Origin of the sequence: Enterococcus aquimarinus (assembly GCF_001885765.1) — a bacterium.
In the GTDB taxonomy this organism is placed as follows: Bacteria; Bacillota; Bacilli; order Lactobacillales; family Enterococcaceae; genus Enterococcus_I; species Enterococcus_I aquimarinus.
The window spans coordinates 1-43,590 of record NZ_JXKD01000018.1 but is presented as its reverse complement, the minus strand read 5'-3'; the positions used below and the strand labels follow the sequence as shown (position 1 = coordinate 43,590).

The following is a 43,590-nucleotide window of genomic DNA, read 5'->3' as shown; positions in this document are numbered from 1 at the left end:
CTAAAAAGTCTAACTTAAAGGGGTCACTACAATGTGTCTGCTATCAGGTCTTTTTTGAATTAAATGCCTAGTAAGGGTGCAGGATCCACAAATCCAGACCAATTGCCGCTTGTTGCAATCCCAAAGTGTAAATGAACACCAGTTGAACCACCTGTGGTACCCATGCCACCAACGAGTGAACCTTGTCCCACACTTTGACCAGTAGAAACAGCAAAACTACTTAAATGTAGGTAATAAGAGTAGTAACCATCGCCGTGATTAATGATCACATAGTTACCCGCACTTGCATCGTAACCAGTTGTAGCAACTGTTCCAGCTTTTGAAGCATAAATAGAAGTACCAGATGCACCAACTAAATCGATTCCTTCATGAAATTCAGAAGGACCGTTGCCCCAAGGATTTGCACGCCAACCGTACGGACTAGAAACAGAAACACTACTTACAGGAAGTCCCCAACCACTTGAAGTAACAGGGCTGCTTTCTTGGACAGGCGGGGTTACCGTCTCCGTAGTAGGAGTAGTATTATTGTTAGGCACATCTGCGACAGAAGTATTGGAAACAGCTGGTTGTGTTTCGACTTTCTTCGTAGCTGTTTTAGCAGCTTCTTGTTGCGCAGCTAATTGTTCGGCGGCTGCAATTCGTGCAGCTTCATCCTTCGCTTTTTGCGCAGCGATGGCTTTTAATTGTGCTTCTCGCTTACGAATCGCTTCTTCTTTTTGTGCTTCAAAGGTCGCTTTTTGCTTCTTCTCAGTTGTAATCATACTTTGCAATTCATTAATTGCGACTTCTTGATCCAAGCGAGCTTCCACGAGCGATTCTTGTTTTTCTTGTAATAATTGACTTTGTTGTTCGATTGTTGCTAATTTTTCTTGTGCTTCAAGTGATAGCTCTTCTAGTTTCGCTTGATCGACTTGTTGTTTTTCAATAATTTCATTGTTTGCATTGACAAGGGTTGTGACAGCCATTGCGCGACCAACTGCTTCGTTTAAAGAGTCAGCTGTTAAGATCGCTTCAACGACACTATTATTTAATTGGTTGACTTGGACGTCTCGTGCTTGTTCTTTTAATTGTTGGTTTCGTTTTTCAATCGCAACTTTTAAATCAGCAATTTCGCTGTTCAATTCATTTAATCGTTCTTCTTCTTGTGTTTTTTTAGCAAATAACTCGTCAACTTCTGCTTCTGTTTTGCTAATTTGTGTTTCTAAAGCACTCAGCGCATTTTCTGCAGCTGTCTGTTCATTTTCAAGGGTTGAAATTTTTTCAGTTTGTGCTTGAATTTTATCATCATATTCGTCTGCTTGAATACTTAGCACAGGACTAAACATCAAAAGAGAACTAAATGTTATTAAAGTGATTTTTTTTATATTAAACATGAGTTACCTCGCAATTTGTTTTTAGATTCATTGTTAATTATACACATATTATAAAAAAAAACAGAAAAACATTGAAAAAAATGGTGAAAATTGTTAGATTTAATCTAATTGAAATAATTCTGTTTTATTTGAGATATTGATTGATAGAAGGAAAGAGGAATAAATATGTGGAATAAAGAAGAAAAAAGAGCAGCCTATGAGCTATTGTTACTGCAACAGCAAGGGCTACTTGAAATGGAAACAAATTGGATTGCCAGTTTAAGTAATTCCTCTGCGTTACTAAATGAAACATTAGAAGAAACAGTTTTTGCTGGTTATTATTTATTTGAAGACGGGGAACTCATCTTAGGACCGTTTCAAGGACGTGTTTCTTGTACACGCATCGCGTTAGGAAAAGGTGTCTGTGGCGAATCGGCCGAAAAACAAATAACACTGATTGTCGATGACGTGACGACGCATCAAAACTATATTTCATGTGATGCTGCTGCTCAATCCGAAATTGTGGTGCCAATGGTGAAGAACGGTCAGTTAATTGGTGTGCTCGATATCGATAGTGGTAAAAAAGCGAGTTATGATGAAATCGATCAAGAATTTTTAGAACGTTATGTAGAAATCTTATTGTCAATTTTACCAGAATAAAGAGGATAAATAATGATTGAATTAATCGAAGCGACAATCGAAGAACAAGAAAAAATTACCGAAATTATGACAGCTTCATTTAATTATGATACGGCCTTTTATTTTGGGAAGGATGCGACAGATGGGCCAGAAGGTTATTCAGATGGTTCATTAGCCACCAAAATATTAACCGATTCTACGAGTCAAACATGGCTGATCTCATATCAGGGGGAAATCGCTGGTTTTCTGACGATCGATTCGCAAAAATGGGAAGTACAGTATTTTTGCTTGTTCCCTTTGTTTATCAACCAAGGGCTGGGGACAAAAACGTGGAAAAAAATCGAAGAACACTTTGGTCATCGTCCCTGGTTCCTAGAAACACCTGCATATTCTACTCGTAATCATGCTTTTTATGAAAAACTCGATTTTGCAAAAGTAGGCGAAAAAGAGTACCCAAATGGCAGTAAATCATTTCTTTATGAAAAAATCAGAAGATAATTCCGTTTGTGGTGATAATCCAATGCAGATCTTAGTAGCAATCGAACAAAATAAATCGTGAGCCTGATAGTTTGGCCACTTCAAAAAAGAAAAGACTTAGCGGTCTTTTCTTTTTTTTTTGAATGAAATCATTTTTTGAAAAATTTACAGAAATTATCTTTGGTTTACATTTACTTTACACAATATCTGTCTAAAGTTAATAAACCGACCTTATACTTTGTTAGTGAAAGAAGGTGGTTAATAAGTGATGTACTTAACGGCGCATTCAGGAAGTGATCAGACGCCAGAGAATAGTCTGGCCTTTGCCAATTTTTTTAAGGATAAAAAAGGAATCGATGTGATTGAAGTGGATGTTCGATGCAATCCTCAAGGAGAGTTGGTGCTAAGTCATGATGCACTCGCAAAAAAAGAGTATGTACGGTTGTCGGAGCTATTATTGATACTCGAAGGGACCACGATAAAGCTTAATTGTGATTTGAAAGAAGCCAATCTTGAACCACAAGTCTATCAGTTAGCTCAAAAAAATAATCAGTGGTCACAGATTTATTTAAGTGGCAACGTATCCCTCAACTATTTAAAAAACTGGCCGGAACAATTATTAATAAATCTTGAAAATTTTGTCGGTCGCCAAGGACAGTCACCTATGTGGGATGAAGACGACGCGTGTGAGAAATTAGAATGGTTAGGACAACAAGGAGCACGAGTGATTAACCTCTCACATCTCTTTTACACCGAACGCTTGGCAAGAAAAGGCAACGAATTGGAATTATCTTTCTCATTATGGACAGTCGATGATCTAGCCGACATTCGTCGCTATCAGGACCAAGGCATTTTTAATGTGACAACCAGAAGGGCAATGGAATATCTGAATCAACAGGAGGTTTTTAGATGAAATATTTACATCCAAAGCGAATCTATCGTAGTTTTGGTAAGAAGTTTTTTTTTGAAACACTGATTTTTTCTCTTTTTATTCTCTTTTTTTATGGGCCTTTAATGAACACCTTAATGTTAGCTTTTGCGGAGCAATATCAAGTGCCGCATGTGATTCCGACTAAGTTTGGCTTTCAGTGGTGGCAGTATATTCTTTCGCAAGATAATTTATTACAATCGATTTTCTCTTCGTTTTTGATTGCCTTATTTACCACCATTTTATCGATGATTATTTGTTTACCGGCTGCATATGCACTGGCGCGGTTTGAGTTTAAAGGCAAGCGATTCTTTCTCTTCTCTTTTTTGCTCTCGAATGCCTTTCCTAAAATTGGGTTGTATACCGCGTTAGGTATTTTGTTTTATAAGTTTCAATTAATGGGAACGTTGGCCGGCGTTATTATTGTCCATATTTTAAATACCATGATTTTTATGATTTGGATTCCATCTAGTTCCTTTCAAAGTATCCCAATTCAGCAAGAAGAGGCAGCTCGTGACATGGGGGCAGGACCGATTCGTACCTTCATGCAGATTACGATGCCCGCAGCAGTTCCAGGTGTCGCTGTATCGGGGATGTATACATTTTTAGGATCATTAGAAGAAGCGCAAGGAACGTTATTAGTTGGTTTTCCGGAAATCAAAACAATGGCGACTTCGATGTATGGCATTATTTTGGATTACCCACCAATGGCTGGTGCAGTCTTTTCACTATTACTTGTCATTCCAACGATTCTCTTGTTGTGGGGATGTCAAAAGATATTTGGCAAAGAAATATTTTCAGGTGGAATATCGATGTAATCGAAAATAATCAATAAAGGAGCAGGAAAACGTTGAGTAAAGTAAAAGTAGAGATTAGGAACATGTCAAAAGTTTATGAAAATGGTGATGGCATTAAGAATATTGATTTGATGATTCAAGCGGGTGAAATTTTAACCTTACTCGGTCCTTCTGGATGTGGGAAAAGTACTATTTTACGGTGTTTAGGTGGATTTCAAGCGCTAGATCAAGGAAGGATTTATATTGATGGACAAGAGGTGACAGCTTTGCCACCCGAAAAACGTCCTACCAGTATGGTTTTTCAAGGATATAATCTTTGGAATCATATGACAGTTTATGAAAATTTAGCCTTTGGATTAAAATTACGGAAATATCCCAAACAAGAAATAAAGCAACGAGTTCATGAGATGTTAGACCTACTGAAATTACCAAATATTGAGAAGAAGTATCCAAGTGAATTATCAGGAGGCCAACAACAGCGGATTGCTATCGGTCGTTCACTGATTTTGGAGCCCGCAGTGTTGTTAATGGATGAGCCTTATTCCGCATTAGATGCCAAAATTCGCCAACAAATGCGCGAAGAATTGAAACGGATTCAAGCACAAACGAATGTTACAGTGGTTTTTGTGACACATGATCAAGAAGAAGCGATGTCGTTATCTGATCGGATCGTCGTGATGGAAAAAGGAAAAATCGCACAAGTAGACACGCCGGCTGAAATTTATGAAAATCCAATTAATCGCTACACGGCTTCGTTTATTGGCGAAATGAACTTTTTACCCTCCCATGATGGCAAAGTCAAAGCGTTTCGACCAGAAGATATGACGTTATCTTCGTCAAATGGCGACTATCAAGGGACTGTTCAAGAAATTATGAATGCAGGCCACTATTCCATTCTTTATTTAGCACACGAAGAGCAGTCATTAAAACTCTATTTAAATAAAGAAGAAGCGAAAAAATATGAAAAACAACAATCACTGTACTTTACGATTAATAAATTTAAGGTTTACTAGGAGGAAAAGACAATGAATCAATGGAAAAAATGGTTATTCTTAGGCACAATGGCAACAGTCACACTCGGAGCATTATCTGCTTGTGGTCAACAAGGAGATGCCAGTGAAGAAGCGCAACAAACGGTTACGTTATGGGCGGGAGGTTCGGATAATGTCAAAGTTGGAATGGAACAAATTGTGAAAGCTTTTAATGCGAGTGAAAAAGGGGAAGAGTATCAGTTAAAGTTAGAATTCATTATGTCCGGATCAGGGTCTCAAAGTTTATCAGATCGGATTATTGCTGCGAAAAAAGTAGGGGAGTCGAATACGGATTACGATCTTATTTTAGTTTCCGATGCGGAAGTAGGCGTTTTTTTACAAGAAGGCGGAGAAGATATTTTTGTTCCTTATGAGGAAGCCAAGATTCCTAATTTAGCAAATGTTCAAACAAAAGTTTCGAGTGGTGAAGGCGTCTTGGTACCTTATCGAGGTACGACGGTTGTACTTGCCTATAATTCGGAGAACGTTTCATCGGTTCCTGAAACAGCAACGGAACTCTACCAGTGGATTGAAGATAATCCAGGACGCTTTGCCTACAATACTCCGGGATCTGGAGGCGCAGGAAGTTCCTTTGTTCAGACTGTCTTATACAATGAATTGCCAGAAGAAGCATTGACTTCGAGTGATGCAAAATGGAAAGCAGAGTGGTCAAAAGGATTTGAACGCTTAAAGTCGTTGCATTCATCGATGTATCAAACCGGCGGGCAAACGATTTATCCCAATAAAAATCAAGGAACGTTAGATTTATTGATTAATCAAGAAGTCGATATGATTCCAGCTTGGGCCGATATGGTGATTACTAACTTAGCCAATGGCACATTGCCTGAAAATATTAAAATGACTCAAGTGGAACCAGGATTTACAGGCAATGTGGATGGTTTAGCGATTCCAAGTATTGGTTCAAACATTGAAGGGGCACAAGCAGTCATGGATTTTATGTTAACGACGCAAGCGCAACAAATTTTACTTGATACAATGGCGGCGATCCCAGTAATTGACAGCTCGTTGATTTCTTCAGATAACTCTATCTATTTAAAAGATTTAAAAATTGATTCTTTCCGGACAAGTAGTTTAGGGACATTAGCGAATGAGTTGAATGAGGAATGGGATCAAACGATTGGAACGATGGGACAATGATTAGTAAAGAAGCGTTGATACAAGAAAACGAGCAAGTACAACAACGGACGAAAAAATGGCGTTTCGCAACCATTAAAAAAGTGCTCTTACCGTATGTTTTATTATTTCCCGCCTTTAGCGTAGTCTTACTCTTTATTGTTTATCCCATTTTTACAACGGTTGTGCGAAGCTTTCAAGATAGTGAAACCAACGCCTTTACTTGGGCAAATTACCGTTATTTCTTAATGGACCCGATTCAACAAAGCAATTTAATCTATACTTTGAAAATTGTGCTTATCACCGTTGTTTTAGCCTTGTTTTTCGGTTATGGTTTGGCCCTTTATATTCGTTTCAGCAACTCAAGATTTAGTCGAATCATGAGTACATTAAATTTGGTTCCACGCTTTATTCCTGGGCTAGTCGCGGTGTATTCGGTGATGATGATTATTCGCGATTCCGGTGTTCTTAATCGGATCAGCAAACTTTTTGGCTATGATTTTAAACCAGGCTGGTTATTTAATGAGATAGGGATTATCTTGATGAATCTTTGGTTCAATATCCCATTTGTCTCCCTCATTATTTTAGCGAGTCTCTCCAATGTCAAACGTTCTTCCATCGAGGCAGCCCGAGATATTGGCGCTAGTAATTTGGTGATTTTACAAAAAATTATCATACCCATGACGTATAAAGAAATCTTAGTCGCCATGACTTTTGTCTTCATGGGGAATGTGGGGTCATTTACAACGCCTTTTTTAATGGGAGGAAACCATCCTAAAATGTTAGGGATTGCGTTGTATGATCAATTTAATAGCTACATGGATTATGAACGAACAGCCGCCTTATCGGTGATCATGTTTTTAATTTGTTCTGTTGCAGCAACGTTTTATATTATGAGTAATTTGAAGCAAAAAAGATAAGAACAGTAGAATGGCAAAAAGAAAAAGCGAATGGAGGGGGACGATGGCAGGAAATATCATACCATTGTTGCAAAAACAAATCATATTCACGACGATGGACCATCAAACGCACGTGAAAGTGCCACTCTTCTTAGAGAAATCCTATCAATCGCTCACAATTGAGTGGGGGTATGATCCGCAAATTGTCCCCGATATCCAAGCGAGAAAGTGGATCGCAGAAGCTTTACCACGCTATTTTCCAGGAGAGTTACCTAAAGTTGAAACGTTTTTACCATTAATCAATTTATTGACGATTTCAATCGCACAAGCAGAAAACTATGTGGGGTGTCGTCACCATAAAGCGCCGGCGCAAGTGATTTATCTTTCGGAAAAAGAAAGCAGTGAGGGATTTCTACCTTGTGCCATTACAGCCGGACAGTGGGAGATACAACTAAATTTGCATAGTGTCCGTTCGGATGTTGCGGTAACGATGAGGGTGAGTGGAGAGGAAATGGCATGAAGTATTATTTAATCGAATTACACGCCCATACTAAACATAGTGATGGGGATTTTACAACACATGAATTATTAGATGCAGCGCTCGCGTTTGGATATGATGCCATTGTGATCACAGATCATAATACGACGGCACCGTTAGAAGAGGTCAAAACGTGGGACTCGAATGAATTAGTGATTCTTTCGGGAATGGAATGGACGACCTTTTTCGGACATTTACTCGTTATTGGTGCACGAAAAGTAGTGGATTGGCGAAAGGCGACGATTGAAACGATTGATTCCTCTTTAGAAGAAATCAAGGCAGCAGGCGGCCTGACAGGAATCGCACATCCATTTTCGATTGGAAGTCCAATGTGCACCGGATGTCATTGGGATTTTCATGTCCAAGATTATGGCTTAATTGATTTTATTGAAGTGTGGAATCGTCTCAATCCTGATGAAGACTTTCGTAGCCAACAAGCTTATGAGATGTGGGTGGATTTATTAAATCAAGGCTTTCGAATTTCTTGTAGTGCTGGTCGGGATTGGCACCGCCAAGAAGACGAGACCGATTCGACGGCGTTGACCTATGTAGGAGCAAGCGCGGATTATGCTGATGTGTTACTTGCGAACTTAAAAAAAGGAAATTACTATATCACCTTAGGTCCTAAGATCCATTTAAGCATGAAACAAGCAGGGAAGACGTATGTGATGGGCGATGAACTACGTGTGGGCGACAGCATGTTAAAGATAACACTTGAACCGACAGAGCAGGCAAAATTAAAGGCATTTAACTTTGTCGGCGAGTATCTTGTGGTATGGCAAAATGATCAAATCATTGCTTGTGAAACCATCGAGGAAGGGATTGAAAAAGAGTTGTCTTTAGAACTAGTACCTGGTTATTTACGCATCGAAATATTTGGTCGCGGGAAAGGTCATTCAAACAAGCGTCTTGTCATCAGTAATCCTTTTTACATTGGAAAAGCATAGTTGAATCGAAAACTGCATGTTACAAAATGCTTGTCAAGCCAGAGAGTTGTGTCCGTATTTGTTGACCATTATTGATCAAATCGCTTTTCACAAAAGTTATTTTATGTTATACTCTTTTGGTACCAGTAATTTCCTTTTATGAAGGGGACGTTACGGATTCGACAGGCATAGTTTGAGCCTGAATTGCGCTCCGTAGGTTACGTCTACGTTAAAACGTTACAGTTAATATAACTGCAAACAATAATAACTCTTACGCTTTAGCTGCCTAAAAACAGTTAGCGTAGATCCTCCTGTCATCACCCATGTGCCAGATCAGGGTCCTAATTAAGTGGGATACGCTGTGTCTTTTCCGTCTGGAAAGCACAGAAGAGATAATCAGACTAGCGAAGAGATTGGCCTGTCATTCGGCAAGTTTCCAAGCGAAATTCTAATTGAACTGACTATGAGCGTAGACTTTTAGGTAGCGATATGTTTGGACGCGGGTTCAACTCCCGCCGTCTCCATACTAGGTTTTCCTAAGATGGATGAAAGTGTATAAATGTTGTTAAAACAACGTTTATACACTTTTTTATTTTCTCGGAAATGTTGTTTTTACTGCACATGTCACCTCAACAATACATCAAAACAAAAACTGACACGACTGATTCATCGAATATCCGTCTATACTTCAATAGTCTATGGATGTGTTCTAACAAATCTCATCTTTCAAATAAAATGTGAAGGAAAAGCAAATAAAGTCTAAATTATTTGAGAAGAACTTGGTAGAACGAGTAAATTCGAGTATACTAAATAGAAGGTAGAAAACCTAATAGATGAGGTGTTTGAATGAAAATATTAATGATTGAAGATAATGAATCCGTTTCGGAAATGATGCAAATGTTTTTTTTGAATGAAGGATGGGATGCGACGTTTAAATTTGATGGGAAAGAAGGGCTAGACGCCTTTTTAGCCGATCCAACAGCATGGGATATGATCACGCTTGATTTGAATTTACCGAGTATGGATGGAATGCTTGTCGCACGTGAAATTCGGAAAGTTTCGCAAGTTGTCCCGATTATTATGTTAACAGCGCGTGACTCAGAAAGTGATCAAGTCATCGGTCTTGAAATGGGAGCGGATGACTATGTGACGAAACCCTTTAGCCCACTGACGTTAATCGCGCGTATGAAAGCTTTATATCGCCGGAGTGAAATTCTAGAAGTGGCTCAACCATCAAAAAATGAAAATAAAGAGTTTGATATCGAAACGAAGCATTTTCAAATGAATACGAAAACGCGAGAAGCGTATTTGAATGGACAGGCGATTGAAGGACTGACACCTAAAGAGTTTGATTTATTGTATACGTTAGCAAAAAAACCACGACAAGTCTTTTCTCGTGAGCAGTTATTAGAACTCGTATGGGACTATCAATACTTCGGCGATGAACGAACGGTTGATGCGCATATCAAAAAATTACGTCAAAAAATTGAAAAAGTGGGACCGCAAGTGATTCAGACTGTCTGGGGTGTCGGGTATAAATTTGATGATTCAGGTGTTGCCTGATGCGCTATTTATATCAACAGCTGTTAGCTTTTTTGTTTGTCATATTTATGACCTTGATGACGTCAGGTATTGCCTTTACCCAGTTTACAAAGCAATCACTTGAGACGAGTAATTACCGTCAGTTATTTGGCTATGCAACGGCAGTCAGTAAAGTTACTTCTGATTTGAATGAGAGTTCGAATGCAACCAGTGCGCATGAATGGGACTTGAATATTCACCGAGCGTTGACCATTTCAGAAACGATGCTCAATCAACAAGGAGTAAATTTTGTCTTTGTAAATAATTTAGGCGAAGTGACCTATCCAGCAACCAATGAGCGTCCGATTAAATTCGAGTTGCCGAGTGAATCGTGGAAGCAACTAAAAAATGGTCAACAGCAACAACTGACGTCCAATAAAAATATTTTTGGCGACAAGGAGGCAACTGCTTATGCCCTAGTACCCTTTAATTTAAATCGAGAATTTTATGGGGCCTTAATTGTGACGCAACCTGCCCAAAATATTAATGCAGTCGTTAGTGAGTTTAGTGTCAATTTATTAAAGGGCTTTGCTTTATCTGGAATTTTGGCAATCGTAATTAGTTATGCGTTTGCGACGTTCCAAGTTCGGCGGATTAATCGCATGAAAAAAGCGACAAAAGCGGTCGCAAATGGGAACTTTGATAGTATCTTACCCGTTCATCATCGCGATGAGTTTGATGAACTCGCGGAAGATTTTAATAAAATGACCATTTCACTTAAAGAATCAAATGAAGAAATTGACCGCCAAGAAGAAAGACGACGTCAATTTATGGCAGATGCTTCCCATGAAATGCGGACGCCACTGACGACGATTAATGGCTTGTTAGAAGGAATGGAGCACCAGATGATTCCAGAAAGCCAAAAAGATAATGCCATTCGTCTCATGAAAAATGAAACAGAACGTTTAATTCGTTTAGTGAGTGAGAATTTAGATTATGAAAAAATTCGAACCAATCAAATTTCAATGGTAATTAAAAAATTCAATGCCACGGAGACGATGAGACAGTTGCTTGCGCAGTTGGAAAGCAAAGCGGAAGTTTCGCACAATCAACTTCTTTTAGAAACACAAGAAGAAATTGATATTTTTGCCGATTATGATCGTTTTGTACAAATCATGGTCAACATTTTACAAAATGCGATTCAATTTACGGAAAATGGCGAGATTCGAGTGAAAATTGAAAAAGAAGAGTTGGAAACGGTGATTTCTATTTCTGACACGGGAATAGGGATGGCAGAGGAAGAATTAAAGAATATTTGGGATCGTTATTACAAAGTCGATCCATCGCGTAAAAATCGCAAATTCGGTGAATCTGGTTTAGGCTTACCAATTGTCCAGCAACTTGTTCGTTTGCATAAAGGTCATATTGATGTGACTAGCGAACTTGGGAAAGGAACTACTTTTCGGATTGCTTTTCCTAATACTGAATGTCAAGAAACGGATTAGTTACGAATACCAAAAAAAAATCTTAGAACCGGCATTGTGCCATTCTAAGATTTTTTCTTTTGCCAATAAATATAAAACCAAGAGAAACATACATGGCTACTGATAAGACAAGCGCCAATCACTGTCGTCGTTTGTACATAGGCAATCAAGAAAAGACGGGACCAGCCTTCTTCAGAAAGATATAATAAGTATTCAAAGACTTGTTTCGTGTTAGTGATGCGAATAACAAAGGGGTCCGTGCTATCGGTTTTCATAATTTTCTCTAACTCATAAGGAAATCCTTGAATCGACTCCGTCATGACAACATGAAAATGAATCACTATTTTTTCGAGAAAGACTTGGAAGAGTAAGATAAAAATAAAAAACAGAACAAGCAAAGAAGAAAAAATCAGGAAACTCTCAATCAGGTGGCTCCAGATGAGAGCAAAAGGAGAGATACCTGATTTGATTGTTTGTTGTATTTCTTGTTTTCGATAGGCTGTTTTTCCGAAACAAAAGAGCGATACTAATACAACTATCACGAATATCATGACTTGGTAAAAGGCTAAATAGCGTTGATTGAGTTTGGTTAAAAAGGCGAGAAAAGAATCTGAAATCAGTGGTTGGGTTTCTAAGGTTGCTAAGGATAAAATTAAGGTATTATTTAAATAAAGCGTCGTAAAAAGAACTATTAGTAGTAAGAAAAACAAGCAGTTATAAATGATGTGTTTTTTAAGACTAGTTACTGCATGCGTCATCATTTGTACGAATCACCTTCTCTGACATTAAATATAAAGAAAAGGTTTGAATTAATTATGAAGGACAGTTAAAGAAAAAGCGAATTCCTTTGATTTTATTCAAGGGAATTCGCTTTTGATCTTATTTTGCTGGAGCAACAACTTCAGAAGAAGGGGTTACTTCAGTATCTTGTGCTTCATTTGGGGCAACATATTCTTGATAGGATTTTGACTGATAGAGTTCAACCGTTGATTGTTGCTTATGTTGAGAATAAAGTGAAGTCGAGTCATTACCCAACGCTTGTTCGAGCGATACTAAGCGCGTCAAACTATCTTTATAATTAAAACTTTCGGGATCAATCGGTTCAAGCCCGCTACCGGTATAAAATCGAAGTAAATCACCATTATTAATTTGGTCAGAAACACCTAGTTGACGATTGACACGTTCTTGGTAGCCATCGATTTTAGCTTGTTCATCTTCGGATAACTCTTCAGCTATTTCACCGGTCGTATTGTCATACAAGACACCACCGTAAAAAGTATAATCAGGTGTCATAAAAGAACCATCTCTAAAAGCAACGAGTTCTTCATGCTCTTCTGAAAATAAATCTTGTCCTAATTGAATGTATTTTTGTGTATCAATGCCTAACAAGTGTAACAGCGTTGGTAAGGCATCAACTTGACCGCCATACGTATGATTAATGCCGCCGTTTGTTTGGCCAGGAATATGAATCATGTAAGGGACTCGTTGCATTTGTGCATTGTCATAGTCAGTCCATGTATCACTTGATTTCCCTACGAGTTCTGATAAGGTTTGATTGCGACCATTCGAAATACCGTAATGATCACCATAAAGAACAATTACCGAGTTTTCATAGAGACCAGAGGCTTTGAGATAGTTAAAGAATTCTTCAACGGCTGTATCTAAGTAATTTGCTGTTGCAAAGTAGCCATTGATCGTATTATCTGAAGTAGTGGCCATTGGGAAGCCGGCTTCTTCATCTGTAAATTCAGCATAAGGATAGTGATTGGAAACGGCTAAGAATTTTGTGTAAAACGGTTGTTGCAATCGTTCAAGATAAGGAATCGATTGTTCGAAAAATGGTTTATCGTGTAAGCCATATTGGAAAGAATTCTCTTCGTTTACATCATAGTAAGAAGCATCGAAGAAGTTTTCATAGCCAAAATGCGTGTAAGTAATGTTACGATTCCAAAACGTTTTAGAGTTCCCGTGGAAGACGGCGCTTGAATAGCCAGCTTCTTGAGCTAAAATGTTAGGTGCTGCTTCAAACGTATTTTTACCACCTAATTGAGCAAAGAACGCTCCTTGATTCAATCCAAAAAGAGACGTTTCGAGTAACGTTTCAGCATCACTCGTTTTACCAGCTTTTACTTGATGGAAAAAATTGTCAAAACTAAAGGTACTATCAGAATGATACAATGAGTTAATAAAAGGCATTACTTCATGTTCTACGCCAAGTTCATCGACTAATTTGTAGTCAATTAAAAATTGTTGCACACTTTCTAAATGAATATAGATGACATTTTTTCCTTTAGCAATCCCAAATGTTTCTGGATTTGCTGCCGCGTGGTGTTCCTTGACGTATTCTTCGACTTCTTTCATGTCATTGGGACTTGCTTCTGCTCGGACTTGGTTGGTGTTATACGTTTGAATCGCATCATAACCGGTAAAAGCATTGATTCCCAGATATTTTACGAGATAGTCTCGAGAAAATGTTCTTGTTAATAGACCTGAACGATCCGTTTCTGCTAAGAAAAGATTTCCTGAGAAAATTACGACCGCCAACATTGACATCGCAAAAGCGAAACGTCCTTTAATCGCAGTTTCATCTTGTTTAATTTTCCGACGCCCTAGCGCGTAGAGTAAAACAAAGAAATCGATTAAATAAACAGCGTCTAAAGGATCAAAAAGTTTCAAAGCACTACTTCCTAAACCACTTGAAACTTTTCCTGCGCCTAAAATAGTATTAATCGTGATGAAATCCGTGAACTCACGATAATACACGACGTTTGCAAATAGCAGTAAACTCATGATGAAATAAATCAGCATAATGGTAACGTAAAACGTTTTGGTTCGTCGCACGTATAATGCAATCGCAAGTAAGAAAAGAGTCGTGGCAATCGGATTAATCAATAAAATAAAATATTGAAAGGGGCTTTCAATCCCTAAATTAAAGGCGGTAAAATAGGCGAAAATATTTTTTAGCCAAAACAAGACCGCTAACAGACTAAAGAATCCTAAGCGTGTGTCTAGATATTTGGATATTTTTAAGTTTTTCAAAAAACAGTCCTCACTTTCTTGAAATATAATGAAACTTATTTCAATCTACACTAATCATTCTACTCATCCTCGAAATGACTGTCAACTAATGCACAAATAAATGCCATTGAATCTTAATTATTTCTTTATGAATCAATGTTTATCTCAATTTCACTTGAACTTTTCACTCGCAACTATCCGAAGAGGAAAAGCTATGTTAAGATGAAATAAAACAAGAAAGAATATTTGAAAAGTAGGGAAATTATGAAAATACAACTCACATTAAATGGCAGTAAAAAGATCAAGCAAGGGTATCCTTTGATTCAGCTGGAAGATCTTGTGAACCCCAAATGGTCCAATGATTGGGTAGAACTGATGAATCCACAAGGAGAGTACGTCGGCACTGGGTATCTAGGAAAACAAAATAAAGGGATTGGTTGGGTGCTCACACGCGAAAAAACGCCGATTGATGATTCTTTTTTTCAAGCGCTTTTTGAACAAGCAAAAAAGAAACGACAACCGTATTATTTAGATCCTCTGACAAGTGCTTTTCGTTTATTTAATGGCGAAGGAGATGGTCTAGGAGGGTTAATTATTGATTTATACCTCGAACATGCTGTGTTTTCATGGTACAACGAAACGTTATACCAAAAGAAGCCCTCGATTGTTGCAGCCTTTCAGCAAGCATTCCCTGAAATCAAAGGCGCGTATGAAAAAATTCGCTTTGAAGGAGACTACCCCGAAAGTCTACACCTTTATGGTGAAACAGCGGCAGAACCTACACTCATTCAAGAAAATGGCGTGACGTATGCGACCTATTTGAATGAAGGCTTAATGACCGGCATTTTCTTAGATCAAAAAGAAGTCCGCGGATCACTTGTGGATGGACTAGCGAGTGGAAAAACGGTTTTAAATATGTTTAGTTACACTGGTGCTTTTTCGGTTGCAGCAGTGATGGGCGGCGCAGCGAAAACCACGAGTGTCGATTTAGCCAAGCGTAGTGTTCCAAAAACCCGCGAACAATTTGAAGTGAATGGTATTGATCCGGATACACAACAAATTCATGTCATGGATACGTTTGAATACTTTAAATATGCCAAACGCAAGGAATTAACGTTTGAAGTCATTATCTTAGATCCACCAAGTTTTGCACGAAATAAGAAGAAAACGTTTAGTGTCGCAAAAAACTATGGCGAGTTAATTGAAGATAGTGTCGATCTATTGACCGACGAAGGGATCATCATCGCCTCAACAAATGCTGCGAATGTTTCACCGCGCCAGTTTCAACAAATGATTGAAAAAGCATTTGCTAAAAAAGAGGTGCATTATCAAAAAATCAAGCACTATTCCCTACCAAGCGATTTTGCTACGGTGGCTACTTTCCCAGAAGGGGATTATCTAAAAGTTTATTGTTACGAAGTCAAAAAATAAAGGGGCGAACTTAAAATGAAAAGATTAGAACAAATAAACGGTAAGCCAAAAATATGTGTCTCATTAACTGCTACTAATCAAGAAGCTCTTTTACAACAAGTAGAGCTCATTAATCAATCACCGGTAGACGTCGTGGAATGGCGGGTTGATTATTTTGAAGAGAGCGATGATCTTGAAAAAGTCTGCGCTACTTTAGCTGCGATTAAAGCGCAATTGGTCGATCAATTACTCCTTTTTACTTTTCGTACGTTAGAAGAAGGTGGCGAAAAAGCGATCTCCTTAGCAGCATATAAAACACTTTATCAAACGATTGCGCCAACAGGAATGGTCGATATGGTGGATATTGAATTAAAACGAATCGAATTTCTCGGACGATTCCTGATTCAAGAAATGAAAGCCGCTTCGATTATCGTTATTATAAGTAGTCATGATTTTGAGAAAACACCTGATGACGCGACATTGATTTTTCAAATCGGTGTGATGAATCAAATGGGCGCCGATATCGGCAAAATTGCCACGATGCCTCAAGACTTGAATGATGTCTTACGGCTCATGGGATTAATTACGAAAGCAAGAGGCTTTAATCAGCTGCCACTCATTACAATGTCAATGGGCGAGTTAGGCAAGATTAGTCGGGTGAGCGGCGCCGTCACCGGGTCTGTTTTGACTTTTGGTGCTATCGGAGAAGCGTCGGCTCCAGGGCAAATTCCAGTCGAACAGCTCGCTCAAACGCTGGAGATCCTTGCTTATTCATAGGAGGAATTATTCGAAATGGCAAAAAAGAAAGAAAGTAAAACGAATGCACTAAGAATCGTTGAGCAGCAAAAAATTCCGTATACACTGTATCATTATACTTGGTCAGAAGACGCGGTCAGTGCGAATCATGTCGCCGATCAATTGCACGAAAAAAAAGAAGCACAAATCTTTAAGACATTGCTTTTTGTAGGAAACGTCACGGGTCCAATCGTGGCAGTCATTCCAAGTAATCAAGAAGCAGATTTAAAAAAATTAGCAAAACTGAGTGGAAATAAAAAAGTGGAGCTACTCCATTTAACGGAACTCGAAAAAACGACTGGCTATATCCGAGGTGGTTGTTCACCTGTAGGAATGAAAAAGCAATTCCCTACATATCTTGACTCAAGTGTAGAAATCTGGGATGAAATGATTGTCTCAGCAGGGCGTCGGGGCATACAGATGGGACTAGCGCCCCAAGCATTAATCCGTTTGACCAAGGCATTCGTCGGAACAATTGTCTAAAAAATGCGAAAAACCTTAGGAGCCAGAAATACTGATCCTAAGGTTTTTTTACATTGTAAAGCGTGTCGTTCAAATCATTATTTGAGTGAAGTAACCTTCGTCTTTATCGTGAGCAGTCTCTCTATGTAGGAAGACTGCTTATAAAAGATTCCTAGTAGGAAAAGTAACTGGCGGTTTGCGCGGCATGGACGCCGGCGCTATGTCCGGTACAAAAAGCGGCCGTAATATTAAAGCCACCGGTATAGCCATTGATATCAATTAATTCTCCAGCGAAGAATAAGCCTGGCAAACATTTACTTTCCATCGTTTTTGGATTAATTTCTTTTAAGTGAATACCGCCACCTGTCACAAATGACTTTTCAAGGGGCAACGTTTTATGAATCTTAATGGTAAAGTGTTTGAAGAGGTGACGGATACTTTCTACTTGCTCTTGCGACAATTGTTGACTAGGGCAATCGGTCAGTCCTAACCGATCAAGATAAAAAGTTAGGAGTCGTTCTGGTAAAAATGAAGCTAAAGCATTTTTAACGTTTTTTTTGGTATCCTGAAGCGCTTCGTTTAATTTTTTCAAAAGATCGGCTTCTGATACGTCAGGGAAACAATCTAAAACGGCCGAAACATTTTCTTGTTTTTCGAGTAATTGATTGACAAAAGAAGAACAGCGAAGTGCTGCAGGACCGGAAATACCAAAATGGGTGAAAAGTAAGTCCATTTTATGCTCAGTGACCATTTTTCCATTGTCATCTTCAATGCGTAAGACAATATCGCGCAACGAAATCCCTTGGAGCGTTTTATCGATAATATAGGGTTCATCTGACAGCAAGGCGGATTCAGTCGCGTAGAGGGGACTGATGGTGTGGCCGACTTTTTTAGCTAAGCGATAGCCATCACCCGTAGATCCCGTCGAAGGATACGTCCGCCCCCCCGTTGTTAAGACCACACAAGGCGCGTAAAAGTTCTCAAATTCTGTTTCAACGCCTGTAATATGATTGTCGTCGCGCAGTAATTTTTGAACCGTTGTTTGCATGGCAAAAGTGACACCGAGCGTTTTCATCCGATTGACAAGTGCTTCGACAATCGTCATAGACTTATCGGTTACTGGGAACATTCTGCCGTGATCTTCTTCTTTTAAGGCGACACCTTGTTCGGCAAAAAAAGCCATCACATCAAAATTGTTAAATTGTGAGAAAGTGCTGTGAAGAAATTTTCCATTTCCAGGAATATGTCGAATCAAATCATCTACATCCCGATTATTTGTCACATTACAGCGACCGCCACCGGTCATTAATAATTTTTTTCCAAATCGTTTATTCTTTTCAATCATTAAAACCTTCGCACCAGCTTCAGCAGCGGCGATTGCTGCCATCATGCCACTTGTACCGCCACCAACAACGATGACATCGTAAGATTTTTCCATATGAACACCTCGAATTTCTAGTTATTTAAGCAAAAAATGTGAAAATTAAAAATTTTTTCATTAATTTCAGTAATAATGAATGAAAATTTTCTAATTATCTGATAAAATCATACTACCAAATTAAGGGGGGACTTTCATGACAAACGCATCAGAATACGCTAAAAATGTTCAAGAAAAAATTCATCAAAGAAATTCACACGAGACCGAATTTTTACAAGCAATCGATGAATTTTTACCAACGATCATTCCTTTTTTAGAAAATCACCCAGAGTACGCTGCACAAAACCTTGTTTCGCTCATCACTGAACCAGAACGAGTGATTCAATTCCGAGTACCGTGGCAAGATGACCAAGGCAATTGGCAAGTCAATCGCGGCTACCGCATTCAATTTAATTCTGCCTTAGGACCTTATAAAGGCGGTCTGCGTTTCCATCCGTCGGTTAATCTTAGTATTTTAAAATTTTTAGCCTTTGAGCAAATCTTTAAAAATGCCTTAACTGGCCTACCAATTGGTGGCGGAAAAGGCGGAAGTGACTTTGATCCGAAAGGGAAATCTGACGGAGAAATCATGCGTTTTTGTCAAAGTTTTATGTTAGAGCTCTCAAAATATATTGGCCCCAACACCGATATTCCTGCTGGTGACATTGGTGTAGGGAAACGTGAAATTGGTTACCTCTACGGCACTTACAAACGCATCAAACAATATGACGCGGGTGTCTTAACGGGTAAACCACTAGAGTTTTGGGGTAGTAAAGGCCGCGCGGAGGCGACAGGCTATGGCGTTGTTTATTTTGTTAAACATTTATTAAACGACTTGAATGAAGATTTCCATCAAAAAGTGGCGATGGTTTCTGGTAGTGGGAATGTGGCGACCTATTGTATTGAAAAATTATATCAATTAGGCGCGTTACCTGTCACTTGTTCGGATTCTTCTGGCTTTATCTATGACGAAGAAGGTATCGATTTAGCGCTATTAAAAGATATTAAAGAAGTTCGTCGCGAACGCTTAACGGAATACGTCAAAGCACGGCCAAACGCGAAGTATTTTCCAGGCGAGACGGTATGGGACTTTGAAGTCGCTGCTGAGTTAGCTTTCCCGTGTGCAACGCAAAACGAAATTGGCTTGGATCAAGCAAAAGTGTTAGTAAAAAATGGCGTGAGAATCGTGGCTGAGGGAGCGAACATGCCAAGTTCTCTTGAAGCAGCCGATTATTTTATTGAGGAAGGTCTGTATTATTGTCCTGGTAAAGCGGCGAATGCAGGAGGCGTAGCGGTTTCTGCTTTAGAGATGAGTCAAAATTCGCAACGTTTGCAATGGGAAACAGAGAAAGTTGATCAAGAATTAGATAAAATTATGAAAAATATTTATGAGAACTGTCGTGATACAGCCAAAGAACATCAAGCAGAAAACAATTTTATGCTAGGTGCCAATATTGCTGGCTTTAAGCGAGTGGCCGAAGCGATGGTCATTCAAGGACTGGTCTAATCCAACTTCTACTTGATAATTTCCGCTAAAAAAAGTAAAGTAGTATTGTAGTGAAAATATTGAGCGTTAAGGGGGATATTGAATGTCACATATTCAATTTGATTATTCAAAAGTATCAACATTTGTGCAAGATCATGAATTAGCTTACATGCAAACACAAGTAACAGCAGCGGATAAAGCATTGCGTGAAAAAACAGGTCCTGGGAATGATTTCGTTGGTTGGATTGACTTACCAACAAATTATGACAAAGATGAGTTTGCCCGCATTAAAGCAGCCGCAAAAAAAATCCAATCAGATTCAGAAGTGTTAGTTGTTATCGGAATCGGTGGTTCATACCTTGGTGCGCGTGCAGCAATTGAGTTTTTACAACATTCATTTTACAATGAACTACCAAAAGAAGCGCGTCAAACACCGCAAATCCTTTTTGCCGGAAATTCAATTTCTTCAACTTACTTGGCTGATTTAATTGAACTAATTGGCGATCGTGATTTTTCTGTGAACGTGATTTCAAAATCAGGAACAACAACAGAGCCTGCGATTGCGTTTCGTGTCTTTAAAGAATTATTAATTAAAAAATATGGTCAGGCAGAAGCGAACAAACGTATTTATGCGACAACTGACCGTGCGAAAGGGGCAGTCAAAGTCGAAGCCGATGCTGAAGGCTGGGAAACATTTGTGATTCCAGATGATGTAGGTGGACGCTTTACAGTCTTAACACCAGTAGGATTATTACCAATTGCGGTAAGTGGGGCGGATATTGACGCGTTAATGGCGGGTGCAGCTGAAGCTCAGGTAGCATACACTGATCCTGACTTAACGAAAAATGGCGCTTACCAATATGCGGCACTTCGTAATATTTTATACCGTAAAGGAAAAGCAATCGAAATTTTAGTGAATTACGAACCAGGCATGCAATATTTCTCTGAGTGGTGGAAACAACTCTTCGGTGAATCAGAAGGAAAAGACCAAAAAGGAATCTATCCATCAAGCGCGAACTTCTCAACTGACTTACACTCAATCGGTCAAACGATTCAAGATGGTCAACGCAATGTCTTTGAGACGGTGCTTAAAGTTGAAAAACCTCGCAAATCATTGGCAATCCCTGTACAAGATGCCGATTTAGATGGCTTAGGCTATTTAGAAGGAAAAGACATTGATTTTGTGAATACCAAAGCGTTCGAAGGAACACTCTTGGCTCACACAGATGGTAATGTACCAAACTTCTTAGTGAAATTACCAGAAATGGATGCTTTCACGTTAGGTTACCTTGTGTACTTCTTTGAAATTGCGGTTGGAATTTCAGGTTACTTAAATGGCGTGAATCCGTTTGACCAACCAGGAGTAGAAGCTTACAAAGCAAACATGTTTGCTTTACTTGGCAAACCTGGATTTGAAGAATTAGCAAAAGAATTAAACGAACGTCTATAAACGAACACGTTAACCAAATCGTCACAAAAAAAGCACTCATTTATTGAGTGCTTTTTTTGGTTCGTTCCATAATTCAAAAGAAAAACGAACACTCAAGCCAAAAAATCTTTCTCGAGTGTTCGTTTTGATGAATTAACTAAAAAAGAGAAAAATAAGAATGACAGCTGCGATTGTTTGAAAAGTCCCAACAGACAACCCGTAGATTAAGAATCGAGGTCCCTCTTGGATAAATTTCACTAAATTAAGTCGCAGACCAATTGCAGCGAGAGCCGTTGTTTCAAACCAAGAACTAAGCCATTTTGCGCTATCCACAAAAATAGCCGGGAGAACGATTAGACTATTTAAAAGACAAAAAATTAAAAATCCAACGACATACCAAGGTAAGGGTGCTTTCTTTTTCACTACTTGCACGTCAGCGTCTGCCAAATTCCCTTTTTTTGCCATTTGGCCGAAGACGTAAACCACGAGTGCTAAAGCCATAATCCGGATAATTTTAAAAAGCATCGCATATTTTAAGACTTGCTCATCAATTAAACTGGCGCCAGCGACGACTTGCCCGACGGATTGCAAGGTTCCTCCAATGAGCGCACTTTTTGCAAGCACGTTATCACCAAAGAGACCATTTGCTAGAAAAGGCAAAGTTAACATCATGACAGTCCCGAGTAAATTGACTAAAGTAATGATTTGTCCTTTTTCTTCTTCTTTCGCGTGAATCGACGGAGCAATTGCGGCAATCGCAGAAGAACCACAAACCGCATTACCGCCGGACATTAATAAGGACATCTGTTGATTAAATCCTAATTTTAAGCCGATATAATAGGCAAAGACAATCGTTCCAGTCATGATTAAAGCGATATAAAGAATCCCTTGAACACCCATTTCAGCGATGGTTTGAAAGGTTACGGTTAAACCTAAGAGCACGACCGAAAATTCAAGCAAGCGACTTTCAGCGTATTTTGTCCCAACTTGTAAATAGGACTGCTTAAAAAAAACATTTCCGAGAAAAATACCCAATAAAATCGCAATTGTCGCCCCACCGAGTTGCGGCAAAAAAATCGCTAGAAATTTAGCAAAACCAGCTACGGTAATGGCAAGAATTAAACCCGGTAAGACAGGTATTTTTTTCGTCATTTGGATCAATAGATCAGTATTCAAAAAGACACCTCCATTTAAATAAAAACTAACTTCACTATTATTAATCATTTTTAGTGAGATTGCAATGGAGGAATGCGTAGAATTATCCAATCCCAATTAAGAAATAAGCTAATTTGTCTGCGTAGCTCATCGTCTCAGGCAGCCTTTTTTGAGCAGTTAATAAATCCATCCGATCCGTCACAATCCCTTCGACACCATAGAACATCATGCGTTCCATCGTTTCAGTTTGATTCGGAGTCCAGGTGAAAACAAACTTTCCTTCGTTATGTGCTGCATCAATAAAGCTACGATTAAGCGTACTATATTCCATCATAAAAAAATCAGCTTGTGAAACGGGCAGTCCGACAAAATGAAAAGGAATAATATAGCCGATTGTTAATTCGGGTGCTTCGTTTTTAAACGTTTCGACCAATCCAAGCGAGAGTGCCTGAATAAGATGTCCCTCTTCCAGAATGCGCGTTTTGTATTGTTGTAAAAATTGGTGCACAATCACCGCTTCATCTTTTCGTTGCGTTTTGATTTCAATCAACAACTTTTGCTGATTCATTTTCGCTTGTTCTAAGTACGCATCAAAGGTGGGGATCGCTGCTTGTTGGTCATTTTCACGCACCGTTAGCGGCAAAATCTCACTCAACGTACTTTCTTCGACGATTTGATTCAGTCCAGTTAACGATCGTAAGTTAAAATCATGAAAAACGACAAATTGCTGATCTTTCGTCATTTGAATATCCATTTCGATAAAATCTGGTTGATAGTATTGACTAGTAGCGCGCAATGCTTCAATTGAATTTTGGACACCGTTGGCTTGAGAGACACCGCGATGCGAAATCGTGACAATGGGTTGACTTGACACATTCGTTAAGTACGTATAATTGTAATGCAAAAGAATGATCATTGACATTAGAATGAATGGTGTCACGTAAGGCCATTTCAGTCTCATCCGCCGTTTCGTGTCTGGGTTTTTGAATAAAGCATTCATCGCTGGAAGAGGAAATAAATAATTTTCACGATCCAGCCATTCGATGATGAGATAAAAAATGATAATCGTGGATAAGACGAGATTGATGATATAAATTAGTTGTAAAGCTAATAAACTGACGACGGCAAAAGGCAGGGCTTTAGAAGGGAAAAATAGTTCGATTAGCCGCTGTATTCCTAAAACGAGGGAAAAAGAGACTGACGTAAGAAAGGTAATCCCGATGGTAATAAAAACAAGCTGGGAGATGATTTTCCAAAAGTTTTTGCGTGTTAAGAGGAGACTATGACGAATAGCTTGTCGTAAAGAGGCATTCAATAAGATCATTGCCGGTAACGTAAACGTTAGCCTTAACGCGATGTAACTCAATAACAGATAAATCATCAAATATAGTATGATGACAAACAACCGATTGATAAAAATAAAGTCAATGATGAATGCCGGGAGTTTTATTTTCGCTAACAACTCTGAATGCAATGAAAATCCGCCAAGGGGTAGGACTAAGAAAAAATAAAAAAGGAAAAAAAGAATGACTGCTGGACGTAATTTTTTGATTTGCATGAAGGTCAAAGATAAAAGCTGCTTTAAGCTAATGGGCTGCTCTTTTTTAATAAAATATAAACTTAATAGTAAAAAAGTGAATTCAAAATAAATCAGAACCACAACGCTTAGTAAAATCATGATTAAGCTAAAAGTGATAAAAGGATGTTGGAAAATAAAAGGATAGAAAAGTTCAAGCGTAAAGGAAGGGATATCAGCGAGTTGAAATAGAAATTTTGTCCCATTACTTAAGAGAGGAATGATCATAAACAACAACAGTCCGTGCATCAATAAGACATCACGGAAGTATCTTGTCGTCTGCTTTAAAAAACCGATCAATTGGTTTGTGTTTTCTTTTAACATAGGAAGCATGAAAATCCCTCGATTCTAATAAGAAGTATAGAAAAACACTTTGAAAAATACTTTCTTCAAAGTGTTTTAGTGATGTTACATAAATTGAGTAATAAAATTCGTGCCATAAACGAGCAATAAACTATAGATAAAGATAGACGCCGGTTTACCTAATAGAATAATCCAACTAAACTTTTTAAAAGACATGTCTGTCAAACCGGCCATTAAGCATAACGCATCGTCTGGCGCAAGTGGGAAGAAGATTGCTAAAGCAAAGATTTTGTCAAAACGACTTTGATTATCGAGATAGGCAACATACTTAGCATATTGTTTTTCACTGATAAAACTTAAGACAAAAGGTTTGCCATAGTAGCGTCCGAGTAAGAAAACAATCATGGAGCCTATTGTAATGCCAATATAATTATAAAAGAATCCGGCAATAGGACCAAACATGAAGACCCCAGCAGCGGTTGAAACGCCTCCTGGAATAATCGGAAAGACCACTTGAAGAATTTGGAGACTGATAAAAATAAGTGGTCCGACAATCAATGACCCTCCAACTAGATTTTGTAAAGCATTTAAATCATCAAAGAGTCCAAGGTTGAAAAAGTAAATCGCTAAGGCGACTGAAAAACCCATTCCAATAATGGAAATCCAATTTATGATTCTTCTAGATGTTGTGACATTCATGCAGTCCACTCCTTTAATGCAACATTTGATTTTAGTATACCAAGGAAGCCATCAGAATGTCATGCGACTTGAGACGGATTTAAAAAAAATTATCATTCTCTTATTTTTTTTGGAAATTTTCCCAATTCACTACGATTTTTTCTACGAGGCTAGTCATCACAAAACCTGCGGCAATTGCGCCAGCTGTCACAACAACAACCGTCATATAATGAATACCTTGGCTGAGATTTTCTAAGACAATCTCACGGACCGCTAAATAAGCAGGACCTCCAGGAACAAGGGGCACTAAACTAGGGACAATAAAAATCAACATCGGGATTTTCTTTTGACGTGAAAAGAAAATACTGGCACACCCAATCATGAAAGCAGCAACAAAATTAGCAAAACCTAAAGGAAAGTTCGCTTGTTTTAGCAAAATATAAATCATCCAACCCAGGGCACCTGTCACACCGCTTGCCAGCAACGTGCGACGAGGGACGTTGGTAATGACACCAAAAGCGATAGTACTTAAGAAACTAAATAAAAATTGAATCAACATTATAACATTCCTCCTACCGTCATCAAGGCAGTGGCAATCCCTACACCAATTGCGATTGCCACAATAATGGCTTCGGTTCCGCGCACTAAGCCACTGATCATATGACCGGCTAAAATATCCCGAAAAGAAGTCGTGATGGCAACACCTGGCACTAAGGGCATCACAGAACCAATGATTAAATGGTCGACTGATTGCGCTATATGATAATGAACCGCTAAAATCGCCATAATCCCAATTCCTAATGAGGCGATAAAATAATCTAAGTAAGAAGTTTTAGAATACACGCGAACATAATGTTTCAATAAGTAACCGAAACAGCCAATCCCAAAAGTGGCGATAAAATCAAACCAGCTTCCTCCAAAAAGATACATTAAGGTACTACTGACGATTCCTGCACTAAGAGTTTTTAGCCATAGGGGAAAATCGATATGTTTTTCATCAATGATTTTTAAAGCGTGCGATAACTCATCTAATGTAATCACTTTTGCTGAAAAATCTCGCGAGAGTTGATTAACGGCTACGATTTTCTCCAAATTAATCGAGCGCTCGCTCACATTTTCGATTTGTGTTTGATGACTATCTTTTAAACTAATGAAAATTCCGGTAGCGGTGACGTAACTGACACTGTCGGACCGACCACCACTCAAGGCAATCCGATTCATGGTGTCTTCTACGCGATAGACTTCAGAACCACTTTCCATCATAATTTTTCCTGCAAGAAGACACGTTTCTAATAATCGATTTTCGGTACTCACAAAGTACGCCTCCTTTGATGTAAAATAGAATACGTTCAGTTTACCTTTTTATCGGAAAGGCGACAAGAAGAATAAATGAAAATAAGCGAAATGTTATCTAAGAATCATTCGCTAAGGGCGATTATCGAGAGAGAATAAGAAGAAAGTCTTAAGAAATCGATTAAAATCCTTTTAATATTTGTTGTTTTAAGTTAAAATAACATTAGTAAATAAATTCTGGCTAGGAGGTTTATCATGAGACGAAAAGTTTACACGAGAGACTATATTTTGAAATCTGCCTATGAATTAGTAGAGAAAGAGGGATTTGGGAATTTTACCGCACGAAACGTGGCAAAAAAAATGGGGGTTTCAACCCAACCAATCTATCTTGAATTTGAAAATATGCAAGATTTGAAAGATACCTTGATTGATGAGATTTTTACAGAATTGAAACAAAAAGTATTCGCTCAAGAGCATACAGGCAATAAACTAGTAGACGTTTGTATTAACTATATTGATTTTTCTCAAAAAAAACCAAAGCTTTTTATTTCGTTGTTCATTGATGAATCCGGTGGGGGTAAAAAAATGTACGATGTCTCCTACCAGTATTTTAAAGAAGTCGTTAAAGAAGATCCAACGTATAAAGACTTACCAGCTGATTTTATAGAAGCCTTACATGATGGCACATGGATTACCATTACAGGCGTAGCTTCCTTGATGGCATCTGGCTTTATTACACCCAATCGTCAACAAATTGTGGAGATTATCCAGCACTCCATTGACGGTATCTTAGAAATAAATAAACAAAAATAAACTCTTAAAATATGATTATATGAATTGAAAAGACAAGATGAATCAAAACACGCCACACAAAGAGAACAGCTCTTCTTTGTGTGGCGTGTTTTGATTATTTTATAGCGCTAAAAATTCTTCTAAATAATCAGCCAAACCATCTTCGTCATTTGTTTTTGGTGTCACATCATTTGCGACAGCTTTTAATTGATTCGTAGCATTTTGCATCGCGACACCCCAACCAGCATAATCCAACAATTCTAAATCATTGTGTTCGTCTCCAAAAGCTATAATATTTTTTGGTTGAACATCTAATGAATGAGCAACAATGGAAAGGGCCATCGCTTTTTGAACGCCTTTAGGAACAATTTCCAAAATAGCATTTGGACCACCCCAAGTTCGAACATCCACTGAATCTTTAAATTGTGAAATAAGTGAAGCGGATACTAGACTGCTCACCTCTTTTTGTGTTTTCACAAGTAAGGATGTGGGATTAGAGGTCAAATTTTTGAATAGATTGGCTTCCGTAATTTTTTCGGTTGCAAAAAACTCTCCTTCAAAATTATCTAGACGATCAATAAAAAACGTTTCGCGGTTTTCTGCCGCTACAAACTCTAATTGGAGTTTTTCTTTTTGAGCTAAAATTTCAAAAGCAATTTCTTTTTGAATGGATAACTCACGCTCGTAAGGCCAAACCATATTAGGCTTATGCACGAGAGCTCCGTTAAACGTCACCATTGGCGTTTCTAATTGTAACTGTTGGTAAAACTGTGCACTCATACGATACGGACGTCCCGTTGCGATGCTCACGTAATGGCCAGCTGCCGTCGCTTTTTTTAAGACACTTGCCGTGCGTGGACTAATCAAAGAGTGGCTGTTTAAAGTAGTGCCATCTAAATCGATAGCAATCAATTTTTTGGTCATCGTATTCTCCTCGTCTATCTATTTCATAAATCCTATGAAAAGTTTATGAAAATATCTAATATGGCAATAGTGTATCACAATCTCGAGGATTGACAAGAATGATCTCTTGATAATTCAGGATGAATCATAGTAAAAGACGAACATTGATAGATATTTTTTCATAATATGTTAACAAATGATTGATGTAGAGTAGAAATGTCTTTATAATTCTATATTGGTCAAGGAAAAGAACATTATATTAAGATATTATTTATTCCTTCATTTTCCCTTGATAAAAAACGATAGGAGTGAAAATTTTCATGGAAAAATTTTTCAAATTAAAGGAAAACGGGACAAAGGTTTCGACTGAAGTAATCGCGGGTGTCACAACGTTCTTTGCAATGAGTTATATTTTGTTTGTCAATCCAGCGATTTTGTCTGCCTCAGGAATGCCATTTCAAGCAGTCTTCTTAGCAACAATCATTGCCTCTGTGGTAGGGACATTGATTATGGGATTGTTTGCTAACGTACCTTATGCGCAAGCTCCGGGGATGGGTTTAAATGCATTCTTTACGTTTACGGTTGTATTTGGTCTAGGTTACACTTGGCAACAAGCATTAGCGATGGTCTTTATTTGTGGGCTAATTAATATTTTCATTACGGTCACAAAAATTCGTAAGTTAATTATCCATGCGATTCCTGAAAGTATGCAACATGCAATTGGTGGCGGGATTGGTATTTTTGTCGCGTATGTCGGGATTAAAAATGCGAACTTAATCAGTTTTTCAGCAGATTCTGCGACAATCACGAGTTCGATGGTTGATGGCGATGTCGCAACCAACGTCACGATGAATGGTGGCGTAGTACCTGCTTTAGTCAACTTTAATAATCCAGAAGTACTTTTATCTGTTATTGGTTTAGTCTTAATGACTGTTTTAGTCGTGATGAATATTCGTGGCGCTATTTTAATTGGGATTGTCGGTACAACGATTATCGGAATTTTAATGGGTGTTGTTGATTTAAGTGCCGTTGACTGGCAAGCTAATTCATTAGGAAATTCAATTAATGAGTTAGGTGTTACGTTTGGAGCGGCATTTGGTCCAGAAGGGATGCAGTCGTTATTTGCGGATTCTGCTAAAATCCCACAAGTGATCATGACAATTATTGCGTTTAGTTTATCTGATACATTCGATACGATTGGCACGTTTATCGGTACTGGTCGTCGCACAGGAATCTTCTCGCAAGAAGATGAGGATGCGTTAGAAGATAGTAAAGGTTTTACAACAAAAATGGACCGCGCGTTATTTGCAGACGCAGTAGCAACTTCAATTGGTGCGGTTTTTGGAACATCAAATACGACAACCTTCGTTGAATCAGCCGCAGGTATTGGGGCTGGCGGACGTACAGGATTAACATCTGTAGTCGTTGCGGGCATGTTCTTACTAAGCAGCCTGTTTTCTCCAATTATTTCCATTGTCCCTGCACAAGCAACTGCACCTGCCTTAATTTTAGTCGGTGTGATGATGATGGCTTCCTTTAAAGATATTGACTGGACACAACTAGAAGAAGCGGTACCTGCTTTCTTTGCCTCAATCTTTATGGGACTTTGTTACAGTATTTCATACGGAATTGCCGCAGGTTTTATTTTCTTTGCAATTGTCAAAGTAGTCAAAGGTAAAGGAAAAGAAGTATCGCCTGTCTTATGGATTGTCAATGTTCTATTTATTTTAAACTTTATTATTATGGCGATCTTAGGTTAATAGAATAAATGAAAAAAAGTGGTGTGATAGTCAATCACCACTTTTTTTGTTTGAAAAATACCCAAAATGAGCTATAGTTGTAGAGAAAGCGAGGTTCGAGATGGAAATTAATTGGAAACGAAATTTGTTGATTTCATGGATTGGTTGTTTTTTCACGGGAGCAAGTTTTAGCCTAGTGATGCCTTTTATTCCACTTTACATCGAAGAATTGGGTGCGCCAGCAAGTCAAGTGCCACTACTCTCCGGCTTAGCGATTTCAATTACTGCTTTAGCGGCAGCGATCGTTGCACCGATTTGGGGTAATTTAGCCGATCGAAAAGGTCGGCGTTTAATGATGATTCGTGCGGCTGCTGGAATGACGGTGACGATGGGGGCGTTAGCGTTTGTCCCGAATGTCTATTGGTTACTAGTGATGCGTTTTTTCACAGGGGTATTATCAGGCTATATTCCCAATGCGACTGCGTTAATTGCGTATCAAGCACCACGGGAAAAAAGTGGTTGGGCGATTGGAACGTTAGCGACAGGAGCGATTGCGGGGAATTTAATTGGTCCATTAATGGGCGGGATTCTAGCTGAATTATTAGGTATGAAAAATGTCTTTATTATTACTGGTATGATCTTATTTATCACGCTCTTATTAACCATTTTTTTAGTGAAGGAAACGTTTGAACCCGTTGAAAAGAAAGATCTAATGTCTACAAAAGAAATTTTAGGTCAGTCTACTCGCCGCTCGGTATTATTCGGTTTGTTTTTCACGTCTTTGATTTTACAATTAGGGATGACAAGTATCAGCCCAATTTTAACGCTGTACATCCGTGAATTAAGTACCGATACTGGAAGTGTTTTGTTTTTAAGCGGGCTGATTGTTTCAGTAGCGGGGGTTTCAGCAGTCATTTCTTCTCCGTATCTCGGTCGATTAGGGGATCGAATCGGGAATCATAAGATTTTATTATTAGGCTTAGTCTTTTCTTTTTGTTGTTTCATTCCGATGGGACTCGTGACTTCACCTTGGCAATTAGGCGTTTTGCGGTTTTTATTAGGCTTTTCAACAGGGGCACTCATGCCATCCGTCAATACGTTGATTAGTAAAATTACCCCGCCCGAAGGTGTCAGCCGTATTTTTGGCTACAATCAAATGTTTAATAATTTTGGTCAAGTCTTAGGTCCATTAGTCGGTTCAGCTGTTGCGCAAGCCTACAGTTATTCAGCGGTATTCTTTGTGACCGCGGGCTTTGTGTTGTTGAATATCTTCCTTTCATTATTTAATTTCCGCCATGATTTAAAACATCAGGATATTGGGTAAGAGAAACAAATCAAATGTCCAGAACAGGCATGTCACTTCGTTTACGTGAAAGAACAATCAAAAAAGGAGTTGCAACAAATCGCATTGCAACTCCTTTGATTAAGAATTTTTCGATGTTTAGGATATTTTTTCTTCGGTAGTAGGAGTGAGTCGTCCTAAGGCAATGATCATAAGTCCGCAAATGACCGAAAAAATACTTGTTTGGATGAAATTGTAAGGTTGGCTACTAAGAGCAGAACCTAAATATCCAACGACTTGGCCAAGAGCAAAGCTCCACAATAAAGTGATGATATAACGCATTGAAACACCTTCTTTCACGACTTGATATCCTAGAGTCTAGTTTATCACATTTTTTCACAATGTAAAGAATCCTTGTCTATCATTTTATGTAAAGAATTAATAGCGGTAGTGACGTTATATAAGGAGGAACTATGAGTATCCCACAATTAACAACGATAACATCGTATTCATTATTACAAAGTATTATCAAAATTCCTCAATATGTGAGCCGTGCAAAAGAATTGGGGTACCAGTATTTAGCAATGACCGATAAAGGTAATCTGTCTGGTATGTTGGAGTTCATCGACTGTTGCCAAAAAGAAGGGATTCATCCGATTATTGGTTTGTCATTAGATTACCACGTCAGTGAGCAAGAAGATTCCTATGAAATGTATCTATATGCCAAAAATAATCAGGGCTTAAAACAACTCATGACAATTTCTAGTACCAAAGAAATCAATGGCACGATTGATTGGGAGGAATTGCCATTAAGTTCAGATTTAGTCATATTATTGCCCGAAAAAAATGAGCTGATCCCTTTATTCAATGAGGCAACTGTAAAAGCTGACCGACGATTGAAGGATTGGATCGCTAAATTTGGGATTGAAAACCTTTTTTATGGGATTGCTTATCAAGGGATGGGACCACAAGAAATTTGGCCCTGGTACCAATCGAATCAGTTGAAACCACTTGCGTATCATGCGATTACTTCTCTTGAAGCGCAAGATAGTTTTGCCGTTCGCGTCGCAAGACATATTAAAGAAGGAACACAGATTCAAGACTTACGCCAAGAAATTCATGACTACCAAGCCACAGGGTATTTAGTCTCGCCTACTGAGTTTGAAACGTGGTTTGAAGAAAATGACTATCAAGCAGCGCTTCAACAAAGTCTTTTCGTCGCTCAAAATTGTCACGTAGACGTAGCGCTCCATCAAAAATTATTACCGCATTATCCATTAGAAAAAGGAGAAAATCCTGCAACTTACTTACAACAGCTGTGTCAAGAGAGATTGCCTCAGCGCGTCAAAGACGTCACCGCCGCCTACGAAGAACGTTTGGCGTATGAGTTATCCATTATTCATAAGATGGGTTTTGACGATTACTTTTTAATCGTATGGGATGTCATGAATTATGCACACCAGCAAAAAATTGTGACAGGAGCAGGTCGTGGTTCAGCAGCTGGATCGTTAGTGGCGTATGTTTTATCGATCACAGATGTGGATCCGATTGCCTATCAATTACTGTTTGAACGCTTTTTAAATCCTGAACGCCAAACGATGCCCGATATTGACTTGGATTTCCCAGATAATCGCCGGGAAGAGATGATTCAGTACGTCAAAGAAAAATATGGGCAAGAACACGTTGCGCAAATCGGGACGTTTGGGACGATGGCCACTAAAATGGTGTTACGCGATGTGGGGCGCGTTTTTGGAATGTCGCAAAGTGAAGCCAATCGTTGGTCAAGTGCCGTGCCAAAGGGCTTGGGGATTACACTAAAACAAGCCTATCATCAGTCAAAAACCTTCCAGGAACTCGTTCAAGCAAATGAACGTAACCAAAGAATGTATCAAGTGGCTCAAGTCTTGGAAGGATTACCAAGGCATGTTTCTACCCATGCCGCTGGGATTGTGATTGTCGATCAAAAACTCATTGATTTAGTTCCTTTGCAAGCAGGTCAAAGTGATTTGTGGTTAACCCAATTTACGATGAAAGATGTCGAAAAAATCGGTTTATTGAAAATGGATTTTCTAGGGTTACGTAATTTAAGTATTATTGATGATACCTTAAAAACCATTAAACGAGTGCAACGCGAATACATCGCAATCAAAATGATTCCTTTAGATGATCCAGCGACCTTAGCGTTGTTTCAAAAAGGTGAAACCTTAGGCATCTTTCAATTTGATTCCGCGGGTATTCGTAAAGTATTGAAAAAACTAGTCCCGGAAAATATTGAGGAAGTCGCAGCCGTTAACGCCTTATATCGCCCGGGACCGATGGAAAACATTGATCATTTTGTGAAGCGTAAAAAGGGATTAGAAGCGGTCCAATACCCGGTAGATAGTCTCGCGCCAGTCTTGCAAAACACTTACGGCATTATGGTTTATGAAGAACAAATTATGCAAGTAGCCCAAGTGATGGCCGGTTATAGTTTAGGGCAAGCCGACTTATTGCGCCGAGGGATTAGTAAGAAGAATGCGCAATTATTAGAATCGGAACGTGCCTCTTTTATCAAACGTTCAATGGATCAAGGCTATGAAGAAGACGTGGCGAATAAGGTCTACCACTATATCGAAAAATTTGCCAACTATGGCTTTAATCGATCGCATGCCTTTGCCTATTCGGTAGTGGCATTTCAAATGGCCTACCTAAAAGCCAACTATCCAGGACCCTTCTATAAAGCGTTACTGCAATCAGCGCAACATCAAACCTTGAAGATGAAAGAATATATCCATGATGCCAAAAAAAGAGGCCTCACACTTTGCGCACCTTCTATCAATCAAAGTCATTATGGCTTTAGCTTGCAGACGGCTAGCGAGATTCGTTTTGGTCTTAGTAATATTAAAGGCGTGCGACGAGACGTCATCCAAGGGATATTACAAGAACGCCGTGAAAATGGTTATTATACTTCTTTTGAACAATTTTTATATCGATTGAATGCAAGCAATAGTAAATGGTTGAAACAGGAAAACATCAAACCACTGATCTTAGTTGGTGCTTTTGACGAATTACATCCGAATCGCCATCAACTGCTGGTAGAATTAGAAGATAAAATTCAAAATATTTTATACAGTGGTGGTAGTTTAGAATTACTCTCAATGCTCCAATTAAAAGAGCGTGAAATTAAAGAGTATCCGTTAACCGAGCGTTTAGCATTTGAAGAAGAATATTTAGGCGTTTATCTCTCCGGTCATCCGTGTAGCCAATTTGTCAAAATACTAAAACGCAAGAAAATTGATGCGCTAGCAGAGATTTCTGAAAATCAAACGGTAAATGTCTTGTTTTATGTGAAAAACATCAAAGAAATACGGACGAAAAAAGGGGAATTAATGGCCATTGTGGAAGGCGATGATGAGAGTCAAGCTAGCAGCATGACATTGTTCCCTGAAGATTATCGGAAAATGCGCAAGGCGATTGGGTTGAATCAAGTACTCTATATCGAAGGTAAGGTTCAAAAAAATCGCTACAATGATCAATTGCAAATCTTCCCAACAGCTGTATTCCCTGCGCGAGAAGTGGAAGAGAGTATTTCCGAACAAACGTGTTACATTAAGATTGTGAAGGACCGAAATCCGAGTGAACACTTCGTAAGTTTCCGCCAATTAGTCAAAAAATATTCAGGAAATGTTCCCGTCATTTTATTTTACGAAGAAAGGAACAAGCAAGTCTTATTAGAATCGGAATATTGGGTTCAAGCGACAAGTGAACTTAAGCAAGAACTTCAGTTGCTTTTTGGGGAAGAAAATGTCGTTTTTAAATAATTTTCAGGAAGTTTACAAAACGCTTTCTACTTTTTCAGTTTTTTTTAAGATATCCCAAGACATTTGGCGTAAATAATGGTAAAATACAGAGTGTGGGTAAAATTTATAAGGAAATTGTAAGTAAAGAACTACCAACGAATAAAAGTACGATTATTATTATTATTTGATGAGGTGAAAACAATATGAAACGCATTGGTATTTTGACCAGTGGTGGGGATGCTCCCGGCATGAATGCTGCGATTCGAGCGGTAACGCGTAAAGCAATTTTTCATGGCGTGGAAGTATTCGGTATCAACTATGGTTTTGCGGGTTTAGTTGCAGGAGACATTCGTCGATTAGAAATTGCTGATGTTGGCGACAAAATCCAACGTGGCGGAACATTCTTATATTCTGCTCGTTATCCAGAATTTGCAACACAAGAAGGGCAATTGAAAGGAATCGAACAACTAAAGAAATTCGGTATTGAAGGGTTAGTTGTGATTGGTGGTGACGGTTCTTATCATGGTGCGATGGCACTGACAAAACATGGTTTCCCAGCTGTTGCGATTCCAGGAACGATTGATAACGATATTCCAGGAACTGATTTTACAATCGGCTTTGATACCGCAATTAATACTGTATTAGAATCGTTAGACCGTATCCGTGATACAGCTACTTCTCACGTCCGTACGTTTATTATTGAAGTAATGGGTCGTGACGCGGGTGATATCGCTCTTTGGGCGGGTGTCGCAGGCGGAGCAGATGAAATTATCATCCCAGAACATGATTTTGATATGACTTCTGTTGCCAAAAGAATTAAAGAAGGCCGCGATCGCGGTAAAAAGCACTGTCTGATTATTTTAGCTGAAGGTGTAATGGGTGGAAATGAATTTGCTGAGCAACTTTCCAAACATGGCGATTTCCATGCACGTGTATCGATTTTAGGTCACGTTGTCCGTGGTGGCTCACCAACTGCTCGTGATCGGGTTCTTGCAAGTAAGTTTGGCGGCCATGCCGTTGATTTATTACTTGAAGGTAAAGGTGGATTATGTGTGGGAATGCTTCAAAATGAAGTGGTCTCAGCAAGCATTGTTGAAACACTCGAACAGGGCAAACACAAACCAGACTTGTCTTTATATGCACTAAATAAAGAATTATCTTTTTAATCGTTTCCACTATCTATGAATTTAAAAGCATGATGCTATTAAAAATAAACGAATTGGGGTATTTTTTTCATGAAAAAAACAAAAATTGTTAGTACATTAGGACCTGCAAGTAACACAGTTGAGATCATTTCTGAGTTAATCGAAGCTGGAGCAAACGTCTTCCGTTTTAACTTTTCACATGGTGATCACAGCGAGCAATTAGCGCGTATGAACTTAGTTCGTGACGCAGTGAAAATTACTGGGAAAAGTGTCGGAATCTTATTAGATACAAAAGGTGCTGAAATCCGTACAACTGTTCAAGGAACAGAAAACGGAAAAATCGCTTTTGCTATTAATGATATTGTCCGTATTTCAATGGACGAAGAACTACTTGGTTCAAAAGAAAAAATTGCTGTGACTTACCCAGGTTTATACGACGATGCTCATGTAGGCGGCCATATTTTATTTGATGATGGTTTAATCGACATGGAAATTATTGAAAAAGACAGCGCAAATCGTGAATTAGTAACAAAAGTCTTAAATGCTGGCGTATTGGGTTCACGTAAAGGTGTGAATGCACCAGGAATCTCAATCAGCTTACCAGGAATTACTGAAAAAGATGCGGCAGATATCCGTTTTGGTTTAGAAAACGATATTGACTTCATCGCTGCAAGTTTTGTTCGTAAAGCACAAGACGTGTTAGAGATCCGTGAAATTTTAGAAGAAATGGACATGAATCATGTTCAAATTATTTCTAAAATTGAATCACAAGAAGGAATCGACAATATCGAAGAAATCATTAAAGTTTCTGACGGTATCATGGTTGCTCGTGGCGATTTAGGGGTAGAAATCCCAGCTGAAATCGTGCCAATGGTTCAAAAAGACATTATTAAAAAATGTAACGCTGCAGGTAAAGCCGTTATCACAGCAACACAAATGTTAGAATCAATGCAACAAAACCCACGTCCAACACGTGCAGAAGCATCTGACGTAGCGAATGCTATCTTTGATGGTACGGATGCAACGATGTTATCTGGGGAATCAGCAAATGGTGCGTATCCAGTTGAATCTGTTGCAACAATGGCTCGTATCGACAGAGAAGCAGAAAAATCAATGTTAAAACTTGGAACATACCAAATCAATCAATTCAATAAATCAGATGTTACCGAAACAATTGGTTTAGCAGTTGCTCGTGCAGCAAAAGATTTAGGCGTGAAATGTATCGTTGCAGCAACTGAATCTGGTTACACTGCAAAAATGATTTCAAAATACCGTCCAGATGCAAACATCTTAGCAGTAACATTTGATGAGCGTACAAAACGTAGCCTATCATTAAACTGGGGTGTTCATCCGACGGTTGCTGAAAAACCATCAACAACTGATGAAATGTTTGACTTAGCATCTAAAAAAGCAGTTGAGTTAGGCTTTGCTTCAGAAGGCGATTTAATCTTAATCACTGCTGGTGTTCCAGTCGGTGAGCGCGGAACAACAAACGTAATGAAAATTCAATTAATCGGTTCTCGTTTACTTGAAGCACAAGGTGTCGGTGGCCGTGCGGTTGTCGGAAATGCCGTTGTTGCAACAACAGCAGAAGAAGCAATCGAAAAAGCACACGAAGGAATGATCTTAGTTGTGCCAACAACGGATAAAGATTATATGCCAGCAATTGAAAAAGCAGCAGCTTTAATCGTTGAAGATGGTGGTTTAACGTCACATGCAGCGGTTGTGGGAATTGCGAAAGACTTACCAGTTATCGTGGGTGCGAAAGATGCAACAACAATCATTCAACATGGTGAAGTTGTGACTGCTGATTCTCGTCGTGGAATCGTTTATCGCGGAGAAACAACAGCAATCTAATTGCTACTTTAACACATTCGTAAACAACGAATAAAATACTGTGAAAAAAGAGCTAGTCAATGATTGGCTAGCTCTTTTTCATTGTTTGTAAGGTGTCAAGAAAATTTCATTGACAAAGGAAAATAAGGGCTGTATAATAGCTTTTGTTGCTTAGGAGTGATGAAAATGAAATGGTCTTTACTAGAGTTACGAAAGTATCATGAAGAACCACTGGTGTTTCACGAAACACTGAATTTAAAAGAAGAATTGCTGAAACGCGAAAAAGAAATCATTGATATCGCCCCAATCGAAGTTGAAGGGATGATTACGGTAACGCCCAAAGAATATTTGTTGCATTATTCGTTGAAGACGATGATTACTTTACCCTCAACCCGTTCATTAGAACCTGTTGAGTTACCGATGGCATTCACAGTGGATGAAGTCTTTATGACGACTGAGCAATTTCAGCGTATTGATGACTTAGTCAAGGCGGAAGAAATTCTGATTTTAGAAAATCAAACACTTGATTTAGATGAATCTGTCGCTGACAACATCTTATTACAGATTCCGTTGCAAGTCTTATCTGAGGAAGAAAAAGAATCGGAACATTATCCAAGTGGTAATGACTGGGTTGTCTATTCAGAAGCAGATTACGAGCAATTAAAGGAATCAAAAGAAGAATCAACAATTGATCCTCGTCTTGCGAAATTAACGAGTCTGTTTGAAAAAACAGAGGAAGAAAATGAGTAAGATTGGAATATATTGCAGCCTTATGGTTGTTTTTCATTTACAAGGAGGTGTAGCAAATGGCAGTACCAGCACGCAAAACGTCAAAAGCAAAAAAAGCTAAACGTCGTACACACTACAAGTTAACAATTAACGGATTAAGCGAATGTACGAACTGTGGAGAAATGAGAAAAAACCACCACGTATGTAGCAACTGTGGTCATTACAACGGTAAAGACGTATCTACGAAAGAAGCATAATAGCCCTTTTCCAGAAGGGATATTTTAAACCTTAGGCTAACCATGGAGCCTAAGGTTTATTTTTTAATCGAAAATTCTGAATATTTCAAGACAAATGTTTTATTAGCGATGAATTTGAGCTATAATAATGAAGAATCACAATTTACTATCGATTGAGTAGGGGGAAATGAAATGACGAAACAACAAATTGGTGTAGTCGGTATGGCGGTTATGGGAAAAAACTTAGCCTTGAATATTGAAAGTCGCGGTTACTCTGTTGCGTTATATAATCGTACAGGATCTAAGACCGAAGAAGTACTTGCTGAAAATCCAGATAAAAATTTATTAGGGACTTATTCAGTCGAAGAATTCATTCAATCCATTGAGCGGCCACGTCGAATTGTCATGATGGTTCAAGCCGGCCATGGAACAGATGCAACGATTCAATCATTATTACCACATTTAGATCAAGGTGATATTTTAATTGATGGTGGAAATACTTTCTTTGAAGATACAATTCGCCGCAGTAAAGAACTCGCAGATTCCGGAATTAATTTCATCGGTACGGGTGTTTCAGGTGGCGAAGAGGGCGCATTAAAAGGCCCATCTATTATGCCGGGCGGACAAAAAGAAGCATATGAATTAGTGGCGCCGATTTTAGAACAAATTTCTGCAAAAGCGGAAGATGGTACTCCTTGTGTTGTTTACATCGGTCCTGATGGCGCAGGTCATTACGTTAAAATGGTTCATAATGGAATTGAATATGGCGATATGCAGTTAATTGCTGAGTCTTATGATTTAATGCAAAATATTTTAGGTTTATCTGTTGACGAAATGGCCGAAACTTTTTCTGAATGGAACAAGGGTGAATTGGATAGCTTCTTGATTGAGATCACAGCGGACATTTTGACACGTAAAGATGACCTAGGAACGGGTAAACCAATTGTCGATGTCATTTTAGATGCAGCCGGCAACAAAGGAACTGGGAAATGGACAAGTCAAAGTGCGTTAGATTTAGGTGTGCCACTTCCATTAATTACAGAATCTGTTTTTGCACGTTACATTTCTGCTTATAAAGAAGAACGTGTTGCAGCAAGTGAGATTTTATCAAAACCGAACTTTGAATATACAGGTGATAAAGCAGAATTAGTTGAAAAAATTCGTCAAGCGTTATATTTCAGTAAAATTATGAGTTACGCTCAAGGATTCGCTCAATTAAGAACAGCTTCAAAAGAATACGATTGGAATTTACCATTTGGTGAAATTGCAAAAATCTGGCGTGAAGGATGTATTATCCGTGCCCGTTTCTTACAAAAAATTACCGATGCTTACGAGCACGAAGAAGATTTAGCGAACTTATTACTCGATGATTACTTCAAAGAAATTACCGAGAAATATCAACAATCCGTTCGTGATGTTGTGTCATTAGCAGTACAAGCAGGTGTTCCTGTACCGACATTCTCATCAGCAATTGCCTATTTTGATTCCTATCGTTCAAAACGTTTGCCAGCTAATTTAATCCAAGCTCAACGCGATTACTTTGGTGCGCATACTTATGAACGGACTGATCGTGAAGGTATTTTCCACTATTCATGGTACGATGAAAAATAAAACAATGTGAATTTTAAAAAGAGAGACGTAAAGCCTTACGAGGTTTATACGAATCTCTTTTTAAATTTGTTCTTCCATGTTAATATTAGGAATGACATAGAAGTAAAAAGAGGAAGAGGATGGGTCGATATGGGGAATATACTGATTATTGAAGATGAAAAGAACCTAGCTCGTTTTGTTGAGTTAGAATTAAAACACGAAGGCTATTTTACAGAAGTTCATTATAATGGTCGCACAGGCTTGGATGCTGCACTAAGCAAAGAATGGGATGCGATTCTACTTGATTTAATGTTGCCAGAATTAAATGGGCTAGAAGTTTGTCGCCGTGTTCGTCAAACGAAAAACACACCAATTATTATGATGACTGCGAGAGATTCAGTCATTGATCGCGTGTCAGGACTTGATCATGGTGCTGACGATTATATCGTTAAACCATTTGCAATTGAAGAATTATTAGCTCGTTTACGGGCATTACTGCGTCGGATTGATATTGAAGGCGATAAAAATGTTGTCAAACAAACGACCTTAACTTACCGTGATTTAACGATTGAAAAAGAAAATCGAGTGGTGCGCCGTGGGTCAGAGATGATTGAATTAACGAAGCGTGAATATGAGTTATTACTGACCTTGATGGAAAACATCAATGTTGTCTTAGCACGCGATGTCTTATTAAATAAAGTATGGGGTTATGAAACTGAAGTCGAAACCAATGTTGTCGATGTATATATCCGTTACTTACGTAATAAAATTGATGTAGCTGGCGATGAGAGCTACATTCAAACTGTTCGAGGTACCGGGTATGTGATGCGCTCATGAGTCCCTTGAAAAATAAGAACCGCTGGAAAGAACTGAAGAGCCCATCTTTAACAATAAAATGGGCTTTTGCGAGTTCTTTCTTTATATTTGTGGTTTTTACCATTTTTGCAGTCATTACGTATAAATCATCGATTAATTTGTATGTTGCCAAGGAAAGAAGAAGGATTGAACAAGTTACCTATCAAATCACTTCCCGCTTAGCCAATGAAAATAGTGCGTTAAATCAAACATCTTCACATCAAGCACTTGCCATCAGCCAAGATAGCGAACTCGTGTATATCGACGGCATCAAAGTTGTCATTGATCCCTTTATTTCTGATTTGGGAAATCCTGATTTAAACTTATTTGTTTATAACCCATTAGGGGAATTAGTGATGATGACTGGCAATAAAAATATCGATTTAGCACAACACACTGTTAAAGAAGCAACGATTGAAACAATTGGCGGTAAACCAGGATTTTTGTTAGTGCAACCTGTCTACTCTAAAGAAACGCGTGAGTTAATTGGCTATGCTCAGACCTTTTACGAATTAACCAATTTTTATGAAATTCGGAATCGTTTAATCTCGATATTAATTATTTTGGAAATTGTTTCCTTGATTCTAAGTAGCATTTTAGGCTATTTACTCTCTGCCTATTTTTTAAAACCGATTAAACTATTACGCGATACGATGGAGAAAATCCGTAAAGACCCTCAATCAGACATTCATATGCGGAAACTAGAGACAAATGATGAATTAGCCGATTTGGCTGATATTTTTAATGAGATGCTAGATCGCATGCGTTCTTATACTGAACTACAAGAACAATTCGTGGAAGATGTATCGCATGAATTGCGTACACCGGTCGCTGTGATCGAAGGTCATTTAAGTATGCTTAACCGTTGGGGGAAAGATGATCCGGAAATTTTAGCGGAATCCTTAGAAGCTAGCATGCAAGAAATCAAAAGAATGAAAACACTTGTGCAAGAAATGCTTGATCTTTCTCGAGCTGAACAAGTGAATATTCATTATAGTAATGAGCGCACCAATGCGAAAGAAGTCGTTCACCAAATTGTCAATAATTTCCGAATGATTTATCCTGAATTTGTCTTTACGCTAGATGATGATTTATATAGTGAGAAAATCTTAAAAATCTATCGTAATCATTTTGAACAAATTTTAATTATCGTCATGGACAACGCAGTCAAGTACTCAACCGATCGTAAAGAAGTCCATATTTCAATTTCAACGAATTTAAAAGAATTAGAAATTGCGATTCAAGACTTCGGTGAAGGAATCCCACCAGAAGATGTTTCGCGGATTTTTCATCGTTTTTACCGAGTCGATAAAGCACGTGCACGAACGAAAGGCGGCAATGGATTAGGGTTATCGATTGCGAGTAAGTTAATTGATAGTTACAAAGGACGGATTTTTGCGGAGAGTAGCTTAGGAAAAGGAACGATTTTCAGAATATTTATTCCCATTCAAAATACGGACGAAAAAGAGTAGACGAACATTTGAAGTCAAGATAGACAAATAATATAGAAAAACAAGCTAAAATCGAACGAACTGAAGTGGAAGTTAACGAAACATTCACTTCAGTTTTTTTATTTTAAAATAGTCGAACAAATAGTTGATTTTTTGATGAATAATTGTTATATTAATTATTGTTCGAAAGCGATAAAAACGTTAAATAAATAAAGTTTTTAAAAATAGTTGACGAGACGAAAAAAGAATGATAATATAACAAAGTCGAACTTGAGCAAAGCGCCAATAACGCTTGATAAATCAAGTAAAAATGTTTTAAAAAAACATTGACAAATAACATAGCACTTTGTTATGATATAGAAGTTGTGAAGAGCGAATTTAAAAGTATATGAAATAAAAACTTTTAAATTATTTTATAAAAAGTGTTGACATTAAGAAATGAAGATGCTAATATATAAGAGTTGCTAAAACAACAAAACGTAGACCTTTGAAAACTGAACAAAGC

The 43,590-nt window shown here is 38.4% G+C and carries 38 protein-coding genes and 1 other RNA gene; 28 read left to right on the top strand and 11 right to left on the bottom strand.

What is annotated here, in order from left to right; all coding sequences use genetic code 11:
* Nucleotides 1-59: 59 nt before the first annotated feature.
* The gene (locus RU93_RS10555) at nucleotides 60-1,325 is read right to left on the bottom strand and encodes a murein hydrolase activator EnvC family protein (protein WP_245785413.1); all 1,266 of its coding nucleotides are present in this window, start codon (nucleotides 1,323-1,325) and stop codon (nucleotides 60-62) included.
* Nucleotides 1,326-1,538: 213 nt separating this feature from the next.
* Here RU93_RS10555 and RU93_RS10550 point away from each other — a divergent pair, with 213 nt between their 5' ends.
* The 12 genes from RU93_RS10550 to RU93_RS10495 all read left to right on the top strand — a co-directional run bounded on the left by RU93_RS10550 (nucleotide 1,539) and on the right by RU93_RS10495 (nucleotide 11,747).
* Entirely contained in the window at nucleotides 1,539-2,012 is a 474-nt protein-coding gene (locus tag RU93_RS10550; protein ID WP_071875591.1) for a GAF domain-containing protein, read from the top strand.
* A gap of 12 nt (nucleotides 2,013-2,024) precedes the next feature.
* Entirely contained in the window at nucleotides 2,025-2,489 is a 465-nt protein-coding gene (locus RU93_RS10545) for a GNAT family N-acetyltransferase (RefSeq protein WP_071875590.1), read from the top strand.
* Between the two features lie 244 nt (nucleotides 2,490-2,733).
* Nucleotides 2,734-3,381 (top strand): glycerophosphodiester phosphodiesterase, encoded by a 648-nt coding sequence (locus tag RU93_RS10540; protein ID WP_143139450.1) that lies wholly within the window; start codon nucleotides 2,734-2,736, stop codon nucleotides 3,379-3,381.
* On the top strand, nucleotides 3,378-4,214 hold the full coding sequence (locus RU93_RS10535; protein ID WP_071875588.1) for an ABC transporter permease: 837 nt from the start codon (nucleotides 3,378-3,380) through the stop codon (nucleotides 4,212-4,214). The genes RU93_RS10540 and RU93_RS10535 overlap by 4 nt, the downstream gene beginning before the upstream one ends.
* Nucleotides 4,215-4,276: 62 nt before the next feature.
* Nucleotides 4,277-5,206 carry an ABC transporter ATP-binding protein gene (locus RU93_RS10530; protein WP_071875587.1) on the top strand — a complete coding sequence of 310 codons (930 nt, stop codon included), beginning with the start codon at nucleotides 4,277-4,279 and terminating at the stop codon, nucleotides 5,204-5,206.
* A gap of 12 nt (nucleotides 5,207-5,218) precedes the next feature.
* Nucleotides 5,219-6,382 (top strand): extracellular solute-binding protein, encoded by a 1,164-nt coding sequence (locus RU93_RS10525; RefSeq protein WP_071875586.1) that lies wholly within the window; start codon nucleotides 5,219-5,221, stop codon nucleotides 6,380-6,382.
* Nucleotides 6,379-7,278: an ABC transporter permease gene (locus tag RU93_RS10520; RefSeq protein ID WP_084131413.1), complete on the top strand. Its 900-nt coding sequence runs from the start codon at nucleotides 6,379-6,381 to the stop codon at nucleotides 7,276-7,278. The genes RU93_RS10525 and RU93_RS10520 overlap by 4 nt, the downstream gene beginning before the upstream one ends.
* A 43-nt stretch (nucleotides 7,279-7,321) precedes the next feature.
* On the top strand, nucleotides 7,322-7,777 hold the full coding sequence (locus RU93_RS10515) for a hypothetical protein (RefSeq protein WP_071875585.1): 456 nt from the start codon (nucleotides 7,322-7,324) through the stop codon (nucleotides 7,775-7,777).
* Nucleotides 7,774-8,742 (top strand): CehA/McbA family metallohydrolase, encoded by a 969-nt coding sequence (locus RU93_RS10510; protein WP_071875584.1) that lies wholly within the window; start codon nucleotides 7,774-7,776, stop codon nucleotides 8,740-8,742. The genes RU93_RS10515 and RU93_RS10510 overlap by 4 nt, the downstream gene beginning before the upstream one ends.
* A 143-nt stretch (nucleotides 8,743-8,885) precedes the next feature.
* Nucleotides 8,886-9,248: a transfer-messenger RNA gene (gene ssrA, locus RU93_RS10505) on the top strand.
* Between the two features lie 319 nt (nucleotides 9,249-9,567).
* Nucleotides 9,568-10,284 carry a response regulator transcription factor gene (locus RU93_RS10500; protein ID WP_071875583.1) on the top strand — a complete coding sequence of 239 codons (717 nt, stop codon included), beginning with the start codon at nucleotides 9,568-9,570 and terminating at the stop codon, nucleotides 10,282-10,284.
* Nucleotides 10,284-11,747: a sensor histidine kinase gene (locus RU93_RS10495; protein WP_071875582.1), complete on the top strand. Its 1,464-nt coding sequence runs from the start codon at nucleotides 10,284-10,286 to the stop codon at nucleotides 11,745-11,747. The genes RU93_RS10500 and RU93_RS10495 overlap by 1 nt, the downstream gene beginning before the upstream one ends.
* Before the next feature lie 44 nt (nucleotides 11,748-11,791).
* On the opposite strand, the gene RU93_RS10490 is transcribed toward RU93_RS10495, so the two are convergent.
* Nucleotides 11,792-12,484 carry a hypothetical protein gene (locus RU93_RS10490; protein ID WP_143139448.1) on the bottom strand — a complete coding sequence of 231 codons (693 nt, stop codon included), beginning with the start codon at nucleotides 12,482-12,484 and terminating at the stop codon, nucleotides 11,792-11,794.
* A 121-nt stretch (nucleotides 12,485-12,605) separates the two neighbouring features.
* Nucleotides 12,606-14,765, bottom strand: a complete 2,160-nt coding sequence (locus tag RU93_RS10485; protein ID WP_071875580.1) for an LTA synthase family protein — start codon at nucleotides 14,763-14,765, stop codon at nucleotides 12,606-12,608.
* Nucleotides 14,766-15,008: 243 nt separating this feature from the next.
* Here RU93_RS10485 and RU93_RS10480 point away from each other — a divergent pair, with 243 nt between their 5' ends.
* Genes RU93_RS10480 through ybaK form a run of 3 tightly spaced genes read left to right on the top strand, consistent with a single transcriptional unit; the run spans nucleotide 15,009 to nucleotide 17,432 of the window.
* The gene (locus RU93_RS10480) at nucleotides 15,009-16,175 is read left to right on the top strand and encodes a class I SAM-dependent rRNA methyltransferase (protein WP_071875579.1); all 1,167 of its coding nucleotides are present in this window, start codon (nucleotides 15,009-15,011) and stop codon (nucleotides 16,173-16,175) included.
* Between the two features lie 15 nt (nucleotides 16,176-16,190).
* Nucleotides 16,191-16,931 (top strand): type I 3-dehydroquinate dehydratase, encoded by a 741-nt coding sequence (aroD, locus tag RU93_RS10475; RefSeq protein WP_071875578.1) that lies wholly within the window; start codon nucleotides 16,191-16,193, stop codon nucleotides 16,929-16,931.
* Nucleotides 16,932-16,946: 15 nt separating this feature from the next.
* Nucleotides 16,947-17,432, top strand: a complete 486-nt coding sequence (gene ybaK / locus RU93_RS10470) for a Cys-tRNA(Pro) deacylase (protein ID WP_071875577.1) — start codon at nucleotides 16,947-16,949, stop codon at nucleotides 17,430-17,432.
* A 151-nt stretch (nucleotides 17,433-17,583) separates the two neighbouring features.
* Here ybaK and RU93_RS10465 read toward each other — a convergent pair whose 3' ends face one another.
* Nucleotides 17,584-18,849: a BaiN/RdsA family NAD(P)/FAD-dependent oxidoreductase gene (locus tag RU93_RS10465; RefSeq protein WP_071875576.1), complete on the bottom strand. Its 1,266-nt coding sequence runs from the start codon at nucleotides 18,847-18,849 to the stop codon at nucleotides 17,584-17,586.
* Between the two features lie 136 nt (nucleotides 18,850-18,985).
* Here RU93_RS10465 and gdhA point away from each other — a divergent pair, with 136 nt between their 5' ends.
* Nucleotides 18,986-20,335 carry an NADP-specific glutamate dehydrogenase gene (gene gdhA / locus RU93_RS10460; RefSeq protein ID WP_071875575.1) on the top strand — a complete coding sequence of 450 codons (1,350 nt, stop codon included), beginning with the start codon at nucleotides 18,986-18,988 and terminating at the stop codon, nucleotides 20,333-20,335.
* An 82-nt stretch (nucleotides 20,336-20,417) separates the two neighbouring features.
* Nucleotides 20,418-21,764, top strand: a complete 1,347-nt coding sequence (locus RU93_RS10455; RefSeq protein WP_071875574.1) for a glucose-6-phosphate isomerase — start codon at nucleotides 20,418-20,420, stop codon at nucleotides 21,762-21,764.
* A 132-nt stretch (nucleotides 21,765-21,896) separates the two neighbouring features.
* On the opposite strand, the gene RU93_RS10450 is transcribed toward RU93_RS10455, so the two are convergent.
* The 5 genes from RU93_RS10450 to RU93_RS10430 form a co-directional block, all read right to left on the bottom strand.
* Nucleotides 21,897-22,895, bottom strand: coding sequence for a YeiH family protein (locus RU93_RS10450; protein WP_071875593.1), 999 nt, complete (start codon nucleotides 22,893-22,895; stop codon nucleotides 21,897-21,899).
* Nucleotides 22,896-23,001: 106 nt separating this feature from the next.
* Nucleotides 23,002-24,807, bottom strand: coding sequence for a glycerophosphodiester phosphodiesterase (locus RU93_RS10445; protein WP_071875573.1), 1,806 nt, complete (start codon nucleotides 24,805-24,807; stop codon nucleotides 23,002-23,004).
* Nucleotides 24,808-24,882: 75 nt separating this feature from the next.
* On the bottom strand, nucleotides 24,883-25,476 hold the full coding sequence (locus RU93_RS10440) for a TVP38/TMEM64 family protein (RefSeq protein WP_071875572.1): 594 nt from the start codon (nucleotides 25,474-25,476) through the stop codon (nucleotides 24,883-24,885).
* Between the two features lie 100 nt (nucleotides 25,477-25,576).
* Complete coding sequence (locus RU93_RS10435) at nucleotides 25,577-26,014, bottom strand: threonine/serine exporter family protein (RefSeq protein WP_071875571.1); 438 nt, start codon at nucleotides 26,012-26,014, stop codon at nucleotides 25,577-25,579.
* On the bottom strand, nucleotides 26,014-26,769 hold the full coding sequence (locus RU93_RS10430; RefSeq protein WP_071875570.1) for a threonine/serine exporter family protein: 756 nt from the start codon (nucleotides 26,767-26,769) through the stop codon (nucleotides 26,014-26,016). The genes RU93_RS10435 and RU93_RS10430 overlap by 1 nt, the downstream gene beginning before the upstream one ends.
* A 234-nt stretch (nucleotides 26,770-27,003) precedes the next feature.
* Between RU93_RS10430 and RU93_RS10425 the strand changes: the two genes are divergently transcribed.
* Nucleotides 27,004-27,561, top strand: coding sequence for a TetR/AcrR family transcriptional regulator (locus tag RU93_RS10425; RefSeq protein WP_071875569.1), 558 nt, complete (start codon nucleotides 27,004-27,006; stop codon nucleotides 27,559-27,561).
* Between the two features lie 99 nt (nucleotides 27,562-27,660).
* Here RU93_RS10425 and RU93_RS10420 read toward each other — a convergent pair whose 3' ends face one another.
* Nucleotides 27,661-28,464, bottom strand: a complete 804-nt coding sequence (locus RU93_RS10420) for a Cof-type HAD-IIB family hydrolase (protein ID WP_071875568.1) — start codon at nucleotides 28,462-28,464, stop codon at nucleotides 27,661-27,663.
* A 299-nt stretch (nucleotides 28,465-28,763) separates the two neighbouring features.
* Between RU93_RS10420 and RU93_RS10415 the strand changes: the two genes are divergently transcribed.
* Together RU93_RS10415 and RU93_RS10410 are read left to right on the top strand one after the other, a co-directional pair.
* On the top strand, nucleotides 28,764-30,203 hold the full coding sequence (locus tag RU93_RS10415; RefSeq protein WP_071875567.1) for an NCS2 family permease: 1,440 nt from the start codon (nucleotides 28,764-28,766) through the stop codon (nucleotides 30,201-30,203).
* Nucleotides 30,204-30,303: 100 nt separating this feature from the next.
* Nucleotides 30,304-31,506, top strand: coding sequence for a multidrug efflux MFS transporter (locus RU93_RS10410; protein WP_071875566.1), 1,203 nt, complete (start codon nucleotides 30,304-30,306; stop codon nucleotides 31,504-31,506).
* A 117-nt stretch (nucleotides 31,507-31,623) separates the two neighbouring features.
* Here RU93_RS10410 and RU93_RS10405 read toward each other — a convergent pair whose 3' ends face one another.
* On the bottom strand, nucleotides 31,624-31,806 hold the full coding sequence (locus RU93_RS10405; RefSeq protein WP_071875565.1) for a YjzD family protein: 183 nt from the start codon (nucleotides 31,804-31,806) through the stop codon (nucleotides 31,624-31,626).
* 131 nt (nucleotides 31,807-31,937) lie between these two features.
* On the opposite strand from RU93_RS10405, the gene dnaE reads away from it, so the two are divergent.
* The 8 genes from dnaE (at nucleotide 31,938) to RU93_RS10365 (ending at nucleotide 43,106) form a co-directional block, all read left to right on the top strand.
* Nucleotides 31,938-35,264, top strand: a complete 3,327-nt coding sequence (dnaE, locus tag RU93_RS10400) for a DNA polymerase III subunit alpha (protein ID WP_071875564.1) — start codon at nucleotides 31,938-31,940, stop codon at nucleotides 35,262-35,264.
* Between the two features lie 182 nt (nucleotides 35,265-35,446).
* The gene (pfkA, locus tag RU93_RS10395; RefSeq protein WP_071875563.1) at nucleotides 35,447-36,409 is read left to right on the top strand and encodes a 6-phosphofructokinase; all 963 of its coding nucleotides are present in this window, start codon (nucleotides 35,447-35,449) and stop codon (nucleotides 36,407-36,409) included.
* Between the two features lie 69 nt (nucleotides 36,410-36,478).
* On the top strand, nucleotides 36,479-38,245 hold the full coding sequence (pyk, locus tag RU93_RS10390; RefSeq protein ID WP_071875562.1) for a pyruvate kinase: 1,767 nt from the start codon (nucleotides 36,479-36,481) through the stop codon (nucleotides 38,243-38,245).
* 165 nt (nucleotides 38,246-38,410) lie between these two features.
* Nucleotides 38,411-38,974 (top strand): YceD family protein, encoded by a 564-nt coding sequence (locus RU93_RS10385; protein WP_071875561.1) that lies wholly within the window; start codon nucleotides 38,411-38,413, stop codon nucleotides 38,972-38,974.
* Between the two features lie 56 nt (nucleotides 38,975-39,030).
* On the top strand, nucleotides 39,031-39,210 hold the full coding sequence (gene rpmF / locus RU93_RS10380) for a 50S ribosomal protein L32 (RefSeq protein WP_071875560.1): 180 nt from the start codon (nucleotides 39,031-39,033) through the stop codon (nucleotides 39,208-39,210).
* A gap of 171 nt (nucleotides 39,211-39,381) precedes the next feature.
* Nucleotides 39,382-40,800 (top strand): NADP-dependent phosphogluconate dehydrogenase, encoded by a 1,419-nt coding sequence (gene gndA / locus RU93_RS10375; RefSeq protein ID WP_071875559.1) that lies wholly within the window; start codon nucleotides 39,382-39,384, stop codon nucleotides 40,798-40,800.
* Between the two features lie 129 nt (nucleotides 40,801-40,929).
* Nucleotides 40,930-41,616, top strand: a complete 687-nt coding sequence (locus tag RU93_RS10370; protein ID WP_071875558.1) for a response regulator transcription factor — start codon at nucleotides 40,930-40,932, stop codon at nucleotides 41,614-41,616.
* A complete protein-coding gene (locus tag RU93_RS10365) occupies nucleotides 41,613-43,106 on the top strand; it encodes a HAMP domain-containing sensor histidine kinase (protein ID WP_071875557.1) in 1,494 nt (497 codons plus the stop codon). The genes RU93_RS10370 and RU93_RS10365 overlap by 4 nt, the downstream gene beginning before the upstream one ends.
* Nucleotides 43,107-43,590 lie beyond the last annotated feature (484 nt).

What these genes read in the sequence shown, in the direction of transcription:
- RU93_RS10555 (WP_245785413.1), bottom strand. Translation starts at nt 1,325, where the DNA reads ATGTTTAGTCCTGTGCTAAGTATTCAAGCAGACGAATATGATGATAAA.
- RU93_RS10550 (WP_071875591.1), top strand. Translation starts at nt 1,539, where the DNA reads ATGTGGAATAAAGAAGAAAAAAGAGCAGCCTATGAGCTATTGTTACTG.
- RU93_RS10545 (WP_071875590.1), top strand. Translation starts at nt 2,025, where the DNA reads ATGATTGAATTAATCGAAGCGACAATCGAAGAACAAGAAAAAATTACC.
- RU93_RS10535 (WP_071875588.1), top strand. Translation starts at nt 3,378, where the DNA reads ATGAAATATTTACATCCAAAGCGAATCTATCGTAGTTTTGGTAAGAAG.
- RU93_RS10530 (WP_071875587.1), top strand. Translation starts at nt 4,277, where the DNA reads ATGTCAAAAGTTTATGAAAATGGTGATGGCATTAAGAATATTGATTTG.
- RU93_RS10525 (WP_071875586.1), top strand. Translation starts at nt 5,219, where the DNA reads ATGAATCAATGGAAAAAATGGTTATTCTTAGGCACAATGGCAACAGTC.
- RU93_RS10520 (WP_084131413.1), top strand. Translation starts at nt 6,379, where the DNA reads ATGATTAGTAAAGAAGCGTTGATACAAGAAAACGAGCAAGTACAACAA.
- RU93_RS10515 (WP_071875585.1), top strand. Translation starts at nt 7,322, where the DNA reads ATGGCAGGAAATATCATACCATTGTTGCAAAAACAAATCATATTCACG.
- RU93_RS10510 (WP_071875584.1), top strand. Translation starts at nt 7,774, where the DNA reads ATGAAGTATTATTTAATCGAATTACACGCCCATACTAAACATAGTGAT.
- RU93_RS10500 (WP_071875583.1), top strand. Translation starts at nt 9,568, where the DNA reads ATGAAAATATTAATGATTGAAGATAATGAATCCGTTTCGGAAATGATG.
- RU93_RS10495 (WP_071875582.1), top strand. Translation starts at nt 10,284, where the DNA reads ATGCGCTATTTATATCAACAGCTGTTAGCTTTTTTGTTTGTCATATTT.
- RU93_RS10490 (WP_143139448.1), bottom strand. Translation starts at nt 12,484, where the DNA reads ATGACGCATGCAGTAACTAGTCTTAAAAAACACATCATTTATAACTGC.
- RU93_RS10480 (WP_071875579.1), top strand. Translation starts at nt 15,009, where the DNA reads ATGAAAATACAACTCACATTAAATGGCAGTAAAAAGATCAAGCAAGGG.
- aroD (WP_071875578.1), top strand. Translation starts at nt 16,191, where the DNA reads ATGAAAAGATTAGAACAAATAAACGGTAAGCCAAAAATATGTGTCTCA.
- ybaK (WP_071875577.1), top strand. Translation starts at nt 16,947, where the DNA reads ATGGCAAAAAAGAAAGAAAGTAAAACGAATGCACTAAGAATCGTTGAG.
- RU93_RS10465 (WP_071875576.1), bottom strand. Translation starts at nt 18,849, where the DNA reads ATGGAAAAATCTTACGATGTCATCGTTGTTGGTGGCGGTACAAGTGGC.
- gdhA (WP_071875575.1), top strand. Translation starts at nt 18,986, where the DNA reads ATGACAAACGCATCAGAATACGCTAAAAATGTTCAAGAAAAAATTCAT.
- RU93_RS10455 (WP_071875574.1), top strand. Translation starts at nt 20,418, where the DNA reads ATGTCACATATTCAATTTGATTATTCAAAAGTATCAACATTTGTGCAA.
- RU93_RS10450 (WP_071875593.1), bottom strand. Translation starts at nt 22,895, where the DNA reads ATGACGAAAAAAATACCTGTCTTACCGGGTTTAATTCTTGCCATTACC.
- RU93_RS10445 (WP_071875573.1), bottom strand. Translation starts at nt 24,807, where the DNA reads ATGCTTCCTATGTTAAAAGAAAACACAAACCAATTGATCGGTTTTTTA.
- RU93_RS10440 (WP_071875572.1), bottom strand. Translation starts at nt 25,476, where the DNA reads ATGAATGTCACAACATCTAGAAGAATCATAAATTGGATTTCCATTATT.
- RU93_RS10435 (WP_071875571.1), bottom strand. Translation starts at nt 26,014, where the DNA reads ATGTTGATTCAATTTTTATTTAGTTTCTTAAGTACTATCGCTTTTGGT.
- RU93_RS10425 (WP_071875569.1), top strand. Translation starts at nt 27,004, where the DNA reads ATGAGACGAAAAGTTTACACGAGAGACTATATTTTGAAATCTGCCTAT.
- RU93_RS10420 (WP_071875568.1), bottom strand. Translation starts at nt 28,464, where the DNA reads ATGACCAAAAAATTGATTGCTATCGATTTAGATGGCACTACTTTAAAC.
- RU93_RS10415 (WP_071875567.1), top strand. Translation starts at nt 28,764, where the DNA reads ATGGAAAAATTTTTCAAATTAAAGGAAAACGGGACAAAGGTTTCGACT.
- RU93_RS10410 (WP_071875566.1), top strand. Translation starts at nt 30,304, where the DNA reads ATGGAAATTAATTGGAAACGAAATTTGTTGATTTCATGGATTGGTTGT.
- RU93_RS10405 (WP_071875565.1), bottom strand. Translation starts at nt 31,806, where the DNA reads ATGCGTTATATCATCACTTTATTGTGGAGCTTTGCTCTTGGCCAAGTC.
- dnaE (WP_071875564.1), top strand. Translation starts at nt 31,938, where the DNA reads ATGAGTATCCCACAATTAACAACGATAACATCGTATTCATTATTACAA.
- pfkA (WP_071875563.1), top strand. Translation starts at nt 35,447, where the DNA reads ATGAAACGCATTGGTATTTTGACCAGTGGTGGGGATGCTCCCGGCATG.
- pyk (WP_071875562.1), top strand. Translation starts at nt 36,479, where the DNA reads ATGAAAAAAACAAAAATTGTTAGTACATTAGGACCTGCAAGTAACACA.
- RU93_RS10385 (WP_071875561.1), top strand. Translation starts at nt 38,411, where the DNA reads ATGAAATGGTCTTTACTAGAGTTACGAAAGTATCATGAAGAACCACTG.
- rpmF (WP_071875560.1), top strand. Translation starts at nt 39,031, where the DNA reads ATGGCAGTACCAGCACGCAAAACGTCAAAAGCAAAAAAAGCTAAACGT.
- gndA (WP_071875559.1), top strand. Translation starts at nt 39,382, where the DNA reads ATGACGAAACAACAAATTGGTGTAGTCGGTATGGCGGTTATGGGAAAA.
- RU93_RS10370 (WP_071875558.1), top strand. Translation starts at nt 40,930, where the DNA reads ATGGGGAATATACTGATTATTGAAGATGAAAAGAACCTAGCTCGTTTT.
- RU93_RS10365 (WP_071875557.1), top strand. Translation starts at nt 41,613, where the DNA reads ATGAGTCCCTTGAAAAATAAGAACCGCTGGAAAGAACTGAAGAGCCCA.